The organism is Bisbaumannia pacifica (assembly GCF_007989625.1).
Taxonomy (GTDB): Bacteria; Pseudomonadota; Gammaproteobacteria; order Pseudomonadales; family Halomonadaceae; genus Bisbaumannia; species Bisbaumannia pacifica.
The window spans coordinates 1-43,764 of sequence record NZ_BJUK01000030.1 but is presented as its reverse complement, the minus strand read 5'-3'; the positions used below and the strand labels follow the sequence as shown (position 1 = coordinate 43,764).

General features: G+C 66.0%; 39 protein-coding genes and 1 pseudogene. 4 read left to right on the top strand and 36 right to left on the bottom strand.

The genetic code is table 11. The features are described 5' to 3' along the window. Window positions 1-81: 81 nt before the first annotated feature. The 8 genes from fabG to HPA02_RS12675 form a co-directional block, all read right to left on the bottom strand. Complete coding sequence (fabG, locus tag HPA02_RS12710) at window positions 82-822, bottom strand: 3-oxoacyl-ACP reductase FabG (RefSeq protein WP_146803580.1); 741 nt, start codon at window positions 820-822, stop codon at window positions 82-84. A gap of 186 nt (window positions 823-1,008) precedes the next feature. Further along, window positions 1,009-2,082 (bottom strand): DcaP family trimeric outer membrane transporter, encoded by a 1,074-nt coding sequence (locus tag HPA02_RS12705; protein ID WP_146803579.1) that lies wholly within the window; start codon window positions 2,080-2,082, stop codon window positions 1,009-1,011. A gap of 158 nt (window positions 2,083-2,240) precedes the next feature. Beyond that, on the bottom strand, window positions 2,241-3,431 hold the full coding sequence (locus HPA02_RS12700; protein ID WP_146803578.1) for a thiolase family protein: 1,191 nt from the start codon (window positions 3,429-3,431) through the stop codon (window positions 2,241-2,243). A 69-nt stretch (window positions 3,432-3,500) separates the two neighbouring features. Further along, on the bottom strand, window positions 3,501-5,063 hold the full coding sequence (locus HPA02_RS12695) for an acyl CoA:acetate/3-ketoacid CoA transferase (protein ID WP_146803577.1): 1,563 nt from the start codon (window positions 5,061-5,063) through the stop codon (window positions 3,501-3,503). A gap of 111 nt (window positions 5,064-5,174) precedes the next feature. Beyond that, window positions 5,175-6,473, bottom strand: a complete 1,299-nt coding sequence (locus HPA02_RS12690) for a TRAP transporter large permease (RefSeq protein ID WP_146803576.1) — start codon at window positions 6,471-6,473, stop codon at window positions 5,175-5,177. 3 nt (window positions 6,474-6,476) lie between these two features. Continuing rightward, a complete protein-coding gene (locus HPA02_RS12685; protein ID WP_146803575.1) occupies window positions 6,477-6,995 on the bottom strand; it encodes a TRAP transporter small permease in 519 nt (172 codons plus the stop codon). 60 nt (window positions 6,996-7,055) lie between these two features. After that, window positions 7,056-8,189, bottom strand: coding sequence for a C4-dicarboxylate TRAP transporter substrate-binding protein (locus HPA02_RS12680; protein ID WP_146803574.1), 1,134 nt, complete (start codon window positions 8,187-8,189; stop codon window positions 7,056-7,058). Window positions 8,190-8,478: 289 nt separating this feature from the next. Continuing rightward, window positions 8,479-10,368, bottom strand: a complete 1,890-nt coding sequence (locus tag HPA02_RS12675) for an FAD-dependent monooxygenase (protein ID WP_146803573.1) — start codon at window positions 10,366-10,368, stop codon at window positions 8,479-8,481. Between the two features lie 500 nt (window positions 10,369-10,868). Between HPA02_RS12675 and HPA02_RS12670 the strand changes: the two genes are divergently transcribed. Continuing rightward, complete coding sequence (locus HPA02_RS12670; protein ID WP_146803572.1) at window positions 10,869-11,342, top strand: MarR family winged helix-turn-helix transcriptional regulator; 474 nt, start codon at window positions 10,869-10,871, stop codon at window positions 11,340-11,342. 29 nt (window positions 11,343-11,371) lie between these two features. On the opposite strand, the gene HPA02_RS12665 is transcribed toward HPA02_RS12670, so the two are convergent. Together HPA02_RS12665 and HPA02_RS12660 are read right to left on the bottom strand one after the other, a co-directional pair. Next, window positions 11,372-11,818 carry an acyl-CoA thioesterase gene (locus HPA02_RS12665; RefSeq protein ID WP_146803571.1) on the bottom strand — a complete coding sequence of 149 codons (447 nt, stop codon included), beginning with the start codon at window positions 11,816-11,818 and terminating at the stop codon, window positions 11,372-11,374. A 23-nt stretch (window positions 11,819-11,841) separates the two neighbouring features. Further along, window positions 11,842-13,680: a feruloyl-CoA synthase gene (locus HPA02_RS12660; protein ID WP_146803570.1), complete on the bottom strand. Its 1,839-nt coding sequence runs from the start codon at window positions 13,678-13,680 to the stop codon at window positions 11,842-11,844. Between the two features lie 155 nt (window positions 13,681-13,835). Between HPA02_RS12660 and HPA02_RS12655 the strand changes: the two genes are divergently transcribed. Continuing rightward, complete coding sequence (locus HPA02_RS12655; protein WP_146803569.1) at window positions 13,836-14,294, top strand: MarR family winged helix-turn-helix transcriptional regulator; 459 nt, start codon at window positions 13,836-13,838, stop codon at window positions 14,292-14,294. Between the two features lie 96 nt (window positions 14,295-14,390). On the opposite strand, the pseudogene HPA02_RS12650 reads toward HPA02_RS12655, so the two are convergent. From HPA02_RS12650 to HPA02_RS12620, 7 genes and pseudogenes are all read right to left on the bottom strand, one after another. After that, window positions 14,391-14,507 (bottom strand): annotated as a pseudogene (locus HPA02_RS12650) (protocatechuate 3,4-dioxygenase subunit alpha); the annotation flags it as partial. A 132-nt stretch (window positions 14,508-14,639) separates the two neighbouring features. After that, a complete protein-coding gene (locus tag HPA02_RS12645; RefSeq protein WP_146803568.1) occupies window positions 14,640-15,728 on the bottom strand; it encodes an NAD(P)-dependent alcohol dehydrogenase in 1,089 nt (362 codons plus the stop codon). A 53-nt stretch (window positions 15,729-15,781) separates the two neighbouring features. After that, complete coding sequence (locus HPA02_RS12640) at window positions 15,782-16,681, bottom strand: SphA family protein (RefSeq protein ID WP_146803567.1); 900 nt, start codon at window positions 16,679-16,681, stop codon at window positions 15,782-15,784. An 88-nt stretch (window positions 16,682-16,769) separates the two neighbouring features. Next, window positions 16,770-18,236 carry an aldehyde dehydrogenase family protein gene (locus tag HPA02_RS12635; protein WP_146803566.1) on the bottom strand — a complete coding sequence of 489 codons (1,467 nt, stop codon included), beginning with the start codon at window positions 18,234-18,236 and terminating at the stop codon, window positions 16,770-16,772. 23 nt (window positions 18,237-18,259) lie between these two features. Then, on the bottom strand, window positions 18,260-19,810 hold the full coding sequence (locus HPA02_RS12630) for an FAD-binding oxidoreductase (protein WP_146803565.1): 1,551 nt from the start codon (window positions 19,808-19,810) through the stop codon (window positions 18,260-18,262). Between the two features lie 32 nt (window positions 19,811-19,842). Next, window positions 19,843-20,385: a hypothetical protein gene (locus tag HPA02_RS12625; RefSeq protein ID WP_146803564.1), complete on the bottom strand. Its 543-nt coding sequence runs from the start codon at window positions 20,383-20,385 to the stop codon at window positions 19,843-19,845. A 4-nt stretch (window positions 20,386-20,389) separates the two neighbouring features. Then, a complete protein-coding gene (locus tag HPA02_RS12620) occupies window positions 20,390-20,809 on the bottom strand; it encodes a c-type cytochrome (RefSeq protein WP_146803563.1) in 420 nt (139 codons plus the stop codon). A 287-nt stretch (window positions 20,810-21,096) separates the two neighbouring features. Between HPA02_RS12620 and HPA02_RS12615 the strand changes: the two genes are divergently transcribed. Next, on the top strand, window positions 21,097-22,806 hold the full coding sequence (locus HPA02_RS12615; RefSeq protein ID WP_146803562.1) for a sigma-54-dependent Fis family transcriptional regulator: 1,710 nt from the start codon (window positions 21,097-21,099) through the stop codon (window positions 22,804-22,806). Between the two features lie 88 nt (window positions 22,807-22,894). Here HPA02_RS12615 and pcaG read toward each other — a convergent pair whose 3' ends face one another. From pcaG to HPA02_RS12520, 19 genes are all read right to left on the bottom strand, one after another. Beyond that, the gene (gene pcaG, locus HPA02_RS12610) at window positions 22,895-23,527 is read right to left on the bottom strand and encodes a protocatechuate 3,4-dioxygenase subunit alpha (RefSeq protein ID WP_146803561.1); all 633 of its coding nucleotides are present in this window, start codon (window positions 23,525-23,527) and stop codon (window positions 22,895-22,897) included. A 26-nt stretch (window positions 23,528-23,553) separates the two neighbouring features. After that, entirely contained in the window at window positions 23,554-24,282 is a 729-nt protein-coding gene (gene pcaH / locus HPA02_RS12605) for a protocatechuate 3,4-dioxygenase subunit beta (RefSeq protein WP_146803560.1), read from the bottom strand. 86 nt (window positions 24,283-24,368) lie between these two features. Then, window positions 24,369-25,310, bottom strand: coding sequence for a pca operon transcription factor PcaQ (gene pcaQ / locus HPA02_RS12600; protein WP_146803559.1), 942 nt, complete (start codon window positions 25,308-25,310; stop codon window positions 24,369-24,371). A gap of 93 nt (window positions 25,311-25,403) precedes the next feature. Then, complete coding sequence (locus tag HPA02_RS12595; protein WP_146803558.1) at window positions 25,404-26,582, bottom strand: alpha/beta fold hydrolase; 1,179 nt, start codon at window positions 26,580-26,582, stop codon at window positions 25,404-25,406. 77 nt (window positions 26,583-26,659) lie between these two features. After that, window positions 26,660-27,862 (bottom strand): 3-oxoadipyl-CoA thiolase, encoded by a 1,203-nt coding sequence (pcaF, locus tag HPA02_RS12590; RefSeq protein WP_146803557.1) that lies wholly within the window; start codon window positions 27,860-27,862, stop codon window positions 26,660-26,662. A gap of 18 nt (window positions 27,863-27,880) precedes the next feature. After that, entirely contained in the window at window positions 27,881-28,654 is a 774-nt protein-coding gene (locus HPA02_RS12585) for a CoA-transferase subunit beta (protein WP_146803556.1), read from the bottom strand. Next, the gene (locus tag HPA02_RS12580; RefSeq protein ID WP_146803555.1) at window positions 28,651-29,484 is read right to left on the bottom strand and encodes a CoA transferase subunit A; all 834 of its coding nucleotides are present in this window, start codon (window positions 29,482-29,484) and stop codon (window positions 28,651-28,653) included. The genes HPA02_RS12585 and HPA02_RS12580 overlap by 4 nt, the downstream gene beginning before the upstream one ends. Window positions 29,485-29,660: 176 nt before the next feature. Beyond that, entirely contained in the window at window positions 29,661-30,989 is a 1,329-nt protein-coding gene (locus HPA02_RS12575; RefSeq protein ID WP_146803554.1) for a class-II fumarase/aspartase family protein, read from the bottom strand. Between the two features lie 114 nt (window positions 30,990-31,103). After that, window positions 31,104-31,544, bottom strand: coding sequence for a type II 3-dehydroquinate dehydratase (gene aroQ / locus HPA02_RS12570; RefSeq protein WP_146803553.1), 441 nt, complete (start codon window positions 31,542-31,544; stop codon window positions 31,104-31,106). A gap of 14 nt (window positions 31,545-31,558) precedes the next feature. After that, window positions 31,559-34,555 (bottom strand): bifunctional [glutamate--ammonia ligase]-adenylyl-L-tyrosine phosphorylase/[glutamate--ammonia-ligase] adenylyltransferase, encoded by a 2,997-nt coding sequence (gene glnE, locus HPA02_RS12565; protein WP_146803552.1) that lies wholly within the window; start codon window positions 34,553-34,555, stop codon window positions 31,559-31,561. 46 nt (window positions 34,556-34,601) lie between these two features. Further along, window positions 34,602-34,973 (bottom strand): diacylglycerol kinase, encoded by a 372-nt coding sequence (locus HPA02_RS12560; protein WP_146803551.1) that lies wholly within the window; start codon window positions 34,971-34,973, stop codon window positions 34,602-34,604. Window positions 34,974-35,096: 123 nt separating this feature from the next. Continuing rightward, on the bottom strand, window positions 35,097-35,987 hold the full coding sequence (locus HPA02_RS12555; protein WP_146803550.1) for a SphA family protein: 891 nt from the start codon (window positions 35,985-35,987) through the stop codon (window positions 35,097-35,099). 75 nt (window positions 35,988-36,062) lie between these two features. Next, window positions 36,063-37,004 (bottom strand): catechol 1,2-dioxygenase, encoded by a 942-nt coding sequence (catA, locus tag HPA02_RS12550; protein WP_146803549.1) that lies wholly within the window; start codon window positions 37,002-37,004, stop codon window positions 36,063-36,065. A 49-nt stretch (window positions 37,005-37,053) separates the two neighbouring features. After that, a complete protein-coding gene (locus HPA02_RS12545) occupies window positions 37,054-38,121 on the bottom strand; it encodes an NADH:ubiquinone reductase (Na(+)-transporting) subunit F (RefSeq protein WP_146803548.1) in 1,068 nt (355 codons plus the stop codon). Window positions 38,122-38,136: 15 nt separating this feature from the next. After that, complete coding sequence (locus HPA02_RS12540) at window positions 38,137-38,499, bottom strand: phenol hydroxylase subunit P4 (protein ID WP_146803547.1); 363 nt, start codon at window positions 38,497-38,499, stop codon at window positions 38,137-38,139. A gap of 12 nt (window positions 38,500-38,511) precedes the next feature. Then, a complete protein-coding gene (locus HPA02_RS12535; RefSeq protein ID WP_146803546.1) occupies window positions 38,512-40,023 on the bottom strand; it encodes an aromatic/alkene/methane monooxygenase hydroxylase/oxygenase subunit alpha in 1,512 nt (503 codons plus the stop codon). Between the two features lie 55 nt (window positions 40,024-40,078). Next, a complete protein-coding gene (locus HPA02_RS12530) occupies window positions 40,079-40,348 on the bottom strand; it encodes an MmoB/DmpM family protein (protein ID WP_146803545.1) in 270 nt (89 codons plus the stop codon). A 28-nt stretch (window positions 40,349-40,376) separates the two neighbouring features. Next, window positions 40,377-41,363 carry an aromatic/alkene monooxygenase hydroxylase subunit beta gene (locus HPA02_RS12525; protein WP_146803544.1) on the bottom strand — a complete coding sequence of 329 codons (987 nt, stop codon included), beginning with the start codon at window positions 41,361-41,363 and terminating at the stop codon, window positions 40,377-40,379. A gap of 50 nt (window positions 41,364-41,413) precedes the next feature. Continuing rightward, entirely contained in the window at window positions 41,414-41,653 is a 240-nt protein-coding gene (locus tag HPA02_RS12520; protein ID WP_146803543.1) for a phenol hydroxylase subunit, read from the bottom strand. A 336-nt stretch (window positions 41,654-41,989) separates the two neighbouring features. Here HPA02_RS12520 and HPA02_RS12515 point away from each other — a divergent pair, with 336 nt between their 5' ends. Beyond that, a complete protein-coding gene (locus tag HPA02_RS12515) occupies window positions 41,990-43,705 on the top strand; it encodes a sigma-54-dependent Fis family transcriptional regulator (RefSeq protein ID WP_146803542.1) in 1,716 nt (571 codons plus the stop codon). Window positions 43,706-43,764 lie beyond the last annotated feature (59 nt).

The following is a 43,764-nucleotide window of genomic DNA, read 5'->3' as shown; positions in this document are numbered from 1 at the left end:
CTCGAGAGCAGGCTGCCGTCCCCGAGAGAAGAAGGCGCAGCCCCTACCCGGTCAGCGCCTTCTGCAGGGCAATCCACGACGTCACACGTACATCCCGCCGTTGACGTTGAGGGTCTGGCCGTTGACATAGGAAGCCTCGTCGGAGGCCAGGAAGGCCACCACCGCCGCGACCTCCTCCGGTCGACCGCTGCGGCCCTGGGGAATCCGCGCCAGCAGCTTATCGCGCACCTTGTCCGGGATCTGCGCGGTCATCTCGCTGTCGATGAACCCCGGCGCCACCGCGTTGATCGCCACGCCCTGGCACGCCAGCTCCTTGCTTAGGCTCTTCACGAAGCCGATCACGCCAGCCTTGGCGGCAGAATAGTTGGCCTGGCCGAAGTTGCCCTCATTGCCGGACAACGAGCTGATGCAGACGATGCGCCCCGCTTGGCGCTCGACCATGTGTCGGGCGACCTCCTGGGTGCACAGGAACATCGAGGTGAGGTTGACGTCCATCACCGCGTTCCACTGCTCGTCGGTCATCTTGAGGAAGGCCGCGTCACGTGTGATGCCGGCGTTGTTGACCAGGATGTCCAGGCGGCCGAAGCGCTCTATCACGCGCCTTATCAATGCCGCCACCTGGGCACGGTCGGCCACATCGCAGGCGATTGCCAGGCTGTCATGACCCCGTTCTACCAGCGCCTCGGCCATCCTCCGGGCGGCATCGCCGTCGATGTCCACCACTACGGTGCGCGCCCCCTCGGCGGCCAACCGCTCGACCATGGCTGCGCCCAGGCCGCGACCGGCACCGGTCACCACGGCCACGCGTTCGTACAACTTCATAGACTCGTCTCCAGCGTGAAAGGACTGTGGCGGCACGGCAATTATCTCGATATCACACCCCACATTAAGGTGCGTCTGATACCACCGCCGCAAGAAAAAGAGGCGAATCATCGAAGCTAACCGATGATTCGCCTTTAAAATGCAAGCGATCAAAACAAGGACAATAAACGAATCAAGGAGTCTGCGTTAAAACTTGTACATCGCCATCAGCTCCACCTGCTGCCCTGCAGGGCGCAGCGGCATGGTCAGCGCACTGCGATCCCGCCATTCGATGCCGAAATCCAGGCCGGGCAGGTAGGTGTAGATGAGGTTGACATTCATGGTTTCCAGGGTGTCATCGGCGACACCGGGAGCCACTTCATCCGCCTCCACCTGGGCATAGCGCAGATTGCCGCGCAGCCGCTCGCCGAAGCGGTGACTGATACCGGCAGAGAAGCCCGTGGTTTCCACCAGATCCCCCGAGGCATTGACCTCCCCCCTCGAGGCGATGCTGGCCGGGGCGGTCGCGCCATTATAGCCCCACCCGGAGTAGACGTTGTTGCCTTCCCCCGTGTAGCCGCTCAGGGCTAGCGCGGTGTCGCCGAAATTGAATTTCGCCGCCAGGGAGAACGCGGCACCGAACTCGGAATCATCCACGCCGGTCTCGACCTCCCTCCCGGTGACTGCCGCATTGAAGGCATGCCCACTCTCGGTGCGATGCGTATAGGCTGCCACCATATCCGGGAAATCGGCCTCCTGATTGACCGGGTCCTGAAGGGTGAAGCGGAAGCCCCCCGTGGTGTAGTGCATGACCAGATCGGGGCGGACGACCGCGCCACTTCCGGAGACGCTACCGATACCGGTGCCATAGAAGTCGAGCAGTTCGACATCGAAGGGAGCATTGGCATAGAACTGGCCATTCCAGGTCTGGCCGATCGTCAGGTTGTCGACCTGGATATAGGCATGGCGCAACCGCATGGCATAGCTCTTGTCACTGCTATCCGTGGCATTGTCCCAGAAGTCCCCCTCCACGAAGGCCGTGACATCATGCCCTTCGATTTGACGATCGACCCGAAAATTAATCCGTGATTGACGGGCACTGGCATCGAAGTCGCTATCGCCACCGTCGGGGTCGGTGAAGATACCCTCCGCCTTGATATAGCCGCCAATGCTGAACTGAGCGCCATTGAACTCGCCCAGTTCCAGACCATAAGCCTGGGCCGAGACAGCCGATACACCAGCCAGCGCGATCGCCATGGCGAGATTTTTCTTATTCATCATCTTTTCGATCTCCGTCTTTATTGTCGTGATGGCGGTTTCGCTATCCCGGAGAGACAGCGAACCGAGATACACTGCGTGCAATTCTTGTTGTTTTATTTTTCGCGACGATGCCCGCCGGCCTTCTCGGCGGGCATCGCCGATATCACCTCGCCAGGGCCTTAGCCCACCTTGACGACCAGGGCCGCGGCGGAGTCACCGGCGGCACAGCCGGTGACCAGGGCATAGCCGCCGCCCTTGATGGCAGTCTCCTCGATGGCCTCGATCAGCAGGCGCGCCAGGGTCGGCGCCTGGGGATGCCCGTAAACCAGCGAGGTGCCGTAGTTGTTGAAATCGTGGGCGTCGATCCCCAACGCCTTGGCCAGATGCAGGTCATTGGCGATAAAGGGCGAGTGATTCTTGACCGTCTTGATCTGAGCGATCGTCAAGCCGGCCTGATCGAGCGCCCGCTGGGCGGCGGTGGCAGGCGCCATGGGCATATGCGCCGGCTTGGTGCGGGCATGACCGTAAGCCAGCACCTGCACGGCCATCTGCGGGTCGCGGCTCATCGCCTGGGCCCGCTCGCGGGTGGTGACGACGATGCCGGCATTGGCATCGGCCGGATGGGTCTGGGCCCCGTAGGTATGAATGCCGTCGGGCTGCACCGTGCGCAGCTTGGCCAGGCCCTCGGCACTGGTCGCGGTCACGCCCTCGTCGGCCTCGACGAGCTTGGTCTCCTTGCGCGAGACCGCCACCTCCAACGGGAACATGTAGCGTTTCTGGAAGGCACGGTCGTCGGCCAGGGCCTCGGCGTACTGCGCGTAGCGACGCAGGGTCAGTTCATCGGCCTGCTCACGGGTGAAGCCGTGCTCCCGGGCCACGTTCTCGGCAGTGGTCAGCATGTCCTTGCCGGTGACCGGGTCGGCGGCGATGTTGTCCATGTTCCAGTTCTCGGCGATCACCTCACCGCCCGGGCCGGCAGGATTGGGCCAGATGGTGTGGGGGCCGTTGGAGGGACGGTCGGCGAGCAGGCAATAGGTGGTATCGAAGCTGCCGCTTTCCACCGCCAGGGCGGCATTGAACACCGCGGTGGTGGCGGTGGCGCAGGCCTGGGTGATGTTCTGGCCCGGGGCCTGGCCGGCGCCCATCATGGCCGCGGCCCAGGGCGCGCCGTAGAAGATCGACTTCTGGCCCACCGAGACGCCCAGATAGAGGTAATCGATGATCGCCGGATCGATATCGCGGCTGGCGAACCAGCGCTTGCTGGTGGCCGCGCCCAGTTCGATGGAGTTGAGGTTGGCCAGGCTGCCCATCCACTTGCAGAAGGGGCTGGAGTAGTAGCCGCCGTAGGGAATATAGGCGTTCTTGAACATACGAAATTCCTCCAAGGGGAAAAAGGAGGCCCGCCCCGGGATACGGGAGCGCGGCCCCAACCCTGATGCTCAGTCGTCTGTCAGGTGCGCGCGCAGCCCACCCCACTCAGGCCGGAAGAGCCCGGCCGGCATCTCGCGCAGCTCGTCAGCGATGCGCGGTACGAAGTCCATGGCCGCCAGGATGTCGCGCTCGATATCGATGCCCGGCGCCACCTCGGTGAGGGTGACCTCGCCGTCGATCAGCTCGAAGACGCAGCGCTCGGTAACGAACAGCACCGGCTTGCCGGTCTCCTGGGCATAGCGGCCGCTGAAGGTGATCTGGTCGACGCGCTGCACGAACTTGCGGCGGTGGCCCTCCTGGCGGATGGCCAGGCGACCGCTCTCCTCCACCGCCACCTCGCCGCCGTTGGTGAAGGTGCCGCAGAACACCACCTTGCGGGCGTTCTGGCTGATATTGATGAAGCCGCCCGGGCCGACGACCTTGTCGCCAAACTTGCTGACGTTGAGGTTGCCCTCGTGATCGGTCTGGGCCAGGCCCAGGAAGCAGACGTCCAGGCCGCCGCCGTCGTAGAAGTCGAACTGGTAGCCGTGGTCGATGATCGCCTCGGCGTTGTAGGAGGTGGCGAAGTCACCACCACTGGCGGGCACGCCCCCGTAGGTGCCGAGTTCGGTGGTCAGGGTCATCAGGTCGCTGACGCCCTCCTCCGCCGCGACGCTTGCGACCCCCTCGGGCATGCCGATGCCGAGGTTGACCACCCCGCCCGGCACCAGCTCCATGGCGGCGCGGCGGGCGATGATCTTGCGTGGATCCAGCGGCAACGCCTGGATACCGTCGAGCGGTACCTTGAGGTCACCGGAGAGCGCCGGGTTGTAGACGGTGGCCATGGTCTGCATATGCTGCTCGGGCTCGGCCACCACCACGTAGTCCACCAGGTCGCCCGGCACCTTGACCCGCTGCGGGTGCAGGCTGCCCTGCCGGGCCAGGTACTCCACCTGGGCGATAACGATGCCGCCACTGTTCTTGGCCGCCTGGGCCATGGAGAGCTGCTCGAGGAAGATCGCCTCGCGCTCCAGGCTCAGGTTGCCGCGCTCGTCGGCGGTGGTGGCGCGGATCACCGCCACGTCCACCGGGAAGGTGCGATAGAGCAGCCACTCCTCGCCCTCCAGCTCGACCCGCTTGACCAGGTCCTCCTCGGCCGCCGCGTTGGCCTTTCCGCCTTCCAGGTGCGGGTCGACGAAGGTACCGAGCCCCACCCTGCTGAGCACCCCGGGCTTCTTGCCGGCGATGTGCCGCCATAGGTGAGCCAGCACGCCTTGGGGCAGCAGGTAACCCTCGATGCGGTTCTCGCGGATCAGCTCGCCCATGCGTGGTGCCTGGCCGGTGTGGCCGCTGATCAGGCGCTTGACCAGGCCGGCGTGGCCCAGGTGATTCATGCCGCGGGTCTTGCCATCACCGCAGCCACAGCTGTGGGCGAGGGTCAGGTCGCGGGGCGCCCCGGTCTCCAGGAAACGCGCCTCCAGCGCCGCGGCCATCGCCTCGGCGAAGCCACACAGGCCGGCGGTGGTCCAGACAACGGTATCGCCGTCCTTGATCAGGCTCGCGGCGCGCTTTATGTCGATGATCTTGCTCACTGTCTCGGCCCTCTTACTGGAGGCATTAAAAGCTACGAGTATAAATATATTGTTTATATAACAAACATTTGGTGCGGCACGTCGGCGCCGATAACACGCGAAGCGCCCCGTTCAGCCGCCGGTCATCAGCAGCACGATCTGCGGATAGAAGATCACCAGGGCCACCACCAGGATATCGGCCACCAGGAAGGTCGCCACGCCCTTGAAGATCTCCACCAGGGAGGCGTATTGGCCCGCGACTCCCTTGATCACGAAGATGTTCATGCCTACCGGCGGGGTGATCATGCCGATCTCCAGTAGCTTCACCAGCAGTACCCCGAACCAGATCAGGCTGACGTCGTAGAGTTCGAACACCGGCAGCAGCACCGGCAGGGTCACCAGCATGGCGCCGAAGGGCTCCATGAACAGCCCCAGGAAGAGGTAGATCACCACCACCACCAGCATCAGCTCGAGGTAGGTGGGATCCCAACCGGTCACCGCTCCGGTGATAAAGCCGGCCAGACCACTCAGGCTGAGAAAGAGGGTGAACATGCTGGCACCGACGCCGATGATCAGCAGCGCCGAGGTGGTGGCCAGGGTCTCGAGCAGGGCGGCCTTCATCGACTGGCGATTCAGACGGCCCAACAGCGAGGCGATCAGGATCGCCCCGGCGGCGCCCACGGCCCCGGCTTCGGTGGCGGTAAAGATGCCCGAGAAGAGGCCACCGAAGACCAGCACGCCCAGCACCAGTACCGGCCAGATATCGATCAGCGCCTCGCGGGTACTCACGTCGCGGGAACCGATGGCCTCGCGGGGCACGATATCCGGCCGCAGCCAGCTGACCATCAGGATCACCAGGACATAGCTCAGCGCGGTCAGCAGGCCGATGGTAATGCCGCCCAGGAACACCTGCGTGATGGAGACCTGGGCGAAGACCCCGTAGACGATCATCAGGATGCTCGGCGGGATCAGCGCGCCGATGGTGCCGCCGGCAGCGATGGTGCCGCAGGCGAAGCTCGGCTTGTAGCCACCGCTGACCATCTCGGGGATGGCGATGCGGCCCATGGCCGCCGAGCAGGCGACGCTAGAGCCACTGACCGCGGCGAAGCCGGAACTGGCGACGATGCTGGAGATCGCCACCCCGCCGGGCAGCCAGCGAAACACCACCTTGGCGGCATTGAACAACCCCTGCGTCAGGCCGGAGTGGAAGCAGACGAAGCCCATCAACAGGAACATCGGCACCGCGCTCAGCGTCCACTTGGCGATAAATTCATAGGGGCTGGAAGAGAGCATGCCGATGGTGGTATCCCAGCCCAGCATCGCCGTCATCCCGCCCAACGAGACGCTGATCAGGGACAGGGCGACCGGAACACGCAGGGCCAATAGCAACAGCAGGGCGAGGAGGCCATAAAGACCGACGGTGACGGACATGATTCACCTCTCTCCTTGTGGGGCCGGAGACGCGGTCACGCCCCCCAGCAGGAAGGGCAGCCGGGCGACACACACCAGGGTCGCCAGGGCGAAGGCCAGCGGCAGTACGAAGTAGGTCGGCCAGACCGGTATGGAGACGTTGAGCGACATCACATAGGAGCCGATGGCGAACTGCTCCATGGCCTTGCCCCAGGTGGCCACGGCCAGCACGGCATAGATGCCCGCCGAGAGCAGTGCCACCAGGACGTCGGACAGGCGCACCAGCCGGGGCCCCATCGGCCCCTCCAGGGCCTCCACGGCGATCATCTCGCGACACCACTCCACCCAGCCCAGGGGCAGCAGGGCCATGGCGATCAGGTAATAGCGGGTCACCAGTTCCACGGTGGCCGGAAGCGATACCGACAGGGTCGAGCGCAGGATCACATCCAGGGTGATATGCACCACCATCAGCAGGATACCGAGGGTACCCAGCATGGCCAGGCCGACGGCGGCGCGATTGGTCAGGCGATATAGAGCCGCCATAAGCGAGCCTCCAGCGTCATGGGTGAGTCCGGAGGCCGGCGGCCCCCGGATGACGGGACATCAGATGCCGTAGGTGGTGAAATCCACCCGGTCCCAGACCTCACGATTCACGGCCTCGGCCACGGCCACGGGATCCTCGCCGACCTCCTCGACCATGCCGTTCCACTTGTCGACCAGCGCGATAAAGCGATCGAGCTTGGCGCGGGCATCCTCGACGCCGTAACGCTCCTCGGCCTGCCGGGCGGCGTAATCGAGGTCCTGCTCACCGAAGGCGCGGCTGGCCGCGACCAAGTCGTCGCTGGGCTCGAGGATCTCGATACCGTGCTCGTCGGCCAGGGCCAGCGCCTCGTCGGTCATCTCGTAGGCCCAGCGCTCACTGCCCAGGGCACTCGCCTCTGTCGAGGCACGCACGATGGCCTCGCGCTCTTCGGGAGAGAGCGATTGCCATACCGGCAGGGCCACGGCATGAGAGATGGTGCTATGGAAGGTGCCCAGGTCGAGCATGGTGAGATAGTCGACCGCGTCTTCCAGGCGGAAGGAGATGATGTCACCCATCGAGGCCACGGTGCCGTCGATGACCCCCTGGGAGAGCGCCTCGAACTGCTCGCCGACCGGGATGGACGCCGGCGTGGCCGACATGGCCTCCGCCCAGCGCGAGTACTGAGGCCCGCCGACGCGCAGCCGCAGGCCGGCCAGGTCTTCGACGGTACGCACCGGCTGGGTGCTGAGCAACTGGTAGGTATCGCTAGCGTGAGAGCTGGTGTAGATGATGCCGAGCCGCTTGAGCTCCTCCTGACAGGCCTCGCAGGTAGCGATGTACTCGGTCATGGCCGCGCCCATGGCGTAGGAGTTGGTGCCGAGCAGGGCCATGTCGCCGACCAGGTTGATTTCCGGCAGGTCGGCGGGGAAATAGGCCGGCAGGAAGAGTCCCACCTCCACCAGGCCGCTGCGGATGGCATTGCGCATATTGCCGATATTGGCGACCTCGGTGCCCATGATCTGTCCGCCCAGGCGTCCCTCGGTCTCTTCGGCGATCTGCGCCATAAACTCGGTATACAGCGGGGTGTAGGCCGGGTGGGCCGGCGGCACCCCCGGCGCCAGACGCAAGTCGCGCGCCTGGGCCTGAGCGGCAAGCGTCAGGCTGCCGATGGCGGCAGCCAGGGCCAGGGTCTTGAACAGGGGGCGGTGTGTCATGAGTCACCTCGGTGGCTGGGTTATATTTGTTTATTTACACAACAATAGATTTATTCATCTATCTCGATCCTGATTATAGTCCACCAAACCACCAGCCCCGATACCCGACTTTGGTATCACGCCTAGCGCCCCGCCGAGGCGTCCTTCAACCCACCGATCACACCACGTCTGCCTCATACTCCGACGTCGCCCGGATCGCCGATGGAAGCCTAGGAACAAGCCGCCCCCGGCCAGGCGAGCGACCGGGGGCGACACGGGAACGAGTCTGGCGATGGGTGAGAGGAGGCTCTCAGGCGGGTGTCACCATAAAGCGCGAGAAGAAGGCGTCGAGCTCGTCGAAGCCATCCAGCGGCAGCACCAGGGAGACGTACTGATCCGGCCGTACCACCACCAGCGCACCGGCGCCCCGATCGATGCCCCTCAGGTCGAAGATGTCCTGGTCGGTGCCCGGCACCGGCGCGTGGGCCTTCTGGTAGTCCTGGAGTCCGAGCGGCCCCTTGTGCGGCTTGAGCATCTCGTGCATCTCGGCCCAGTCCACTTCCAGGTGCGACTGCTGGATGATGCCATGGACGTCGAAGATGGCGTCCGGGTCGGCCCCTTTCGACGTAAAGCGACGGATCGGCGAGTCCTCGCCGGCGAGGAAGTCCATCAACTGGATAAAGCGCGACCCCGGGCTTCGCGGGTCGACCATGTCGGCGAAGGCATAGAGCCGCCAGCGGCCGTCGGCGCGATGCACATGTCCCAGGTGAATCCGCTTGGCATCGCCTAACCGGATCACCTCGGCCGAGTGGAAGCGGCGCCCGGGCGGGAAGCCGGTGGCCAAGGGCAGATGGGAGTCGTCGCCGGTGAGCAGGCCCGGCGCATAGTGGGTGGCGAACCCGGCGGTAAACTCGCTGTTGGTGACGAACTGGCGCTGCACCTCGGCCAGGCCCTTTGTGGCCGCCTGGGGGTCGTCGGCGTCCTGGGCGGCACCGATCGCCCGCGACCAGCGGGTATCCATCTCGATCAGGTTCTCGGCGATCACGTGGCGCTCGGCGTTGTAGGTGTGCAGGAGGCTCGCCGAGCTGCGCCCCTCGAGCACCGAGATCAGCTTCCAGCCGAGGTTGAAGGTGTCCTGCATCGACACGTTCATGCCCTGGCCGGCCTTGGCGGTGTGGGTGTGGCAGGCGTCGCCGGCGATAAAGACCCGCGGCGTGCGGCTTGCTATCTGGTCGTCGTCGACATCGTCGAACTTGTCGGTGACCCGGTGGCCGACGCGGTAGACGTAGAACCAGGCGGTCTCCTTCACCTCGAAGCGGTAGGGGGCGAGGACCGCCTGGGCCTTGGCCAGGACCTCCTCCTTGGTTAGCCGGGCGTCCGGGGCGATGTTGCCCATGTCGACGTAGAGCCGGACCATGTAGCCGCCCTCGCGGGGGATCAGCAGGATGTTGCCCGCCTCAGAAGACTGGATGGTGCACTTGAAGCGGATGTCTGGGAAATCCGTCACCGCCAGCACGTCCATCACGCCCCACGCCTTGTCCTCACCATGGCCCTGCGGCACGCGGCCGATGGACTGGCGTACCACGCTGTGCGCGCCGTCACAGCCGACCACGTACCGGGCACGGACGCGCTTCTCGCCGTCCGGCGTACTGAGGGTCACCGTGACGCGCTCGTCGGGGTGCTCGGGGACCTTCACCTCGAGGGTCTCGTGGCTATAGTCGACCCGCAGGCGGCTGGGGGAGTGGTGCATGTACTCCAGCAGGAAGTCGAGCAGGCGGGCCTGGTTGACGATCACATGGGGAAACTCGGAGAGCCCATCGCGCACGTCCTGCACGCGACCGAGCCGGGTTATCCGCGATGCGTCACCGGGGGCCGGCCCCCAGAAGTGGGTCTCGTTGATCCAATAGGCCTCGCTGGTCATCCGCTCGGCCAGGCCGAAGGCCTCGAACATCTCCACCGTGCGGCAGGCGATGCCGTCGGCGCGCCCCACCTCGAGGGGCCCGTCGGCCTTCTCCACGACGCGGGTGACGATGTCCGGGAAGATCGACAACTGGGCGGCCAGCAGCAGGCCGGCGGGACCGGTGCCGACGATCAGCACGTCCACCTCCTCCGGCAACGGACCCTGCGGGTCGCTGCGCCCTTCGGCCGCGGGCTGAATCCGCGGGTCGCCACTGCGGTAACCGTCGAGGAAGTACTGCATCGGTTCACTCCATCCCGTGGGACACAGGTCGTCGTTGTTGATAAGCCATCGGGGTGCCGGCATGGCGATCCGCCACGGCGACAATCATCAGTATTGTGATCATTGTTTTGGCGAACAACTAGACCTTCCTCCAAGGCCGGGTTGTGGTATCGACCCTCGGATAGTGGATCACTATCATGATGATCACAGTACGGACGCAGATCGGAGGGTGGCCACTCTCCCTGATATCCGGAAGGCGAGCCGACGGTGCCGTCGACCTCGAACAGATGCTGGGCTCGGCCATGGCGCAGGTCGCCATCATGGCCCGGGGCATGTTCCCTGGTAATGGAACGCGTTGGCTATGGTGGGGGCTTCTCCGGCGCCAGGTTCCTAGGCGGCATCCTTTCCCGGCCCGAGACCCGCCGACGGGTGCTCGCCCCCTCGGGCTCTGCTAAGTTGGTGTGCCCGGCCGGGTATCGCATCTGTCCGGAAGGCGATCCGCTCCTCGAGATGACCAGACCATGACCAATGCCCCACTTACCCAAGCCACCGTCCTGCCCGGCAACCTGCTCAGGCGCTGCCACCAGATCAGCGTGGCGATCTTCCTGCGCCAGTGCGCGGCCCATGGCCTTACCCAACTGCAGTACATCACCCTCTGCGCACTCGAAGAATGGGGCGAGATCGATCAGATCACCCTGGGACGCCACACCGCCCTGGACCGCAATACCGTGGCCGTGGTGGTGCGCAAGTTGGAGGAGCGGGGCCTGGTGACCCGCCGACGCAACCCCGAGGATCGCCGCTCGATGCTGGTCACCCTCACCGTGGAAGGTGAACGGCTCAGGCAGCGCGCCGAGCCTACGGTGGCCGAGGTGCAGGAGGCAATCCTGGCCCCGCTCGACGACGCCGAGCGCGAGACACTGTGCCGGCTGCTGCAACGCGTCGCCGATGAGAACAATTCCCTGAGCCGGGTACCGCTACACCACGCCGGCGGCTAGCCGCCACCCAGCCCCCGGGGCTCGTGCCGCTACCGCCGCGGTTCGACGCCTTCCCCGTCCGAGCGGCCCAGAGCCATTCTCACCGTTTCCGGCACCGGCCGGCCCTGCAACCGCTGCGAGTCGTGCGGATGCGGCCCCGCCCAGACGCGGGTCACGGTGGCCTCCACGGCCAGGACCTCGCCACGATGCAGCAGATGCCGTACGTCGAAGCTGGTGTTGCGGAACTCGGCGACCCGCGTCTCGATGCGCACCTCGTCGCCATAGCGGCAGGGAACGAGGAAGCGGCCGCGCAGGTCGACCACCGGGTAGCCGACCACCGCGAAGCGCTCTTGTAGGGACGCCAGATCGAAGCCCGCCTCGGCGAACAGCAGGTTGGTACAATGATCGAAGTAGGCCAGGTAACGGGGATGAAAGACGATCCCCGCCGGATCGCAGTCGCCCCACTCGATGGGGCGAACATGGGTATGGGTCAGCATTGTGTCCTCGCCGGGGCCCGGGGTTAATCGAGCCGCAGTACGCGCTGGGAAGGCTCGGCGGCGTAGAGTTCGTCGACGAGCGCGGCGCGGCGCTCCAGCACGGCCCGTTGGTTGATCGAGCCCTTGTCGGTGACCTCGTGGGCATCCAGGCTGGGCGGCTCGCTGAGCAGCACCGCCCGCCGGATCCGATTGGAACTTCCCGTGCTCTGCTCGGCCAGGTCGCGCAGCAGTCGCCGGAAGCGCTCGCGCACCGGCTCGCTGGCCAGCACCTCCGCCGCCGTCGCCTCGCCGCCGAGCCCCGCCAGTTGGCGACACTTGTCCAGCTCCGGAAACACCAGGATCGAGACATAGGCGCGATCGAGTCCGGCGATCACCACGTCCTTCACATGCGGGGCCCCAGCCTCAATGATCCCGGCTCGCAACGGCCCCACGCTGACCCAGGTGCCGGTATTGAGCTTGAAGTCCTCGGAGATGCGCCCATCGAAACGCATGCCGCGCTGGGGAGCGTTGGGGTCGATGAACTTCACCGCATCGCCCAGGCAGTAGAACCCCTCCTCATCGAAGCTCTTGGCGGTGATCTCGGACTGGCGCCAATACCCCGGCATCACGTTGGGCCCCTTCACCCGACACTCCAGCTTGCCGCCATTGGGCACCAGCTTGACCGTCACCCCGCGGGCCGGCAGCCCGACCACCCCGGAACGCGACTCCGCAAGCGAGGCGAACATCGCCGAGGGAGCCGTCTCGGTGGCCCCCAACCCGGTCAGCATGCCCACCTTGCAGCCCAGGGTCTGGATGGCCAGGCGATCGAGGTCGTCCCAGATATGCTGGGCGAGTCCCGCGGCGGCGAAGAACATCAGGTTGAGGCGCGAGAAGAAATTCTCGCGCAGGGCATCGTCACGCTTCAGGTAGTCGACCAGGATCTCGAAGCCCTTGGGCACGTTGAAGTAGATCGTCGGGGCGATCTCGCGCAGGTTGGCGATGGTCGTCTCGAACTCCCCGGGCACCGGGCGACCATCGTCGATATAGAGGCTGCCACCGTTGTAGAGCACGATGCCGGCATTATGGTTACCGCCAAAGGTGTGGTTCCAGGGCAGCCAGTCCACCAGCACCGGCGGCTCGTCGCGCAGGAAGGGCATCTGTGCCGCCAGCATCTCCTGGTTGGCGCACAGCATGCGGTTGGTATTGATCACGCCCTTGGGCATCCCGGTGGAGCCGGAGGTGAACAGGAACTTGGCGATGGTATCCGGCGTGACGGCAGCATGGGCCTCGTCGACCTCGGCGGTGACCGGAGTATCCAGCAGCGCGGCAAAGGCTCGCGCTCCCTCCATGCCTTCAGGTTCCACGGCCAGGCAGGCACAATCGGCGGACTTGACCGCCGCCAGGGCGGCGACGAAGTCCTCAGCCCGGTCGACCATCAGCATCCCCGGCGTCAGCAGCTCGACGATATGGCGCAGCTTGGCGAAGTCGCGACTGACCAGCGAGTAGGCCGGCGAGACCGAAGTGTAGGGAATGCCCACGTACATCGCCGCCATCGCCAGCAGCAGGTGCTCGACGGAGTTACCACTGAGGATGGCCAGGGGACGCTCGACGCTCAGTCCCGCATCGAGCAGGCCCTGGGCCAGGCTGCGCACCCGCTCACGCGTCTCGGCATAGCTCAGGCGTCGCCATTCACCGCTGGCGTCACGCCGCGCCACGAAGCAACGCTCCGGCGCCTCGGCTGCCCAGTACTCCAGGCGACTCATCAGGGTCTCCGGATACTCGCCCAGCGGCTCCTCGACTTGCAGCAGTTGAGCCCCGTCATCCCGCCGGGTGAGTCGGGCGGTCGCCGTTCCCAGCCGAACATTGCGGAAAGCATCTAGCATGATCGCACCCCATTCTTGTGGTCATTCTCGAAAGGCTCGATCCGCCCTACCCCGGGCGCCGACGCCTTGATAGCATGCACCTCAATACTTTCACAAACTGTTTATCTTATAAACATTATGCGTGTTAAACATTGGTCTAGGGGGTAGGCAAGCCTATGCACGGTGATGACAGTAACGGCATCGATTATTCGATGCTGCAGTCGCGGCTCGGCTACAAGCTGAGGCGCGCCCAGATGGTCTATTTCGACGTCTTCTTCGAGGCCTGTGCCCAGGAGGGCATCACCCCGGGGCTGTTCAGCATCTTAGCGATCATCTATCACAACCCCGGCTTGACCCAGACGGCGGTCTCGGTGGCCCTGGACGTGGATCGTTCGGCCATGGTGGCGGCCATCGACAAGCTGGAGGGCATGGAGGTGGTGGAGAGGCGCAAGTCGAAGAACGACCGCCGCTCCTACGCTCTCTATCTGACGGAACAGGGAAAGGCCTTCACCGAGCGCCTCAACCGCAAGGTGGTGGCCGGGGAAGAGGCCTTCACCACCTTTATGAAGGACGGCGAGAAAGAGTGGCTGCTGGATCTCCTCGACCGGATCATTCGGGCCCGCAGGGATGGCTGAGGCACCAGCCTCAGTCATCCCCGCCCTGGAGGCCCCACCTCACGGACGAGGAAAGGCCCCACCGAAGCGGGGCCGAAATGTCGTCGAAGCGATGTATCAGAAATCGAAGAACACCGTCTCGCCCTCGCCCTGCAGGCGAATATCGAGGCGGTAGCGTACCTTGCCGTCGACTTCCTCGCGCTTGGCGATCAGCGTCTGACTACGCACCGGTGCGTATCGTCTCGGCACACCTCTAGGCGTGACTCGCGGAAGGCATTCAGGGCCGAGGCTTGCTGGCTGACACTGCGCACAGCCCCACAGAGCCCCCTGGTCTCCCTCCCTCGTACGTCACGCTCGTCGATGGAGTCAGGGCATCCGCAGCACCGGCTTGACGGCGGTACCACGCTTCGAGTCCTCGAAGGCCCGATGGATATCGGCGAACTCGTAGAAGGTCACCAGTCGGTCGAAGGGGAAGCGCCCGGCCTTGTAGTGAGCCACCAGCTGCGGGATGAAGACCCGCGGCACGGCATCCCCCTCGATGACCCCGATCATCGACTTGCCCTCGGCCATCAGGTCCTGGTGCACATCCAGGGTGACCTGGGGGGTCACGCCGACGATCGCCGACACGCCCAGTGGGCGCAGGGCCTGGAGCGACTGGCGGACCACCGCCGGGACCCCGGTGGTCTCCACGGCATAGTCGCTGCCGCCGGCAGTGATCTCGCGGACGCGTTCGACCACGTCCTCGCTCTTGCCGTTGAGCACATGGGTGGCCCCCAGCTCCCGAGCCAGGGCGAGACGCTCCTCCAGCACATCCACGGCGATGATCTGTCGACATCCGACCAACCGCGCGGCCATAACAGCGGAAAGGCCCACCGCCCCGCCGCCGTAAACCACGAGACTGGTCTCGACGCCGGGCTTCAAGCGGTTGAGTACGGTACCGGCCCCGGTCTGGATACCGCAGCCCAGAGGACCAAGCAACGCCAGGTCCACCTCCGGATCCACCTTCACCGCATTGCCTGCCTTGACCACCGCATGGCTCGCGAAGGACGACTGCCCGAAGAAGGTCGCCAGCGCCTCACCGTCCCGGGACAGGCGGTGGCCGCCATCGTCCATGCGCCCGCCGAAGTTCAGCTCGTTGAAGTCGGCGCAGACGGTGGGATGTCCGGTCAGGCAGCGGTCACAGTGACCGCAGTGGGCGAAGGACAACACCACATGATCGCCCACCGCCAGGGTCGACACGCCCGCCCCCACGGCCTCGACCACTCCGGCGCCCTCGTGCCCCAGTACAATGGGAAAGGGGGCGATGCCCAGCTCCCAGGCCACGGCGTCGGTATGACAGACCCCGGTGGCGACGAGCCGGACCCGGATCTCGCCTCCGCCGGGCTCGGCCAGGTCGACAGTTTCGAACGAGAAGGCCTCGCCCTGGGCGGGCGTCACGGCAGCGTGAATCTGCATGGTCATGTCTCCTTGCTCTTTTCCGGCGGACCCGGCTCCTCCGGGACCCAGTATCACAGAAACTTGGTGAACTGCAGACGCAGGGCGTCGCCCTCGCTTTCGATCCCTCTCATTCCCCCGCCACTGGCGTCGTACTCGTGATAATAGGCGCCCTTGAGGATGACGCCGGCCGCGGGCCAGAAGTAACCCACCTCGGCGCCGATGGCATGGCGCTCGGCCTTGTCGTCGGTCGCGGCCCCGTCATCGGCCTCGAGCTGCCAGGCATCGTAGCCCACCAGGCCCAGCTCCAGGCCATTGGCCAGGCGATGGCCGAGGCCCCACTCCACCAGCCAGCTGTCGCCTGGGGTGATCTCGGTCTCGCCCTGTTCGGTCTTGATCTCGTAGCGGGAGAGCGCCGAGACGTTCCAGGTCCGGGCGGCATCGAAGTGCCACATGCCGCCCAAGGTCAGCATAGTGGTCTCGTAGCCCTTGCCGATCGAGGCCGGGTTGGTGGCATCGAAGTCGCCGGTATCGAACCAGTGCCCCGTGGCGAAGGTCACATCCCACTGCTGGCCATGCCAGCCGAGGATCACCGGGCCGACGAAGATGTCGCCCACACCGTCGTCCGAGAAGCTGCCGGGGCCGACGTCCAGCTCGGTGTCGAGCATGGGAATGATGGTCTCCACACCGTAGTCGGCGCCGAGGAAGGTCTGGCCGGTCATCCAGATCAGCCGGTGGGCCAGGGCGGTCACGGTGCCGCTGTTGTTGCCGGGAAGGGCATCGCCCGAGGCATCGTTGAACTCGTCGATATCGTAATGGAGCAGGTAGCCCCGGTAGTAGAGGCCGGGCGGCGGGGCGGCGGCGGCGCCGAGGCCCTCGATCCCCGGCGGGTAGTGGCCGTTGACGGCGAACGCCGGCGTGGCGACGGTGGCGATTCCCAGGGCAGTGAGCAAGGCGAGTTTCTGATACGGCATTGGTTGTTATCTCTCCTCTGGCCCCGCCACCCGCGGTGAGCGGACGGCGAGGCATCTGGTGCGGGATGTGATGGGGGGCGACTTGGGATCAGAACGGATAGCCGCGCGGTGTGTGCTGCACGCTGATCCACTGATCGGTAGTGAACTCCTCAATGGCCCAATCGCCATTGAAACGTCCCAGCCCCGAGTTTTTCTCACCACCGAAGGCCACATGAGCCTCGTCGTTGACCGGCATGTCGTTGACGTGCGTCATGCCGGCCTTGATGCCTTGGGCAAAGTGGGCTCCGCGGGTCAGGTCGGCGCTGAACACCGCGCTGGAGAGCCCATATTCGCTGGCATTGGCCAGCTCCAGGGCATGAGCCTCGTCACGGGCCTTCTGGATGCCCACCAGTGGACCGAAGATCTCCTCGCGGCTGATCTCCATATCTGGCGTCACGTCGCCGAACACATGGGGAGTGACCAGTTGACCCTCGATGGTCCCCTCCAGCAGCACCGTAGCGCCTTCCTGCCGGGCGGTGGCGATCTTCGCTTCCAGCCCCTCGCGCTGCTTGGCATTGATCACCGGCCCCACCACGGTGGCGCTATCGTCCGGATCGCCGACGCGGAGTTCCTTCACCCGGGCCACGAAGCGCTCGACGAAGCCGTCGTAGCAACGCTCGTCGACGATGATGCGGTTGACCGCCATGCAGATCTGCCCCTGGTGCAGGAACTTGCCCACCACCGCGGCGTTCACGGCCTGGTCGAGATCGGCATCGTCCAGCACCACGAAGGGACTGTTGCCGCCCAGCTCCAGAGCGACCTTCTTGATGTGCTCCCCACCGCTGCAGAGGCTACCGATGCGCCGCCCCACAGGGGTTGAACCGGTAAAGGAAATCATCCGCGGCACTCGGTGTTCGACGAAGGCATCGCCGATCTCACAGCCGGCGCCGGCAACCACGCTCAGGACGCCCTGGGGCAGGCCGGCTTCCTCGAAGAGTTTGGCGAGCAGCAGCCCGCCGGTGACCGGCGTGTCGCTGGCCGGCTTGACGACCACGGCATTGCCCAATGCCAGGGCCGGCGCCACAGAGCGCTGGGAGAGGTGCAACGGGAAGTTCCATGGACTGACCACTCCCACCACGCCCAACGGCTTGCGGTACACTCGGTTCTCCTTGCCCGGCACATTGGACGGTAGGGTCATGCCGTGCACCCGGGCAGGCATGCTGGCGGCTTCCTGAGTGATGCCCCGGGCGGCGCCCCACTCGATGCTGGCCTTGAGCCGAGTGCTCCCGGATTCGCGGATCAGCCAGTCGATGATCTCGTCCTTGCGCCGATCGAAGAGCTCGACCACCCGGTGCATCAGGGCGGCACGCTGGCTGGGCGGGGTCGCTGCCCAGTCAAGCTGGGCTCGCTCGGCGGCGAGATAGGCCGCATCCAGGTCTTCTCGACTCGCCAGACGCAGGCGCAGCAGAGGATCCTGGTTGAAGGGGTTGGTCACCATAAGCTCGCGGCCGCCGCGGCCCTCGCGCCACTCGCCAGCGATCAGTTGCAGGTGGAAGTCGCTATACGGGACACTCATGAACAGGTCTCCTTATCAGGGCTTCAGAGGCGAATGCCGGACTTGCCGGGGGACAAGATGCCATTAGGATCCAAGGCGCGCTTCAGGGTCTGATGCACCTCACGCAGCGGCTCGCCGAAGGTCCCGGCGACCTGCTCCATGAACTCGGTGTTAGTGCGATAGAGGCCATACCCCCGCTTGGCGAACTCATCGATCAGCTCGGCGAAGCAGTCATGGGCACGCTGGGTCTCTTCCGGGTCCTGGCGGTTGTAGAGCAGGTCGATGACATGATGCATGTCTCGCCAACCAACGATGTACTCGGCCACATAGTCGAAGCCGTACTTGCCAAGGACCTGCTGAGCCAGCTCGGTCTGGTCGCGGGTCTCGCTTCCCTTGGCCTGGGATACCGGAGCAAACCACATGGAACCACCGCCCCCACGCCAGTTGTAGAGGCCAAACTCCTGTAAGTTCATGTCGCCTTTCATCAAAGCCGAACGGTAGGAGAAACCACCGCCGCGAGCTTCGGCTTCCTCGCCATACATGATCCTGGCTTTGCCGCTGGCCCCGAAGGCCTGTTCGACGATATTCCAATTAACTTCTATCTGTTCCGGTGTGCCGTAGAGCGCCGCGTAGACATTCCATTCACCAACGCCTTGATCGGCCTTGATACGCTCGATGGCCTCACGGGGAATGGAATCAGTCCCGTCGTAGTACTCTTTTCGTGTTACATGGGTTCCCGCGTCCCACAGGGTGTGCACAATTACCACCGCATTGGGGATGATCTGGGCGATACGCAGCGGACGCAGCACATCGACGATCTCCTCGATGTCTTCCGGGTCCTGGTACTGGATCAGGAAGGGGCGATAGGCCGGCGGTTCAGGCATCAGCCACAGCCCCATCTTGGTGACGATGCCAAAATTGGACTGGGTGAAGAGGCCGTCAATGTAGGGACCATAGCCCCACTTGAAGACCTGCCAGGAGCTGGAGTTCTCGATGCCGCCCATGCCGGTGCGCACCACCTCGCCGTTGGCCAGCACCACTTCCATGCCGCACTGGAACATGAAGTGCTCACCATAGGGGGTATAGCCCACGCCCCGGTCCAGGGTGTTGCCCACCGGGCCGGCGATGGCCGAGGGAGCCGGTGGGTCCAGCCACAACTTGAGATCGTTCTCCTTGATGTAATCGTAGAGCTGCTGGTAGGTCACTCCGGGCTCGAGCAGTGCCGTGCAGACCTCGGGATCCACCTCGAGGATGCGGTTCATGCGGTGCATGTCGAGCATCACCTGTCCGGTCTCGCCGGGTGCGGCGCTGCCATAGCCCAGGTTCTTGCCGGTGGACACGGTCCAGATGGGAATCTTGTACTGGTTGCAGATACGCACGATCGCCTGCACCTGCTCGGTGGTGGTCGGCAGCAGAGCCGCGGAAGGAATATAGTCCGCATCGTCGCCGGCCATCATGATCTTGGTATAGGGCGCCAACTGATCGCTCTCGGTCAGTACGCCATCGGCGTCAAGAATGTCGCGAAAGCGTGCCAGTGCCGCATCGAAGTCCGCCGCGGCCACGCCTCTGGGAAGAATGCGTTGGTTCGTGCTCATGGAGTCGTCTCTCGATTGTTATGGTCTGAGGTTCACAGCCGGATCAGGAAGCTCAGCGCGCCGGCCTCCGCGGCCGCCACCGGGCGGGATAACCGGCGGACATGGCGGCCAGTACCGTTGGCCAGCGCCAGACGGGCATACTCCCGGCCGAGCGCGGCCTGCCAACTGCCTTCTTCCGCCGACAAGGTCCGGGTAATGGGGCCGCGGTGGCTCTCCAGGAGGTCAGCACCCGCCATATGCCGGCCCAGTGCCAGGATCCGCCCCCGTCCGGCCAGCAGGCTGGTCAACAGCACCAGGCCGGCATCGTCGGTGAAGCCGGCCGCCATGGTCCCCCGAGGCAGGTCATTCAAGGAGAGCGGATCCAGGCGCCCTTCATAGCGCGGGCCCCAGCCTTGCTGGCGAAGCCCCAGCCCCATCTCGGTAACCCAGCGGTCGGTGCCATAGAGACGGATCTCGCCGTGTCCTCCGTCCCGGGACGCCCCCGAGGCGTCGGCCCAAGTGGTCCCCAGAGCGACAGGAGAGGCGGCTCCCATCACCAGACCGTTCTTGAGCAGTTGTCGACGTGTCAGGTTCATGGCCTCACTCCTCATTGACCGGTGCGTCATCCAGCTCACCGCTGACCAGAGCCTGGATTAGGCCATCCAGTTCGGCGTCGCTGATCTTGGCCTGACGGAACGCCGGCATAGCAGCCCGGCCATTACGCACCGTCATGCGAGCATAGTTGCCCCAGGCATCCCAGGCTGCTTCAGGCAACGGGCTGGTTATCTTGGGGCCTACACCATACTGAGGAGCATGACAATGGCTACATACCTGTCGATATACCTCTTCAGCCGGACGAAGCTCGCCATCAGAGGCGCTTGCCATCACTGGCAGCAGGGCCGCCGCTAGCGTGGCGAAAATACGAAGCTTGGTGGCCAAAGTGTGTCGAGACGACACCGTTATTGTGGTTTTCATATCAACATCACCTGTCAGTTCGTCAAAGGCAGGAGCAGGGAGCATCGCCACCACCCTATTTAGACTTTAGTTGAATCAATGGGTTAGTGGCGCCCCTCCACAAAAGATCACTTTCAATAACCGTGCCAAGATCAGGAACTGCCTCCCTGGCAATAGGTTAAGGTCGGGTGATGTGCCCAAGTGTCCGCCTGACGGACAAAGGTTCACAAATATCGCTTAACTATTTGCGCCACCCCTGCGTAAATGATCAATCACTTCCCGATGATCGTTGGCCCGCACACATAGGGTGGGTGGTATGCTGCTAGGCCTAGTTGCTAAGCCACGATACCGAAATGTCCGACGCCACCCCACGCTATCCCAATGCCCGCGACCTGATGGATGCCCTGCGCTTCCTCCCAGAAGAAGGGCAGATCTGGCTGGGCGAGCAGCGTATGCTCCTGATGCCCCTACAGGCCTCATCGTTCTTTCGCAACGAGCTGGTCACCACCCTTGGCATGGAGCGTGCCAAGGGGTTTTTCATGCGTCTCGGATACTATTCCGGACTGATGGATGCTGAGCTCGGCAAGTCGCTACGGGGTGGTGAAGAAAAACTGGAAGAGAGCTATCTTGCTGGTCCCCAACTGCATGCCCTCCAGGGGCACGTTAAGGCGTTGCCAGTGAAACTGGAGATGGACTTAGAGCATGACCGTTTCTACAGCGAGTTCATCTGGAAGGGCTCTTTCGAGGTAGACATCTGGCGCTCTCGAGGGCTACAGGACGAGCCGGTCTGCTGGACCCTGCTAGGCTATGCCTGCGCCTACGCGAGCCATCTTCTGGGTCGCGAGGTGCAGTTCCGAGAGGTCGAGTGTCGCGGCTGCGGAGATCCGGTGTGCCGCATCGTCGGTCGACTGGCCGAGGAGTGGCCCGACCACGAGGCCTTCGCCGAGCTGTTCCGCGAGGCGCCGCTGATCGACGAGCTCTACGAGCTCCAGGCACGGATTGCCACCCTGGAGGGCGACCTGGCACGCAGCCTCGGCCAGGAGGACTGGGCACCGGTCGGTGCCACTCCCGCCTTCCGCGACATGCTGGCCATGCTCGATAGTGCTGCGTCCTCGAATGTCCCGGTCTTGCTACTAGGGGAGACAGGCACCGGAAAGGAGATCCTGGCACGACGCCTACACGACCGGAGCCTCCGCAATGAGGGGCCCTTCATCGCCGTCAACTGTGCCGCCATCCCGCCGGAGCTGATCGAATCGGAGCTGTTCGGAGTGGAAAAAGGTGCCTACACAGGCGCGGTACAGTCTCGCATGGGGCGCTTCGAACGGGCCCATGGCGGCACGCTCTTCCTCGACGAGCTAGCGGAACTGTCGCCGAGGGCTCAGGCGGCGCTGTTACGCGCACTGCAAGAGCACCAAATCGAGCGGGTCGGTGGCCAGTCGCTACAAGATGTGGATGTGCGTATCGTCGCCGCGACCCACACTGACCTGATCCAACGAGTCGAGGCCGGCGATTTCCGCAAAGACCTTTACTATCGCCTCAATGCCTTCACTCTGCCGGTGCCTCCCTTGCGGGAGCGGCGTGAAGATATCGCCCCACTCGCCGAACATTTTCTATCACGTTTCGAGCACCACTATCAGAAACGACTGCTGGGCTTCTCCGACCAGGCTCGATCAGTCATGGTCCAGCATGACTGGCCCGGCAATATCCGTGAGCTCAAGAACACCATCGAGCGCGGCGTCATCCTCACCACCGACCACAAGCGGATCAGCGAGAAGGCCCTGTTCGGCGACTACCGGGTCCCGACCCTAGAGCGAGAGCAAGCACGAGGACTGGATGGCCAAGGCATGTTGACTGCCCCACCCAGTGCGGTGATTGGCGAGGCCACGATTCGCCAACGCATCCGTCCCCTGCTGGAGGCCGGCCTGACGCTGGAGGAAGTCGAGCGAGAGCTGATCGAGGCCACCTACGCCGACAGCGCCGGCAACATCACCGCCGCCGCTCGCCGCCTGGGCATGACTCGCGCTGCCTACGCCTACCGGCTCAAGAAACACGGGCTAAAATAGCGCACCCGGGCCACTTTTTCACCGAAAATGATACGCCCCCGGCTGCCCTTATCAGGCGGCGGGGGCATACAGCGGTGCAGAAGAAAACTCAGAAATCGAAGAACACCGTCTCGCCCTCGCCTTGCAGGCGAATATCGAGGCGGTAGCGTACCTTGCCGTCGACCGCCTCGCGCTTGGCGATCAGCGTCTGGCGGCGGGTCGGCGACTCGATGGCATTCAGCACCGGGCAGGCGACATTGGCCTCGGCCTCGTCCTCGAAGTAGAGGCGGGTCTGCAGCTGGATATTGATGCCCCGGGCGAAGATCGCCAGGTTGATATGCGGCGCCATCACCTTGCCGTCGCCACGGGTCACCGCGCCGGGCTTGATGGTGGTCAGCGACCACTCGCTGCCGCCCTCGGCGGTGGTGGCGGTGCGACCGAAACCATTAAAGGGCTGCTCGAGGTCGAATTCGGTCCGGTACCGGCCCTGGCTGTCGGCCTGCCAGGCCTCGAGCAGGGCATCGCGTACCAGGTCGCCGTTGCCATCGATCACGGTGCCGACCACCTCGATGGGCTCGCCCTCGGCCTCGGGGCCGGCCATCCGGTTCCAGATCTCCTCGTCACGCGCGGGCAGGCCGGCCACGTGCAGGGCCAGGCCGATATGCACATAGGGGCCGGCGGTCTGGGAGGCGGTCTCGCGCAGCATCAACTCGCTGCAGGATAAGGAATTCGGCTGTTGCATGTGCTTGTGCATCGTCTGGGCCCCCGTCACTGGTTCTCGAAATAGGTCTGCAGTTCGCCGCGTACCACCAGGTCGAAGCGATACGCCAGGCAGTCCATGGGCTTGCTGCGCGACATATCGAGGCGCCCGATCATGGTCTCGACGGCCTCCGGGTCGTTGATGGTCTTGACGATGGGGCAGATCGGAATCAGCGGGTCGCCCTCGAAATACATCTGGGTGATCAGGCGGGTGGAGATCGCCGGGCCCATTACCGAGACATGGATATGCGCCGGGCGCCAGGTGTTGATGCCATTCAGCCAGGGATAGGGGCCGGGCTTGATGGTGCGGAAGCGATACCAGCCATCCTCGTCGGTGAGGCAGCGCCCCACCCCGCCGAAATTGGGGTCCAGCGGCGCCAGGTAAGCGTCTTTCTTGTGACGGTAACGGCCGCCGGCATTAGCCTGCCACATCTCCACCAGGGTGTGCGGCACCGGCTTGCCGAACTGGTCGACCACCCGGCCGAACAGGATGATGCGCTCGCCTACCGGCAGGCCGGGAGTCGCGGCATCGCGGAAGTTCATCAGTAGGTCGTTGTCGTAGGGCCCCATGCGCAGCTGGCGAAAGTCCGGGCCGGTCAGCTCGGAGACGCTGGACTGGTGCAGGCTGACCAACGCCTGACGGGGGGAACGGGCCACTGAGGTCTTGTAACCGGGGGCATAGGCCGGGGGATGCCAGTTACGGTCGCGCTCCACGTAGCGCTTGTTATCGTCGTGCATATCGGCTCATCTCTAGGGGAGAGGGGATGACCCGAAGCAGTGTGGGGCCCCCCCGCGGAACTGCCAATTAACGTCTCGAGGCCCTCTCATAACCTGGGGGTTATACCCCCATCCCCCGTCGCCACCTCGCGCAGGGTCTCGCAGAAGGCCTCCAGGGCCAGGGAGGGTTGCAGACTGGCATTGCGGCACAGCCCCACCGAACCGCCCTGGCGCTCCAGGGCCAGGGATAGTTCGTCCAACTCACCCCGGGCCAGGGCATCGGTCACCGCCTCTTCCGGCGCCACCCAGATGGCATCGCTGACCAGGGTATAACCGCGACTCAGCGGTAACGAGAGGGTCTCGAGCAGCCGCGAGGGGAGCTGCAGGGCATGGCGCACGCAGAAGCTGTCGACCTGCTGGCGCAGGGTGGTCTGGGGCGGCGGCAGCACCCAGGGGTAAGCGGCCAGGACCTCGGCCGGCAGGGGGTCCACCCCGGCCAGCGGGTGGTTGCTCCGGACGACCAGCAGCAGCCGCTCGTAGTAGAGGTGCTCGAAGGCCAGGTCGTGGATCTCGCGGGCCTCGGTCATGCGCCCCACCACCAGGTCCAGCTCGCCGCGGCGCAGCCGCGAGAGCAGGAAGGCGCTGGGGCCGGTGACCACGTTGACCCCCACCTCGCCGTGGGGCGCCCCCTCGGCGTGCCAGCGACGCAGCGCCTCGGGCAGCAGCCGGCTCTCCACCGTGGAGAGGGCCCCCACCCGCAACCAACGCGTCCCCCGATGCGTATCGTCGATCGCCCCCACGCCCTCCTCCAGGGCGCGCAGCGCGGGCCCGGCATGACGCAGCAGGGTCAGCCCCGCCTGGGTCAGCGCCACCCCCTGGGGGGTGCGCTCGAAGAGGCCGGCACCGAGGATCTCCTCGAGCTCGCGGATGGTCTTGGACATCCCCGGCTGGGTGATCGCCAGGCGCTCGGCGGCGCGGACGAAACTGCGATGGCGTGCCACCTCCAGGAAAGCCTGGAGGTGGCGCAGCTTGATACGGGCGTTGAGCATGGTCTCTCCCAGGGGCACGGGGCCGGTAACGCAGACGCCGGAGAGCCCCTGACGGGCCCCTCCGGCGTCATCATACCTGGCGAGCGCAACGAATCAGACCTCGCCGTCGCCCCAGCCGAGTTCCTTGGCAAGCGCGAAGGCGTGGTTGGCCGCCGGCACCCCGCCATAGATGGCCACGTGCATCAGCACCTGGCGCAGCTCCGCCTCCCTGAGGCCGATGCGCTTGGCGGTCTTGAGGTGCAGCTCGAGCTCCTCGCGACCCAGGGCGGCGAGGATGCCGGTGGTGATCATGCTGCGCTCGCGGCGGGTGAGGTCGTCGTTGCTCCATAGCTCGCCCCAGGCCAGGCGAGTGATCATCTGCTGGAAGGGCGCATCCAGGCTGGTGGAGTTATCGGTGGAGCGCGCCACATGGGCCTCGCCCAGCACCTGCTTGCGGGTCGCCAGGCCGGTGGCATAGTCCACGCCATGCTCGCCCACCTCGCCCAGGTCCACCGCCAGTACCGCCAGCAGCTTCGCGGCGAACGCTCCCGGCACCTCCACGGAGGGCACATGGCCGACGCCCTCGAGGATCGTTAGCGGCGCGCCATTGAGCTCGCCAGCCAGGGCCTCGAGGGTCGAAGGCGGCGTCGCCAGGTCCTCGCTGCCGCCCAGCAGCTGTACCTTTACGCCTTTGCCGGAGAGCTTGCCGGTAAAGGCGTGGCCGCCGAGCATCTCGCAGAGCTTGGCGTAGGCCTCGTCGTCGCCGCGACCCATCTGGGTCATCCAGCCGGACTTGAGGGCCGGCTCGGCCTCGAAGCAAGCCGGGGCGAACCAGCGCGGCACGATCTCGCCGCTCATCGCCGCCAGGCCCTCCTGGCGCACGCGAGCGGCGCGGGTGCTCCAGAGCTCCGCGGTGCCGATCACCGCCCCGGTATTGGTGAGGGTCGCGGAGGCGAGCCGCTCGGCATGCTCACTGATCAGCTGCTGGCCGACCACCCCGCCGATGGAGGTGCCGACGAAGTGAAAGCGTTCGGCACCGGCATGATCGGCCAGGGCCAGGGCCTCGGCGGCCAGATCGGCCGGGGCGATGGCGCCCTCGCCCCAGGCCTGGCTGGCGCCGTGGCCGGGCAGGTCCCAGGTCAGCACCCGGTAACGGGGCAACAGCATGGGCAGGATGTCGTCCCACACCGCCTGGGTCATGCCCAGCGGGTGGGCCAGCACCACCAGGGGGTTAGCCGCCGCACCCAGCAGGCGATAGGCCACGCTACGGCCCTTGATGTTCAGAAATGCCATGATCTCTCTCCGTGTGTGACAACGGACAAGGCCGGCGACGTCATATCACCGGCCCTGCCTTCAACCGTCGGTCTCGCTCAGGCTCGCTCGATCAGCGTCGCGATGCCCTGCCCCACCCCCACGCACATGGTGCACAGGGCATAGCGCTTACCGCTCTTCTGCAGCTCATGGGCGGCGGTCAGCAGCAGGCGGGCACCGGACATGCCCAGCGGGTGACCCAGGGCGATGGCGCCACCGTTGGGATTGACCCGGGGGTCATCGTCGGCAAGGCCCAGGTCGCGCATGCAGGCCAGCGCCTGGGCGGCGAAGGCCTCGTTGAGCTCGATAATGTCGATCTCGTCCATCGACACCCCGGTGCGCTCGAGCAGCTTGTTGACCGCGGGCACCGGGCCATAGCCCATGATCCGCGGCTCGACGCCGGCGGTCGCCATGCCGAGAATCTTGGCCATGGGCGTCAGGCCGTGCTGCTCCACCGCCGCGGCACTGGCCACCAGCATGGCGGCGGCGCCGTCGTTGACCCCGGAGGCGTTACCGGCGGTGACGCTGCCGCCCTCGCGGAAGGGCGTCGCCAGGCCGGCGAGCTTGTCGAGGGTAGTTTCCCGCGGGTGCTCGTCCCGATCGAAGATCAGCGGCTCCTGCTTGCGCCGGGGGAGCTCGATGGCGGTGATCTCCTCGGCGAAGCGCCCGGCCGCCTGCGCGGCGGCGGCCTTCTGCTGGGAGCGCAGGGCGAAGGCGTCCTGATCCTCGCGGGCGATCTTGAACCGCTCGGCGACGTTCTCGGCGGTCTCCGGCATGGAATCGACGCCGTACATCTTCTTCATCAGCGGGTTGATAAAACGCCAGCCGATGGTGGTGTCCTCGATCTTCTGGCCCCGGGAGAAGGCGCTATCGGCCTTGCCCATCACGTAGGGGGCCCGGGACATGGACTCCACGCCGCCGGCCAGGGCCAACTCCATCTCGCCGGCCTTGATGGCGCGGAAGGCGGTGCCCACCGCGTCCATGCCGGAACCACAGAGGCGGTTCAGCGTCGTGCCCGGTACCGAGGTCGGCAGGCCGGCCAGCAACGCGGACATGCGCGCCACGCTGCGGTTGTCCTCGCCGGCCTGGTTGGCACAGCCCATAAAGACATCCTCGATGGCCGCCGGATCGAGGCTCGGGGCCTCGGCCAGCACCGCCTTGAAGATGCTGGCGGCCAGGTCGTCGGGGCGCACGCTGGAGAGGGTGCCGCCGAAGCGGCCGATGGCGCTGCGCCGCGGATGGCAGAGATAAACGTCGGTCATATGGCTCTCCTGCTCGGCTTACTGGCCGCTATGGGCTCGGGCGGTGCGGGCCTTGAGATCGCGCAGGATCTCGAGTTCAGTCTCGCTGGGCTCCGGGGTGCTTTCCAGGGTCTCGGCGAAGCGCAGCTCCCAGCCGGTGGCCTCCTGGACCTGCTCGGCGGTGACGCCCGGATGCAGGGAGACCACCACCAGCTCCTTGGTCTCCGGGTCGGGCTTCATCACGCACAGGTCGGTGATCACCCGGGTCGGGCCCTTGCCGATATTGGGCACACCGTCGCGACCCTTGCCGTCGCGGCCAAAGCCCAGGGTGGTGACGAAGTCGACCTCGTCGACGAAGGCGCGCTTGGAGTGCTTCAGGGTGATAAACACCTCGCCGGCGTTGGTGGCGATCTCCGGCGCCCCGCCGCCCCCCGGCAGGCGAACCTTGGGCTCCCGGTAGTCGCCGATCAGGGTGGTGTTGAGGTTGCAGTAGCGGTCGATCTGGGCGGTACCCAGGAAGCCCACGTCGATCTTGCCGCCCTGCAGCCAGTAGCGGAACATCTCCGGCACCGCGACGGTGGTCAACGCCGTCTCGGCCAGCTCGCCGTCGCCGATGGAGAGCGGCAGCACGTCGGGCTTGGTCTGCAGGGTGCCGGATTCGTAGATCAGCACCACATCCGGGGCATGGGTCAGGCGCGCCAGGTTGGCGGCCTCACTGGGCAGGCCGATGCCGACGAAGCAGGTGGTGCCGTTTTCCAGGGCGCGGGCGGCGGTGACGGTCATCATCTCCGCGGAGGTGTAATCGAGGCTCATCGGGCGTTCCCCCCTGCATTCATAACGTTCTCTTCGATCCAGGCCGTGAAGGCGTCGCGATCCCGGGCGATGGCGTCCCACTCCTTGTAGAAGGCGTTGTTGCGCGGGTAGTAGCCGTGGGCATAGGAGGGTAGCGAGCCCTTCTCGGCCACGGCGATGGCGCTGATCGCCCAACCGGGGATGATGCAGGCATTGGGGTGGTAGCCCGGCTCGGCGCGCAGGTCATCGACGATCTCCTCGACGGTGACGATGCTCTGCTTGGCCGCCAGCACCGCCTCCTTCTGCACCCCGACGATGCCTTCCACCAGGACGTTGCCGGCGCGGTCGGCCTTCTGGGCGTGGACGATGGAGACGTCCGGGCGCACCGAGGGCACCGCCGCCAGGCGCTCGCCGGTGAAGGGGCAGTCGATGAACTTGATCTGGTCATTGACGCTGGGCAGCTCGCTGCCCACATAACCACGCAGCACGGCCAGCGGCAGGCCCGCCGCGCCGGCCTCGAAGGCGCAGGCCATGGCGGCATGGCTGTGCTCGAGGATCTCGACCTTGCGCGGCCAGCCCTTCTCCACGGCGTCGCGCAGGCGGTGCAGGGAGCCCACGCCGGGGTTGCCGCCCCAGGAGAAGATCACCTTCTTGGCGCAGCCGGCGCCGATCAACTGGTCATAGACCAGGTCCGGGGTCATGCGGATCAGGGTCAGGTCGCGCTTGCCCTGGCGAATCACCTCGTGACCCGCGGCGAAGGGAATCAGGTGGGTAAAGCCCTCCATGGCCACGGTGGCGCCATCTTCGACGTAGCGCGCGACCGCGTCATGCAGGCTCAGGAACTCGGCCATGGGATCTCCTCCTGGCGGTGGCTCTCGATAAGTTCGAATAACGAACATCAATTCTTTATACGAACAAAATTACTCCCGAACGCCATCGCCGTCAAACCCCGGCGTCCCGACACAGAAAGGGGAGGCCATGCCTCCCCTCGTGATCGAGTTCCAAAAAATATCGAGCTTTCAGTTAACTACTCGTCTTGCAACCAGGTGATGGCGCGACGCACCTGCCGCTTGCTACTACCAAGGTATAAGGCGGGATCCGTGGCCCGGGCCACCGCCTCGGGGGCCAATTGGCCCTGTAGCTCGGGGTGAGCCTCGAGTGCCTCGGCGTAGGGAATGCCCTGGCGACGCGCCGTTTCGGCGGCCTCGGCGCTGATCCGCTTGGCGACGTCCTGTCCCAGTATAGGCACCAGCAGCTTCGACACCGGCTCGGCCATGATGCCGCCGCCGGTGACCGCCAGGTTGCGGCGCATCGCCTCGGGGTGCACCTCGAGCCCCTCGAACAGTACCGCGGCCTGCTCCAGGGCGCCTTCGAGCAGCAGGGCGCCATCAAGCAGCGGCGCCCATTCGGCATGCCACTCGCCGAGGCCCCGCTCCAGTGGCTGGGCGGCGGCGTTGAGCAGCACCGTGGTATGACCGTGCACCTGGCGCACCGCCCCGCGGATCAAGGCGCAGCGTACCGGGTTACGCTTGTGGGGCATGGAAGAGGACTCGCCCATGCCGGGAGCAGCGGGCTCGGCCACCTCGCCTACCTCGGTCTGGGTCAGCAGGGCCACGTCTAGGGCCAGCTTCTCGGCGGCCCCCGCCACCGCATCCAGGGCCGTGCCCAGGGCATGGATCGGCTGACGGTCGGTATGCCAGGGCAGCACCGGGGCACTCAGCCCGAGTCGCTCGGCGAGGGCATCCATAAAATCGAGCCCCGGGTCGTCCCAGCCCGAATGCACCCCCACGGCGCCGCCGAACTGCACCGGCAGCGCCACCCCGGCCAGGCGGCGGCGCGCCTGCTCTAGGCCGATGGCCCAGTGGGCCACCTTGACACCGAAGGTGATCGGCAGCGCCTGCTGCATCAGGGTACGCCCCACCATCACGGTCTCGTCGTGGGTGACCATCAACGCCGTGGCGGCGGCCCGGCAGCGCAGCAGCAGGGCGTCCAGGGACGCCAGACGCGGCTCGAGCAGCAGCATCAGGGCCGTGTCCACCACGTCCTGGCTGGTGGCCCCCTGGTGGAAATAGCGCTTCAGCTCGTCGGGCAGGGCAGAGCGGGCCTGCTTGACGAAGGGGATGGCCGCGTTGCCGCCACTGGCGATACCGGCGGCGATGGCCTGGCCATCGAAGGCATGCGCCTCGAGAAGATCACGCATTTCCCCGCTCACCCCCTCGGGCAAGGCACCATGCGCCTCCTGGACCTCGGCCAGGGCCAGCTCGAAGGTCAGCATGGCGGCGATCATGGCGTCGGTATTGCACTCGGCCAGGGCCGTTTGGCTCATAAAGGGGTGCTGAAGCAGGGCTGCGGGCATGGGACACTCTCCTGGCAAGTCGAATAGCGCACAAAGGTTCGCAAATCGAACACAGATGCTAGATCGGCGGCCTCGCGATGGCAATACGCCATGCTCCCCGAGGCGTGACGGCACTTACCCCGTGGCGGCCTCGATCACCGCCTCCAGGGCCAGGGCGTAGCCACGACTGCCGAGCCCGGCGATCACCCCATCGGCACGCAGGGAGACATAGGAGTGGTGGCGAAACGCCTCGCGCTTATGAACATTGGAGAGATGCACCTCGATCACCCGGCCCTCGAAGGCGTTGAGGGCATCGAGGATGGCCACCGAGGTGTGGGTATAGGCGGCGGGATTGATGATGATGGCGGCGGTGCCGTCCAGGCGCGCGGCGTGGATGGCATCGATCAGCTCGCCCTCGTGGTTGCTCTGCCGGCAGGCGATCTCCCAGCCCGCCAGCAGCGCCTGCTGACGCAGGGCGTTATCGATATCCGCCAGGGTCTCGTGGCCATAGATCTCCGGCTGGCGGCTGCCCAGCAGGTTGAGGTTGGGGCCGTGCAGTACCAGTACCTTGTTCATGCGTGCTCCTGAGGTCATCGATTGGCGCCCGCGTCGCTCGGCTCCAGCAGGCGCTGCCAGAGGCGGGTGACCAGGGCGCGATGTTCCTGAAATTCCTCGGCCCCCACCGCCCGCGGCTGGTTGGCCAGGGCGGCGCGATGCACGGCGTCCCGATAGGCCAAGTAGGCCTCGCGCAGCCCCCGGCACTCGCCGGCATCCAGCAGGCCGCCGGCCTCCAGGGTCTCGAGCAGGCGCATGTTATCGCTCCACTCCAGCAACTGGGGGGCGTAATGGGCCATGGAGAGCACCGCGTACTGGCAGAGGAACTCGATATCCACCATGCCGCCGGGGTCCTGCTTGAGGTCGAACTGGTCGTCGCCGGGGCGGCTGGCCAGGTGGTCGCGCATCTTGAGGCGCATCTTCACCACCTCCTCGCGCAGCGCCGCGAGGTCGCGCTTCTCGCCCAGCACCTCGCGGCGCACCGCCGCGAAGCGCTCGCCCAGGGCCGGGTCGCCGGCCACCACCCGGGCTCGCACCAGGGCCTGGTGCTCCCAGGTCCAGGCCTCGCGGCGCTGGTAGTCGGCGAAGGCCTCCAGGGTGGTGACCAAGAGCCCCGAGTTGCCGGAGGGGCGCAGGCGCATGTCCACCTCATAGAGGGCGCCGGCGGGAGTCACCGCGGTAAGCAGGTGGATGATGCGCTGACCCAGGCGGGTGAAGAAGACCGGGTTGTCGATGGGCCTGGGGCCATCGGTGCTGCCCTGGGAGGCGGCGTCGTGGATAAACACCAGGTCGAGGTCCGAGCCGTAGCCCAGTTCGATGCCGCCCAGCTTGCCGTAGCCGACGATGATAAAGTCGCTCTCCCCTTCCACGCCGTCACGACGCTGGGGGCGGCCATGCTTGCGCACCAGGTGCTTCCAGGCCATGGCCAGCACCTGCTCCAGCACCACCTCGGCAATAAAGGTGAGGTAGTCGCTGACCTTCATCAGCGCCCGGGTGCCGGCGATATCCGAGGCCGCCACGTGCAGCACCTGGGCGTGCTTGAAGATGCGCAGCGCCTCCAGCTGGGCCTCCTCGTCCTCCTCGGGAATCCGCGCCAGGGTCTGGCGCAGCTCGTCGGCGAGGCGTTCCTTGTCCGCCGGGGTATAGAGAGTACCCGGGGAGAGCAGCTCGTCGAGCAAAATGGGGTGACGGGCCAACTGGTCGGCCACCCAGGGGCTGGCCCCCACCAGGCGCATCAGGTGATCCAGGGCCTCGGGGTTCTCGCGCAGCAGCGCCAGATAGGCGGTGCGCCGCAGCACCGATTCGATCAGCGGCAGGGTGCGTTCCAGGGCGCGATCCGGCAGCTCGCTGCCGGCGGCGGCGTCCAGCATCAGCGGCATCAGGGCATCCAGGCGCTCGAAGCCGATGCGCTGCATGCCCTTGACCGCCCGGGAGTGGCGCAGGCCCTCCAGGCGCCGGGCGGCGGTATCGGCCTCGACGAAGCCGGCCCGTCCCAGCAGCTCGGCGGCCTCCTCGGCGTTCAGCTCGCCGCGCCACAGGGCGCGCCACTCGTCCAGCCCCACCTCGGCGCCCTCCCGATGGGGGACACTGATCTCCTCGCGCTCCTCCTCCGGGTCGGCGATCACCGCATCGAAATGCTGGCGCACCCGGCCGCGCACCTCGTCGAGGCGCGCCATCAGCGCCGGCCAATCGACCATGTCGAGGGCCAGGGCGATACGCTCCCGGTCCGTGTCGTTATCGGGCAGGGCCTGAGTCTGGCGGTCCTCCAACCCCTGGAGGGCGTGCTCCAGGTCGCGCAGGAAGACGTAGTCCGGGAGCAGCTCGTCGACCACCGCCTGGGGCAGCAGTCCCAGGTCCGGCAGCCGCGCCAGGGCACTCTTCAGGGAGGTCACCTGGAGCTCGGTGTCGCGGCCGCCGCGAATCAGTTGGAAGGCCTGGACCACGAACTCCACCTCGCGGATGCCGCCGCTGCCCAGCTTGATGTTGTCGTCCATGCCGCGGCGCTTGACCTCGCGGTTGATCATCGCCTTCATCTCGCGCAGCGACTCGATGGCGCCGAAGTCCAGGTACTTGCGGTAGACGAAGGGGCGCAGGCCGGCCAGCAGCTCGTCGCCGGCCTCCCGGTCGCCGGCCACCGGGCGCGCCTTGAGCATGGCGTAGCGCTCCCACTCGCGGCCCTGGTCCTGGTAGTAGCTGCCCAGCATGGCGAAGCTGCCCACCAGGGGGCCGCCGTCGCCCAGGGGACGCAGGCGCATGTCGACGCGGAAGGCGAAGCCGTCGCCGGTCACCGCGTCCAGGGCGCCGATCAGCTTCTGGCCCAGCTTGGTGAAGTACTCCTGGTGGTCCAGCTCGCGGCGCCCGCCCCGGGTGACGCCCTTCTCCGGGAAGGCGAAGATCAGGTCGATATCCGAGGAGAGGTTGAGCTCACCGGCGCCCAGCTTGCCCATGCCCAGCACCACCAGGCGCTGGGGGGCCTCTTCGCCGGGGCGTGGCGCCGGGTGGCCCCAGCGCGGCGCATAGTGGGCCTCCAGCCAGCCCAGGGCGCCCTCCAGGCAGACCTCCGCCAGCCGCGACACCGCCGCCGCCGTGGCCCACATGTCGGTGCCCGGGGGGCGAGTCAGGTCGCGCCAGACGATGCCCAGCATGCGCGCCCGACGAAAGCGCCGCAGCGCCCCCTGCATGGCCGACTCGTCCTCGGCGGCCTCCAGGGCCTCGCCCAGCCAGGCCTCCAACAGGGCCGGCTCCGGGGCGTTCTCCAGCTCGCCGTTGGCCTCCAGGTGCAGCAACCACTGGGGGTAGCGGACCAGCGTCTCCAGAGCGAAGTCGGAGATCGCCACCACCCGGGCCAGCTGCTCGCGGCACGCCTCGGGCAGCGCCAGCCAATCCTCCAGGGGCGAGTCGCGGCCGGTCATCTCGGCCAGGCTATCGGCCTGGGCCAGGGCCTCGTCCAGGCGCTGCTGGGCCTGGCCCAGGGGGCCGCGCAGGGGCTCGGGAATCTCGGTCAGGGGCAGGAAACCAGTCGGCAGCGCCATGGGCCTCTCCTCGGGGTCGTTGGCTTCAGCATAGCGAAGGGAGCGCTCAGGCGAAGAAGCGCTGCCAGGCGATCAACGCCCAGGTCAGGCCAGCCAGCAGCAGCGCCAGCATCACCGCCGCCGAGCCGATGTCCTTGGCGCGCCCGGAGAGCTCGTGACGCTCGGGTCCGATGCGGTCCACCACGCTCTCGATGGCGCTGTTGAGCAGCTCGACGATCAGCACCAGCAGGCAGCTGCCCACCAGCAGGATCCACTCCACCGGGCCCTGGCCGAGCCACAGCGCCAGCGGCAGCAACACCAGGCAGAGCCCCAGCTCCTGGCGGAAGGCCGCCTCGTTGCGAAAGGCGGCCCTGAGGCCCTTGAGGGAGTAGTGGGTGGAGTGGATCAGGTGGCGCCAGCCGCGGTGTCCCGGTTTCATCTGCCGTCTTCCATCGATGAGCGATCGCTGTTTGAGGCCGATGGTAGCAGAGCGGGGGCGCGGCCGCGCCCCAGAGGTGACGCGGCGTCATCCCGGGGCGAGGCAGGCGGAGAGAATGGGGGGTTAAAAGGCCTGGGTCAGGGTCAGGCGCAGCAGATCGCCCTGGGGCGCCGCCCGGTTGTCATACTCGTGGTAGAGGGCGGCGTTGAGGCCCAGCCCCAGGGCCGGCCAGAAAACCCCCGCCTCGACGCCGATGGCGTGCTGCTCGGCCTTATCGCCGGGAGCCGCCCCACTGTCATCTTCCAACTGCCAGGCGTCGTAGCCGACCAGCCCCAGGGTCAGGCCGCTGGCAAGGCGATGGCCCAGCCCCCACTCCACCACCAGGCTATCGCCGGGGGTGACGCCGGTGTCGCTCTGGCGGCCGTGGGTTTCGTAGCGGCTCAATGCCGAGACCGTCCAGCGCCGTGCCTCGTCGAGGCGCCAGGCGCCGCCCAGGGTCAGCATGGTGCTGTCGAAGCCCTTGCCCGGCGAGGCGGGGCGATCGGCGGCGTGGTCGCCGGTATCCAGCCACTGGCCGGCGGCGAAGACCGCGTCCCAGCGTTCGCCGTGCCAGCCCAGCACCAGCGGGCTGAGGAAGAGATCGCCCAGGCCGCTGTCGCCGTCATCGAGGCCCACCCCACCGAAGCGTAGCGAGGTGTCCACCACCGGCAGGATCGCCTCGACACCATAGTCGGCGCCGAGGACCTGGCGATCGGTGATCCACACCAGGCGATTGACCAGGGCGGTCACCTCGCCGCGGTTGCGCCCCGGGGCGGCATCGCCGCCGCCATCGCGCAGGCTATCGATCTCGTAGCGGGCCAGGTAGCCCCGATAGTAGAGGCCGGGCGGGGGGACCATTGCGCCGTTGAGGCCCTCGACGCCGGGCACGTAGTGACCGTTGGCCGCCGAGGCCGGGGACGCGAGGGCGGCGCCCCCCAGGGCCAGGCCCAGGACCAGCCAGTTGCGGTATCTCATGGGGAAATCCTTATTGTCGTTATCGGAGGAAGGGCCGGCGCCCGGGGGCGCCGGCAAGCGATCGCCGTGGGTGCCCTAGTCGGCGGCCTGTTCCAGGGCACGGGGGCGCTTGTGGCGGCTCTGCAGCTCCGGGGCCTCGGTCCGGCTTAGCTCGATATCGAAGACCACCTCGGTGAAGGGGCCCTCCAGGCCACGCGCCTCGGCCTCGGCGGCGTCATCGATTGGCCGTCCCTCGACCAGTAGTTCCTCGCGGGTAGCGAAGGCGAAGTCGTCCCAGGTGTAGGGGTCGCCGGCCAGGTTGATCTGGGTGGTCAGATGCTTGTGGCCCGGTGCCGAAATGAAATAGTGGATATGCGCCGGGCGCTGACCGTGGCGCCCCAGGGCCTTGAGCACCCGATCGGTGGGGCTGCCTTCCGGCACCCCATAGCCGGAGGGGATGATGCTGCGGGCCCGGTAGCGTCCCTCGGCGTCGGTGATGATGGTGCGGCGCAGGTTGTACTCGGACTGGGACGGGTCGAAGTGGGAGTAGCCGCCCTTGGCGTTGGCGTGCCAGATCTCGACCCGGGCGCCGGCGACCGGCCGGCCGTCGGTGTCGCGCACCTGGCCGGTCAGCCACATCACCTCGCTGTCGCTGTCGCTACCGTCGTCCATGCGGGTGATGCCTTCGGCGACCGGGGCACCGGCCACGTACAGCGGGCCCTCGATGGTACGCGGGGTGCCGCCGCTCAGGCCGCGGGCCTCGTCCTCGGCGTCCATGCGCATGTCCAGGTAGTGATCGAAGCCCAGGCCCGGGGCCAGAAGGCCGAACTGGGAGCCCTTGCCGAGCTCGTTCATCAGGCTCGCCGTGGCCCAGAACTCCTCCGGGGTGATGTCGAAATCATCGATCAGCCGGTAGAGATCGGCGAGCAGGCGATGGACGATCCGCTTGGCGCGCTCGCTGCCGCCGTCCTGGTCGAAGCCGGCGACGGTGTTCAGGAAGTCCTGAACCTGGGGGGTATCGAAAATCTTCACGGTCATGGCGTCTTGCTCCTTGTGGTTCTTGTCGTGAAACGGCCAATGGGTGGCATTAGATCCGCTTGAACAGGGCCGAGCGCTGGCCACCCTCGGCGCCGTCGGCGGCGGTCAGGAAGCGCTCCATATGGATATCGCGCTCGAACAGGCGCCCCTGCATCAGGGCGGTGATGGCCGCATCGATCATCGGCGGCGGCCCGCACAGGTAGGCCTTGTGCTCGCTGAAGCGGCCCTCGAAATGGGCGATGGCGGCATCGTGGACGAAGCCCACGAAGCCGTCCCAGGCATCGTCGTCGAGGGGCGCGTTGAGCGCCGGCACGTAGCTGAAGCGCTCATGCTCGGCGGCGAGTCGCTCGAAACGCTCGCGATGGTAGAGCTCGGCGAGGTTGCGCGCGCCCTGGAAGAGGGTGATGCGCCGCGTGTCCGCGGGATCGGCCAGCAGGTCGAGGATCATCGACTCGGGACTGGAGAGCCCGGAGCCCCCGGCGATGAAGATCACGTCCTTGGGGTCGGACTTGCGCACGAAGAACTGGCCATAGGGCCCGCTCAGCTCGAGCCCCTGGCCCACCTCGAGGCACTCGTGGAGCCAGGTGGTGGCCGCCCCTCCCTCGACCTTGCGGATATGCAGGGCCAGCTCGCCGGACTCCGCCGGCGCGGAGGCGATGGAGAAGGCCCGGGTGCCCTCCACGCCGGGCACCTGGAGGTTGATGTACTGGCCGGCCTGGAAGGCCATGCCCTCGCCGTCCAGACGCAGGCGAATCTCGCGAATGGTCGGGGTCAGGTCCTCGATGGCGCTGACGGTGGCGCGCCAGTCCTGCACCGGATGACCGGCGAAGTCGGGGTCCTCGTCGACGTCGGCCTCGATCACCAGGTCGCTCTCCGGGTGACAGCAGCAGGCCAGGCGGTAACCCTCGTCACGCTCCATGTCGAGCAGGGCGAAGGGCGAGGCGTCGCCCACCTCGGCCTCGCCTTCCAGCACCTGCATTTTGCAGGTACCGCAGGTGCCATGGCCGCAGGCGAAGGGCAGCCACACGCCCTGGCGCAGGGCCGCGTCCAGCAGGGTCTGTCCTTCCTCCACCTCGACGATCTCGCCGGTGGGTTCGATGGTCACTTCATAGCTCATGACACTCCCCTCCCCTCAGATGGCGGCGTCGGCCAGGTCCGACAGCCGTGGGGTGATCAGGCGCAGCTGTGACTTGTGGCCGATGCCGTTGTCGGCCAGCGAGGCGTCGCCGCGCGGGGTGAAGGCCTCGCCGTCGAGGCGCCACTGGGCCTCGGCGAAGTCGAGTGCCTCGCTCTCGGGATGCGGCGCCAGCGCCGGGGTGAGCACCTCGGCGAGGAAGGCATCGAAGGTCATCGCCGGGTCGGCGAGGAAGGTCAGGGGGGCGCAGAACAGCAGGTGGCGCTCCCACATCACGTACACCAGCTGGTTGCCGTGGAAGTTCTCGACGCGGTCGCGCACCGGGCCCCGATAGTTGGCATAGTTGGCTCTAACGCTCATGGTCTCCCCTCCTCAGACGGCCTGTTTCCACGCCGCCCAGCGGCGCTGTTCGGCGGAGCCCTCGAAGTCGAGGTTGTCTTCGCCCATTTCGATGCGGTAGTAGTCACCGATCACCTTCTCCATGTCGGCGCCGCCGCAGTTGCCCTGCAGGATCTGGTGCACCGGCAGCCAGGCCTGGACGTACTTCTCCGGCTCGTGATGGAAGATGTCGCGGCAGCCATCGGAGCAGAAGTGATAGCGCTCGCCGTCATGGACGGTGTCGCGATGGCTGAGCAGGGTGTCATCGTCCGGCTCGGTGATCGCCAGCGGAATCTGGCACACCTGGCACAGCTGCGGCAGGGCGTCGTTGTAGAAGCGCTCGCCGCGGGCGGCCTTCTCGGCCAGCAGCTCGAAGCGCGGGCGGTAGAGGCGATCGAAGGTGTCCGGGTACTTCTCGGACAGCCAGTCCATCTCCTGGGCGGTGGGCACCCAGGTGTTGAAGGCGGTGGCGTGACCGTACTGGTAGAAGATGAACCAGGCCTGGTGGCTGACGTGATCCTTGCCGATCACGGTCTGGTCGGCGTACTTGGGCGGGCGGATGCCGTAACGCTCGAGTTCCTTGAACAGGGCGCCGCCGGCCTCCTCGTAGTACATCGTCCAGGCCTCGGCCCAGGACATCACCTTGTTGGGCAGCATGTAGTCCATCATCATGCCGACGATGGAGAGCAGCCGGTAACCGCGCCACAGCCACTTGTCGAGCCACTGCTGGACGATCGGCACGTTGTCCTCGTGCTGCTCGAGGATGAACTTGATGATCTCGAGCCCCAGCGTCATGTGCCGCGCCTCGTCGGACTGGGCCGAGAAGCCGAAGGTCACGGTGTTCATGTCGCCGTTGTAGGCGGCGCCGGACATGAACGGCAGGAACAGCAGGTTGGTCAGCACGTACTCGAAGGAGAAGGAGATCGCGGTCAGGAACTCGAAGGGGCCCGCGGTGGAGGCGTCCTCGAAGAACGACTTGGGCACCGACAGGTACCAGACCCGATCGAACATGTGTGGGAAGTCATGCATGCCGCCGAAGTACTTGTTGTAGTGGCTCATGGCATGGATCTGGGTCTGGGTATGGCGCAGCTCGTCGATCGACTGCATCTGGCAGGCGATGCGCGCCCCCACCCCGCCGAACTGGCGACCGACCCGGGCATAGCCCTTGTAGGCGTTGTACTCCAGCGGCGTGACGGCGGTGATGAACAGCTTGACCGCGTTCAGGTAGCGCGGGTCGGAGATCTTCATCTGGCCGTTGTTCTGGGACACCGCATCGAAGATCGCGTAGAGCTTGCGCTCCTTCTCCGCCTGGAATTTCCAGTAGTTGTCCATGGTCAGGCGGAAGGGGTCTTCCCACTGGTCCCAGTCGGTGATCTTGATGCCCTCGAAGCCCTCCTGGGGAAAGATATCCTCGTAGCGCTGATAGCTGGGCTCCCAGCCCAGGTCCCGGGTCATGATCCGGTAGCGCTCCTTCATATTGAGTCGCTTGCTGGTCTTGGCATTCATGGCTAACTCTCCTGCGCCATTATTGTTGGCTGGCGTGTGATGGCGTCGTCGGGACTCAGCTGTTCCAGTAGAGGGTGAAGCTGTCGTCGTCCTCATCGACGTTGCCGCCGATGCTGATCATGTCCACCTGGAGCTCCTGGGTATCCCAGTCGCGGCCCAGCTTCTCCTCCACCGTCTCGCGGCGAATGACCAGACGGTCGTCGGCCTCGACGCGGATCATGGCCGGGCTGTGCTTGACCTCGGCCTCGGGGTTGTCCTCGCCGATGGCCTCGACGATAAAGCGGGCGTTCTCGTTGTCCTGCAGGGCGATAAAGACGCGTGACATGGGGCTAACTCCGTAATCAGGGGAAGGCTCAGTGGGTCTCGAGCAGGCCGAGCTTGGCGAGGCGCTTGTCCAGCACCGCCAGGGCGGCGTCGAGCTCGATATCGGCGTCGATGGCCACCGGGGTCAGCGCCTCGACGGCACGGCTGCGCCAGTGGGCGACCCAGCGGGTCAGTTGCACCCGGTTGGCCTCGCTCTCGCCGGCCAGGGTCTTGAACAGCGCATCGATAAAGCGGCTGCCGTCCTTGAACCAGTCACCCATGAAGTCGGTGAGGATGGCGATATCTCCGCCATCGATCTCCATCAGGCGCGCGTCCAGGGACTCCAGCAGGAAGGGGTAGAGCAGGCCGTCGAAGATCAGGTTCTGGGCCAGGGAGAGCTCGGCCCAGTCCTCCACCACCAGGCTGTCTTCGACGTAGCGGCGCACGCCCTGCCAGGCGGCCTCCTCCATCCACAGGGTCTTGGCCTCGGCCAGCAGGGCGCCGGGCGACTCGTCGATCAGCAGGCCGATGCGCGACAGGTACTGGGCCACGGCGAGGCGGTCCATGCCGTGGTACATGTGCGCCTGGCTCAGGGTGGTACCGTAGGCATTGGCGGCGATGCCCACGTTATTCATGTTGGCGCCCATCTCGGCATGCCGCAGCGGCAGCAGGCAGCGGGTCAACAGGCGGCGCACGTCGTCGTTCAGGCGAGCGCCCAGGCCGCGCTTCTCGAAGAAGGCGAAGCTGGACTCGGTGTTCTCCTGGAGCTTGGCGCGGGCCGCCACCCAGGCGCCATAATAGAACTGGCGGGGGTCGCTGAAGGCGTACCAGTCTTCCATCACCAGCGCCGTGTAGCCGGTGTCGTAGAGTTCGTGGTGCTCATCGAACATCGGCCGATAATGGAAGTTGGTGGTCGGCTGAATATCGAAGCTGGCTTCCTGATAACGGGTCGCCGGCTTGTCGCCGAAGCGCCGCTTGGTATGGCCATAGGTCTGGCGAATCGGCGTAATCTCCGCCGTCTTGATCTCGACACTCATAGGGGACTCCTCGTTTCTTATTGTGCGATGGTGGCCATCGTTTTCTGGCGTTAGTGGCTGACGCTGTAGCGCCACTTTTCCATCTGGGTATCGACGGCCTCGGCCTGCTCATCGCTCATAAAGATCACGTCATTGCGGGCACAGAACGCTTCGAAGGCCACGGGCGGCATGATCAGCTCAACGAACAGTTCCGGGTTCTCGATGGCGAAATCGAATTCGACGAAGCGTGCGCTTCTCTCCCTCACTCGGACATAGCGTTTCAGGGTGCGGGGGATGGCCGATTGAGACATGGGTTCACCTCCGGGTGAGTTTCCTTCCTACCATTACAAGGCCCATGCCAGCTCGGCCAAAAAACAGAAAAGCCAAGCAAAAACAGTGATATAAAAAATAGCCCCACCGTTTCCCGAGCTCCTTTTGAGCGCCGCGAATCGTGAAAATCATCAATTGCTGCGCAGCAGCTTGGCCAAATGATGAAAACCACCGTCCGGCGACAGGGAGTGCAATGAAAGGGACTGGAAGTGGCGACCTCGAGCGGCTTATGCTGTCGGAGTCGATAATCGGTAGTCGTGTTGAAAAATCCGACAAAAGTCCAATACACAAGACCAAAATAACGACCCTGTGACGCCATGAAAACGAGCACGCCTAGCGATGGGGTGACGCCGCGTTACCCGGATAGCCGAGATATTCTCGAGAAACTGCGCTTCCTCCCCGAGGAGGGCCAGATATGGCTCGGCGAGCAGCGCATGCTGCTGATGCAGCTACAGACCATGGCCACCTTTCGCCATGAGATCATTCGGACCCTGGGGCTGAAGCGTGCCAAGAGCTTCTTCCTGCGCCTGGGCTACCACTCGGGCCTGAAGGATGCCGAGTTGGCCCGCGCCGTGCGCGGCCAGGAGATGTCGATAGAGGATGGCTTCCTGACCGGCCCCCAGCTGCACTCCCTGAGGGGACTGGTCAAGGTGATCCCCCTGGCGCTGGAGATCGATCCCCGTCAGGGCCACTTCTATGGCGAGTTCGAGTGGCAGGACTCCTACGAGGTGGCGATCAGCGAGCAGCTCGACTCCTCCCTGGACGAGCCGGTGTGTTGGATGCAGCTGGGTTATGCCTGTGCCTATTCCAGCCAGTTTCTCGGCCAAGAGATTCAGTATCGGGAGGTGGAATGCCGCGGCCGCGGCGACGAGCGCTGCCGCATCATCGGCCGTCCCGCCGCCGAGTGGGAAGATCATGGCGCCTTCGCCGAGCACTTCCGCGAAGACCCGTTGATCGACGAGCTCTACGAGCTGCAGTCGCGCATCGCCTACCTGGAAGACGATATCGCCCGCCACAAGGGCGACGAGCACTACCGCCCCATCGGCAAGGTCCCGGCCTTCCTCGGGGCGCTGGACCTGATCGACCGCGCCGCGCGCTCGGAGGTGCCGATCCTGCTGCTGGGCGAGACCGGCACCGGCAAGGAGATCATGGCCCACCGGGCCCATCAGCAGAGCGGCCGGGCCGAGGGGCCCTTCGTGGCGGTCAACTGCGCGGCCATTCCCCCGGACCTGATCGAGTCGGAGCTATTCGGCGTCGAGAAGGGGGCCTATACCGGTGCCGTCCAGTCCCGGGCCGGGCGCTTCGAGCGCGCCCACGGCGGTACCCTCTTCCTGGACGAGCTGGCCGAGCTCTCGCCACGGGCCCAGGCCTCGCTGCTGCGCGTGCTGCAGGAGAAACGGATCGAACGGGTCGGCGGCCAGCACAGCTACGCCATCGATGTGCGTATCGTCGCCGCCACCCATGGCGACCTGATGGAGCGGGTACAGGACGGTCGCTTCCGCGCCGACCTCTTCTACCGGCTCAATGCCTACCCGGTGACCATCCCGCCCCTGCGCGATCGCCGCGACGATATACGGCTACTGGCCGAGCACTTCCTAGCGCGTTTCGAGTGCCACTACCACGTCAAGACGCTGGGCTTTACCGATCAGGCCATGGCGCTGCTGCGCGCCCATGCCTGGCCGGGCAATATCCGTGAGCTGCAGAACATCATCGAGCGGGGGGTGATCCTCGCCGGCGACAGCAACTCCATCGATGAGCAGGCGCTGTTCGGCCAGCATCCCGGCCAGAAGCCGGGCCAGACCCTGAGCGAAAGCGGCCATATCGGCCAAGCCACGGAGACCGAGTGCGGGGATGCCCTGGTGTCGCTCTGCGACCGGGTGCTCGAGGCGGGGGTGTCGCTGGAGGTCCTGGAGACGGCCCTGCTGGAGAAGGCCTATCGGGAGTCGGGCAAGAACGTCTCGGCGGCGGCCCGGCGCCTGGGCATGAGCCGGGCGGCGCTGGACTATCGCCTCAAGAAGGGGGGAATGCTGTAGCCGAGCCTGTCCGTGACTCTCCACAACAATGACGCGGCCCGCCGATTGGCGGGCCGCGT

Excerpts from the sequence above, each read along its gene's own strand:
- pcaG (WP_146803561.1), bottom strand. The coding sequence starts at position 23,527 with ATGCAACAGCCGAATTCCTTATCCTGCAGCGAGTTGATGCTGCGCGAG.
- HPA02_RS12630 (WP_146803565.1), bottom strand. The coding sequence starts at position 19,810 with ATGAGCACGAACCAACGCATTCTTCCCAGAGGCGTGGCCGCGGCGGAC.
- HPA02_RS12620 (WP_146803563.1), bottom strand. The coding sequence starts at position 20,809 with ATGCTCCCTGCTCCTGCCTTTGACGAACTGACAGGTGATGTTGATATG.
- HPA02_RS12520 (WP_146803543.1), bottom strand. The coding sequence starts at position 41,653 with ATGTCTCAATCGGCCATCCCCCGCACCCTGAAACGCTATGTCCGAGTG.
- fabG (WP_146803580.1), bottom strand. The coding sequence starts at position 822 with ATGAAGTTGTACGAACGCGTGGCCGTGGTGACCGGTGCCGGTCGCGGC.
- HPA02_RS12675 (WP_146803573.1), bottom strand. The coding sequence starts at position 10,368 with ATGCAGTACTTCCTCGACGGTTACCGCAGTGGCGACCCGCGGATTCAG.
- HPA02_RS12655 (WP_146803569.1), top strand. The coding sequence starts at position 13,836 with ATGCACGGTGATGACAGTAACGGCATCGATTATTCGATGCTGCAGTCG.
- HPA02_RS12555 (WP_146803550.1), bottom strand. The coding sequence starts at position 35,987 with ATGAGATACCGCAACTGGCTGGTCCTGGGCCTGGCCCTGGGGGGCGCC.
- HPA02_RS12660 (WP_146803570.1), bottom strand. The coding sequence starts at position 13,680 with ATGCTAGATGCTTTCCGCAATGTTCGGCTGGGAACGGCGACCGCCCGA.
- pcaQ (WP_146803559.1), bottom strand. The coding sequence starts at position 25,310 with ATGCTCAACGCCCGTATCAAGCTGCGCCACCTCCAGGCTTTCCTGGAG.
- HPA02_RS12645 (WP_146803568.1), bottom strand. The coding sequence starts at position 15,728 with ATGCAGATTCACGCTGCCGTGACGCCCGCCCAGGGCGAGGCCTTCTCG.
- catA (WP_146803549.1), bottom strand. The coding sequence starts at position 37,004 with ATGACCGTGAAGATTTTCGATACCCCCCAGGTTCAGGACTTCCTGAAC.
- HPA02_RS12530 (WP_146803545.1), bottom strand. The coding sequence starts at position 40,348 with ATGTCACGCGTCTTTATCGCCCTGCAGGACAACGAGAACGCCCGCTTT.
- aroQ (WP_146803553.1), bottom strand. The coding sequence starts at position 31,544 with ATGAACAAGGTACTGGTACTGCACGGCCCCAACCTCAACCTGCTGGGC.
- HPA02_RS12580 (WP_146803555.1), bottom strand. The coding sequence starts at position 29,484 with ATGGCCGAGTTCCTGAGCCTGCATGACGCGGTCGCGCGCTACGTCGAA.
- HPA02_RS12535 (WP_146803546.1), bottom strand. The coding sequence starts at position 40,023 with ATGAATGCCAAGACCAGCAAGCGACTCAATATGAAGGAGCGCTACCGG.
- HPA02_RS12685 (WP_146803575.1), bottom strand. The coding sequence starts at position 6,995 with ATGGCGGCTCTATATCGCCTGACCAATCGCGCCGCCGTCGGCCTGGCC.
- HPA02_RS12705 (WP_146803579.1), bottom strand. The coding sequence starts at position 2,082 with ATGATGAATAAGAAAAATCTCGCCATGGCGATCGCGCTGGCTGGTGTA.
- HPA02_RS12525 (WP_146803544.1), bottom strand. The coding sequence starts at position 41,363 with ATGAGTGTCGAGATCAAGACGGCGGAGATTACGCCGATTCGCCAGACC.
- HPA02_RS12540 (WP_146803547.1), bottom strand. The coding sequence starts at position 38,499 with ATGAGCGTTAGAGCCAACTATGCCAACTATCGGGGCCCGGTGCGCGAC.
- HPA02_RS12585 (WP_146803556.1), bottom strand. The coding sequence starts at position 28,654 with ATGAGCCTCGATTACACCTCCGCGGAGATGATGACCGTCACCGCCGCC.
- HPA02_RS12690 (WP_146803576.1), bottom strand. The coding sequence starts at position 6,473 with ATGTCCGTCACCGTCGGTCTTTATGGCCTCCTCGCCCTGCTGTTGCTA.
- pcaH (WP_146803560.1), bottom strand. The coding sequence starts at position 24,282 with ATGCACGACGATAACAAGCGCTACGTGGAGCGCGACCGTAACTGGCAT.
- HPA02_RS12670 (WP_146803572.1), top strand. The coding sequence starts at position 10,869 with ATGACCAATGCCCCACTTACCCAAGCCACCGTCCTGCCCGGCAACCTG.
- glnE (WP_146803552.1), bottom strand. The coding sequence starts at position 34,555 with ATGGCGCTGCCGACTGGTTTCCTGCCCCTGACCGAGATTCCCGAGCCC.
- HPA02_RS12515 (WP_146803542.1), top strand. The coding sequence starts at position 41,990 with ATGAAAACGAGCACGCCTAGCGATGGGGTGACGCCGCGTTACCCGGAT.
- HPA02_RS12560 (WP_146803551.1), bottom strand. The coding sequence starts at position 34,973 with ATGAAACCGGGACACCGCGGCTGGCGCCACCTGATCCACTCCACCCAC.
- HPA02_RS12700 (WP_146803578.1), bottom strand. The coding sequence starts at position 3,431 with ATGTTCAAGAACGCCTATATTCCCTACGGCGGCTACTACTCCAGCCCC.
- HPA02_RS12595 (WP_146803558.1), bottom strand. The coding sequence starts at position 26,582 with ATGGCATTTCTGAACATCAAGGGCCGTAGCGTGGCCTATCGCCTGCTG.
- HPA02_RS12665 (WP_146803571.1), bottom strand. The coding sequence starts at position 11,818 with ATGCTGACCCATACCCATGTTCGCCCCATCGAGTGGGGCGACTGCGAT.
- pcaF (WP_146803557.1), bottom strand. The coding sequence starts at position 27,862 with ATGACCGACGTTTATCTCTGCCATCCGCGGCGCAGCGCCATCGGCCGC.
- HPA02_RS12575 (WP_146803554.1), bottom strand. The coding sequence starts at position 30,989 with ATGCCCGCAGCCCTGCTTCAGCACCCCTTTATGAGCCAAACGGCCCTG.
- HPA02_RS12625 (WP_146803564.1), bottom strand. The coding sequence starts at position 20,385 with ATGAACCTGACACGTCGACAACTGCTCAAGAACGGTCTGGTGATGGGA.
- HPA02_RS12615 (WP_146803562.1), top strand. The coding sequence starts at position 21,097 with ATGTCCGACGCCACCCCACGCTATCCCAATGCCCGCGACCTGATGGAT.
- HPA02_RS12640 (WP_146803567.1), bottom strand. The coding sequence starts at position 16,681 with ATGCCGTATCAGAAACTCGCCTTGCTCACTGCCCTGGGAATCGCCACC.
- HPA02_RS12545 (WP_146803548.1), bottom strand. The coding sequence starts at position 38,121 with ATGAGCTATGAAGTGACCATCGAACCCACCGGCGAGATCGTCGAGGTG.
- HPA02_RS12680 (WP_146803574.1), bottom strand. The coding sequence starts at position 8,189 with ATGACACACCGCCCCCTGTTCAAGACCCTGGCCCTGGCTGCCGCCATC.
- HPA02_RS12635 (WP_146803566.1), bottom strand. The coding sequence starts at position 18,236 with ATGAGTGTCCCGTATAGCGACTTCCACCTGCAACTGATCGCTGGCGAG.